The 41137-nt window shown below is 62.9% G+C and carries 55 protein-coding genes; 44 read left to right on the plus strand and 11 right to left on the minus strand.

The features are described 5' to 3' along the window. Positions 1-47: 47 nt before the first annotated feature. From AC1TPF_RS26750 to AC1TPF_RS26765, 4 genes are all read right to left on the minus strand, one after another. Positions 48-1190: a tyrosine-type recombinase/integrase gene (locus AC1TPF_RS26750; protein ID WP_482145829.1), complete on the minus strand. Its 1143-nt coding sequence runs from the start codon at positions 1188-1190 to the stop codon at positions 48-50. Positions 1191-1338: 148 nt separating this feature from the next. After that, positions 1339-1770, minus strand: a complete 432-nt coding sequence (locus tag AC1TPF_RS26755) for a hypothetical protein (RefSeq protein ID WP_482145830.1) — start codon at positions 1768-1770, stop codon at positions 1339-1341. Positions 1771-1833: 63 nt separating this feature from the next. Continuing rightward, a complete protein-coding gene (locus AC1TPF_RS26760) occupies positions 1834-2943 on the minus strand; it encodes a hypothetical protein (RefSeq protein ID WP_482145831.1) in 1110 nt (369 codons plus the stop codon). Beyond that, complete coding sequence (locus AC1TPF_RS26765) at positions 2936-3463, minus strand: hypothetical protein (RefSeq protein WP_482145832.1); 528 nt, start codon at positions 3461-3463, stop codon at positions 2936-2938. The genes AC1TPF_RS26760 and AC1TPF_RS26765 overlap by 8 nt, the downstream gene beginning before the upstream one ends. A 528-nt stretch (positions 3464-3991) precedes the next feature. Here AC1TPF_RS26765 and AC1TPF_RS26770 point away from each other — a divergent pair. The 13 genes from AC1TPF_RS26770 to AC1TPF_RS26830 all read left to right on the plus strand — a co-directional run bounded on the left by AC1TPF_RS26770 (position 3992) and on the right by AC1TPF_RS26830 (position 9265). Next, complete coding sequence (locus tag AC1TPF_RS26770) at positions 3992-4174, plus strand: helix-turn-helix domain-containing protein (RefSeq protein WP_482145881.1); 183 nt, start codon at positions 3992-3994, stop codon at positions 4172-4174. 100 nt (positions 4175-4274) lie between these two features. After that, complete coding sequence (locus tag AC1TPF_RS26775; RefSeq protein WP_482145833.1) at positions 4275-4493, plus strand: hypothetical protein; 219 nt, start codon at positions 4275-4277, stop codon at positions 4491-4493. Further along, positions 4490-4792: a hypothetical protein gene (locus AC1TPF_RS26780; protein WP_482145834.1), complete on the plus strand. Its 303-nt coding sequence runs from the start codon at positions 4490-4492 to the stop codon at positions 4790-4792. Before AC1TPF_RS26775 ends, AC1TPF_RS26780 begins: the two co-directional genes overlap by 4 nt. Then, positions 4785-5102: a hypothetical protein gene (locus AC1TPF_RS26785; protein WP_482145835.1), complete on the plus strand. Its 318-nt coding sequence runs from the start codon at positions 4785-4787 to the stop codon at positions 5100-5102. Before AC1TPF_RS26780 ends, AC1TPF_RS26785 begins: the two co-directional genes overlap by 8 nt. Beyond that, positions 5099-5425 carry a hypothetical protein gene (locus AC1TPF_RS26790; protein ID WP_482145836.1) on the plus strand — a complete coding sequence of 109 codons (327 nt, stop codon included), beginning with the start codon at positions 5099-5101 and terminating at the stop codon, positions 5423-5425. The genes AC1TPF_RS26785 and AC1TPF_RS26790 overlap by 4 nt, the downstream gene beginning before the upstream one ends. After that, positions 5422-5808 (plus strand): hypothetical protein, encoded by a 387-nt coding sequence (locus tag AC1TPF_RS26795; protein WP_482145837.1) that lies wholly within the window; start codon positions 5422-5424, stop codon positions 5806-5808. The genes AC1TPF_RS26790 and AC1TPF_RS26795 overlap by 4 nt, the downstream gene beginning before the upstream one ends. After that, a complete protein-coding gene (locus AC1TPF_RS26800) occupies positions 5805-5993 on the plus strand; it encodes a hypothetical protein (protein WP_482145838.1) in 189 nt (62 codons plus the stop codon). Before AC1TPF_RS26795 ends, AC1TPF_RS26800 begins: the two co-directional genes overlap by 4 nt. Continuing rightward, complete coding sequence (locus AC1TPF_RS26805; protein WP_482145839.1) at positions 5986-6888, plus strand: YqaJ viral recombinase family protein; 903 nt, start codon at positions 5986-5988, stop codon at positions 6886-6888. Before AC1TPF_RS26800 ends, AC1TPF_RS26805 begins: the two co-directional genes overlap by 8 nt. Further along, positions 6885-7964 carry a recombinase RecT gene (locus AC1TPF_RS26810; protein ID WP_482145840.1) on the plus strand — a complete coding sequence of 360 codons (1080 nt, stop codon included), beginning with the start codon at positions 6885-6887 and terminating at the stop codon, positions 7962-7964. Before AC1TPF_RS26805 ends, AC1TPF_RS26810 begins: the two co-directional genes overlap by 4 nt. Further along, positions 7961-8092: a hypothetical protein gene (locus AC1TPF_RS26815; RefSeq protein WP_482145841.1), complete on the plus strand. Its 132-nt coding sequence runs from the start codon at positions 7961-7963 to the stop codon at positions 8090-8092. The genes AC1TPF_RS26810 and AC1TPF_RS26815 overlap by 4 nt, the downstream gene beginning before the upstream one ends. 6 nt (positions 8093-8098) lie before the next feature. Then, positions 8099-8518 (plus strand): hypothetical protein, encoded by a 420-nt coding sequence (locus AC1TPF_RS26820; protein ID WP_482145842.1) that lies wholly within the window; start codon positions 8099-8101, stop codon positions 8516-8518. Continuing rightward, entirely contained in the window at positions 8515-8901 is a 387-nt protein-coding gene (locus AC1TPF_RS26825; protein ID WP_482145843.1) for a hypothetical protein, read from the plus strand. The genes AC1TPF_RS26820 and AC1TPF_RS26825 overlap by 4 nt, the downstream gene beginning before the upstream one ends. Before the next feature lie 55 nt (positions 8902-8956). Next, positions 8957-9265, plus strand: coding sequence for a hypothetical protein (locus AC1TPF_RS26830; RefSeq protein ID WP_482145844.1), 309 nt, complete (start codon positions 8957-8959; stop codon positions 9263-9265). A gap of 139 nt (positions 9266-9404) precedes the next feature. Here the strand turns inward: AC1TPF_RS26830 and AC1TPF_RS26835 are convergent, their stop codons facing one another. Next, the gene (locus AC1TPF_RS26835; protein ID WP_482145845.1) at positions 9405-10043 is read right to left on the minus strand and encodes a hypothetical protein; all 639 of its coding nucleotides are present in this window, start codon (positions 10041-10043) and stop codon (positions 9405-9407) included. A gap of 73 nt (positions 10044-10116) precedes the next feature. Here AC1TPF_RS26835 and AC1TPF_RS26840 point away from each other — a divergent pair, with 73 nt between their 5' ends. Genes AC1TPF_RS26840 through AC1TPF_RS26855 form a run of 4 tightly spaced genes read left to right on the plus strand, consistent with a single transcriptional unit; the run spans position 10117 to position 12846 of the window. Continuing rightward, complete coding sequence (locus tag AC1TPF_RS26840; protein ID WP_482145846.1) at positions 10117-11049, plus strand: hypothetical protein; 933 nt, start codon at positions 10117-10119, stop codon at positions 11047-11049. Next, entirely contained in the window at positions 11046-11351 is a 306-nt protein-coding gene (locus AC1TPF_RS26845) for a hypothetical protein (RefSeq protein WP_482145847.1), read from the plus strand. The genes AC1TPF_RS26840 and AC1TPF_RS26845 overlap by 4 nt, the downstream gene beginning before the upstream one ends. Then, positions 11348-11917 (plus strand): crossover junction endodeoxyribonuclease RuvC, encoded by a 570-nt coding sequence (locus AC1TPF_RS26850; RefSeq protein WP_482145848.1) that lies wholly within the window; start codon positions 11348-11350, stop codon positions 11915-11917. The genes AC1TPF_RS26845 and AC1TPF_RS26850 overlap by 4 nt, the downstream gene beginning before the upstream one ends. Beyond that, positions 11914-12846 (plus strand): hypothetical protein, encoded by a 933-nt coding sequence (locus AC1TPF_RS26855; RefSeq protein ID WP_482145849.1) that lies wholly within the window; start codon positions 11914-11916, stop codon positions 12844-12846. Before AC1TPF_RS26850 ends, AC1TPF_RS26855 begins: the two co-directional genes overlap by 4 nt. On the opposite strand, the gene AC1TPF_RS26860 is transcribed toward AC1TPF_RS26855, so the two are convergent. Continuing rightward, positions 12843-13586, minus strand: coding sequence for a hypothetical protein (locus AC1TPF_RS26860; RefSeq protein ID WP_482145850.1), 744 nt, complete (start codon positions 13584-13586; stop codon positions 12843-12845). The two genes, AC1TPF_RS26855 and AC1TPF_RS26860, sit on opposite strands and share 4 nt — an antisense overlap. A 302-nt stretch (positions 13587-13888) precedes the next feature. Here AC1TPF_RS26860 and AC1TPF_RS26865 point away from each other — a divergent pair, with 302 nt between their 5' ends. From AC1TPF_RS26865 to AC1TPF_RS26995, 27 genes are all read left to right on the plus strand, one after another. Continuing rightward, positions 13889-14143 (plus strand): hypothetical protein, encoded by a 255-nt coding sequence (locus AC1TPF_RS26865; RefSeq protein WP_482145851.1) that lies wholly within the window; start codon positions 13889-13891, stop codon positions 14141-14143. Further along, positions 14140-14457 (plus strand): hypothetical protein, encoded by a 318-nt coding sequence (locus AC1TPF_RS26870; RefSeq protein WP_482145852.1) that lies wholly within the window; start codon positions 14140-14142, stop codon positions 14455-14457. Before AC1TPF_RS26865 ends, AC1TPF_RS26870 begins: the two co-directional genes overlap by 4 nt. Positions 14458-14588: 131 nt before the next feature. Next, entirely contained in the window at positions 14589-14795 is a 207-nt protein-coding gene (locus AC1TPF_RS26875) for an HNH endonuclease signature motif containing protein (RefSeq protein ID WP_482145882.1), read from the plus strand. A 269-nt stretch (positions 14796-15064) separates the two neighbouring features. After that, positions 15065-15562 (plus strand): phage terminase small subunit P27 family, encoded by a 498-nt coding sequence (locus AC1TPF_RS26880; RefSeq protein WP_482145853.1) that lies wholly within the window; start codon positions 15065-15067, stop codon positions 15560-15562. Then, positions 15537-17270 (plus strand): terminase large subunit, encoded by a 1734-nt coding sequence (locus AC1TPF_RS26885; RefSeq protein WP_482145854.1) that lies wholly within the window; start codon positions 15537-15539, stop codon positions 17268-17270. The genes AC1TPF_RS26880 and AC1TPF_RS26885 overlap by 26 nt, the downstream gene beginning before the upstream one ends. An 11-nt stretch (positions 17271-17281) precedes the next feature. Beyond that, positions 17282-17578 carry a hypothetical protein gene (locus tag AC1TPF_RS26890; protein ID WP_482145855.1) on the plus strand — a complete coding sequence of 99 codons (297 nt, stop codon included), beginning with the start codon at positions 17282-17284 and terminating at the stop codon, positions 17576-17578. Then, positions 17578-18867: a phage portal protein gene (locus AC1TPF_RS26895; RefSeq protein WP_482145856.1), complete on the plus strand. Its 1290-nt coding sequence runs from the start codon at positions 17578-17580 to the stop codon at positions 18865-18867. The genes AC1TPF_RS26890 and AC1TPF_RS26895 overlap by 1 nt, the downstream gene beginning before the upstream one ends. Next, entirely contained in the window at positions 18864-19682 is an 819-nt protein-coding gene (locus AC1TPF_RS26900; RefSeq protein ID WP_482145857.1) for an HK97 family phage prohead protease, read from the plus strand. Before AC1TPF_RS26895 ends, AC1TPF_RS26900 begins: the two co-directional genes overlap by 4 nt. Positions 19683-19701: 19 nt before the next feature. Beyond that, positions 19702-21009, plus strand: a complete 1308-nt coding sequence (locus tag AC1TPF_RS26905) for a phage major capsid protein (RefSeq protein WP_482145858.1) — start codon at positions 19702-19704, stop codon at positions 21007-21009. Positions 21010-21086: 77 nt separating this feature from the next. Continuing rightward, positions 21087-21374 (plus strand): hypothetical protein, encoded by a 288-nt coding sequence (locus AC1TPF_RS26910; RefSeq protein ID WP_482145859.1) that lies wholly within the window; start codon positions 21087-21089, stop codon positions 21372-21374. Further along, a complete protein-coding gene (locus tag AC1TPF_RS26915) occupies positions 21371-21919 on the plus strand; it encodes a hypothetical protein (RefSeq protein ID WP_482145860.1) in 549 nt (182 codons plus the stop codon). The genes AC1TPF_RS26910 and AC1TPF_RS26915 overlap by 4 nt, the downstream gene beginning before the upstream one ends. After that, positions 21916-22272: a hypothetical protein gene (locus tag AC1TPF_RS26920; protein ID WP_482145861.1), complete on the plus strand. Its 357-nt coding sequence runs from the start codon at positions 21916-21918 to the stop codon at positions 22270-22272. The genes AC1TPF_RS26915 and AC1TPF_RS26920 overlap by 4 nt, the downstream gene beginning before the upstream one ends. Continuing rightward, positions 22272-22592: an HK97 gp10 family phage protein gene (locus tag AC1TPF_RS26925; RefSeq protein WP_482145862.1), complete on the plus strand. Its 321-nt coding sequence runs from the start codon at positions 22272-22274 to the stop codon at positions 22590-22592. The genes AC1TPF_RS26920 and AC1TPF_RS26925 overlap by 1 nt, the downstream gene beginning before the upstream one ends. Further along, the gene (locus tag AC1TPF_RS26930) at positions 22589-23032 is read left to right on the plus strand and encodes a hypothetical protein (RefSeq protein WP_482145863.1); all 444 of its coding nucleotides are present in this window, start codon (positions 22589-22591) and stop codon (positions 23030-23032) included. The genes AC1TPF_RS26925 and AC1TPF_RS26930 overlap by 4 nt, the downstream gene beginning before the upstream one ends. Positions 23033-23048: 16 nt before the next feature. Continuing rightward, on the plus strand, positions 23049-23849 hold the full coding sequence (locus AC1TPF_RS26935) for a phage tail tube protein (protein WP_482145864.1): 801 nt from the start codon (positions 23049-23051) through the stop codon (positions 23847-23849). A 3-nt stretch (positions 23850-23852) separates the two neighbouring features. Next, positions 23853-24590: a DUF7426 family protein gene (locus AC1TPF_RS26940; protein ID WP_482145865.1), complete on the plus strand. Its 738-nt coding sequence runs from the start codon at positions 23853-23855 to the stop codon at positions 24588-24590. After that, the gene (locus AC1TPF_RS26945; protein ID WP_482145866.1) at positions 24574-25014 is read left to right on the plus strand and encodes a DUF7426 family protein; all 441 of its coding nucleotides are present in this window, start codon (positions 24574-24576) and stop codon (positions 25012-25014) included. The genes AC1TPF_RS26940 and AC1TPF_RS26945 overlap by 17 nt, the downstream gene beginning before the upstream one ends. Then, positions 25007-29041, plus strand: a complete 4035-nt coding sequence (locus AC1TPF_RS26950) for a phage tail tape measure protein (RefSeq protein ID WP_482145867.1) — start codon at positions 25007-25009, stop codon at positions 29039-29041. The genes AC1TPF_RS26945 and AC1TPF_RS26950 overlap by 8 nt, the downstream gene beginning before the upstream one ends. After that, complete coding sequence (locus tag AC1TPF_RS26955) at positions 29041-29871, plus strand: hypothetical protein (protein WP_482145868.1); 831 nt, start codon at positions 29041-29043, stop codon at positions 29869-29871. Before AC1TPF_RS26950 ends, AC1TPF_RS26955 begins: the two co-directional genes overlap by 1 nt. After that, positions 29868-31427 carry a Gp37-like protein gene (locus AC1TPF_RS26960; RefSeq protein ID WP_482145869.1) on the plus strand — a complete coding sequence of 520 codons (1560 nt, stop codon included), beginning with the start codon at positions 29868-29870 and terminating at the stop codon, positions 31425-31427. The genes AC1TPF_RS26955 and AC1TPF_RS26960 overlap by 4 nt, the downstream gene beginning before the upstream one ends. A 60-nt stretch (positions 31428-31487) precedes the next feature. After that, positions 31488-32564, plus strand: a complete 1077-nt coding sequence (locus AC1TPF_RS26965; RefSeq protein ID WP_482145870.1) for an LGFP repeat-containing protein — start codon at positions 31488-31490, stop codon at positions 32562-32564. A 14-nt stretch (positions 32565-32578) separates the two neighbouring features. Beyond that, positions 32579-33016: a hypothetical protein gene (locus AC1TPF_RS26970; RefSeq protein WP_482145871.1), complete on the plus strand. Its 438-nt coding sequence runs from the start codon at positions 32579-32581 to the stop codon at positions 33014-33016. Positions 33017-33033: 17 nt separating this feature from the next. Next, the gene (locus AC1TPF_RS26975; RefSeq protein WP_482145872.1) at positions 33034-33405 is read left to right on the plus strand and encodes a hypothetical protein; all 372 of its coding nucleotides are present in this window, start codon (positions 33034-33036) and stop codon (positions 33403-33405) included. Continuing rightward, positions 33402-33800, plus strand: a complete 399-nt coding sequence (locus tag AC1TPF_RS26980) for a hypothetical protein (protein ID WP_482145873.1) — start codon at positions 33402-33404, stop codon at positions 33798-33800. Before AC1TPF_RS26975 ends, AC1TPF_RS26980 begins: the two co-directional genes overlap by 4 nt. Continuing rightward, positions 33800-34444 (plus strand): hypothetical protein, encoded by a 645-nt coding sequence (locus tag AC1TPF_RS26985; protein ID WP_482145874.1) that lies wholly within the window; start codon positions 33800-33802, stop codon positions 34442-34444. Before AC1TPF_RS26980 ends, AC1TPF_RS26985 begins: the two co-directional genes overlap by 1 nt. Positions 34445-34488: 44 nt before the next feature. After that, complete coding sequence (locus AC1TPF_RS26990) at positions 34489-35313, plus strand: hypothetical protein (RefSeq protein ID WP_482145875.1); 825 nt, start codon at positions 34489-34491, stop codon at positions 35311-35313. Positions 35314-35316: 3 nt separating this feature from the next. Further along, a complete protein-coding gene (locus tag AC1TPF_RS26995) occupies positions 35317-35607 on the plus strand; it encodes a hypothetical protein (RefSeq protein ID WP_482145876.1) in 291 nt (96 codons plus the stop codon). Positions 35608-35773: 166 nt separating this feature from the next. Here the strand turns inward: AC1TPF_RS26995 and AC1TPF_RS27000 are convergent, their stop codons facing one another. The 5 genes from AC1TPF_RS27000 to AC1TPF_RS27020 all read right to left on the minus strand — a co-directional run bounded on the left by AC1TPF_RS27000 (position 35774) and on the right by AC1TPF_RS27020 (position 40943). Beyond that, a complete protein-coding gene (locus AC1TPF_RS27000) occupies positions 35774-36082 on the minus strand; it encodes a hypothetical protein (RefSeq protein ID WP_482145877.1) in 309 nt (102 codons plus the stop codon). Continuing rightward, positions 36075-36404, minus strand: a complete 330-nt coding sequence (locus AC1TPF_RS27005; RefSeq protein WP_482145878.1) for a hypothetical protein — start codon at positions 36402-36404, stop codon at positions 36075-36077. Before AC1TPF_RS27005 ends, AC1TPF_RS27000 begins: the two co-directional genes overlap by 8 nt. A gap of 629 nt (positions 36405-37033) precedes the next feature. Continuing rightward, entirely contained in the window at positions 37034-38167 is a 1134-nt protein-coding gene (locus AC1TPF_RS27010) for a GmrSD restriction endonuclease domain-containing protein (protein ID WP_482145883.1), read from the minus strand. Between the two features lie 544 nt (positions 38168-38711). Continuing rightward, positions 38712-39761, minus strand: coding sequence for a DUF6414 family protein (locus tag AC1TPF_RS27015; protein WP_482145879.1), 1050 nt, complete (start codon positions 39759-39761; stop codon positions 38712-38714). A gap of 552 nt (positions 39762-40313) precedes the next feature. After that, positions 40314-40943: a hypothetical protein gene (locus AC1TPF_RS27020; protein ID WP_482145880.1), complete on the minus strand. Its 630-nt coding sequence runs from the start codon at positions 40941-40943 to the stop codon at positions 40314-40316. Positions 40944-41137 lie beyond the last annotated feature (194 nt).

Genomic DNA, 41137 nt, shown 5'->3' on the forward strand with positions numbered 1-41137 from the left:
GTGCGCGAGGGGGGACTTGAACCCCGGCTTCCATGCAGGTCAGAGCGTCACGTCGCTCGTTTTGCCCACATTTCACCCACGGCCCTATCCAGCCGGTTCGCCACATCATCCAAATCATCATCGAAAAGGTCGGCATAAACGTCGAGCGTCATCGCCGCCGACGAGTGCCCCAGCATCTTCTGAACGGCCTTCACATTCGCTCCCGACTGCACCGCCAGCGACGCCGCGGTGTGTCGCAAATCGTGCGGGGTGAACCGCGGCAAACCCGCACGAATAATCGACTGCTGCCACCAGCCGCGCGTGTACGGCGGCAACGGTAGGTACTCCCTATCCTTCGACCAGACGAGCTCGTCCGGTCCTTTGCCCGCGCACTGCGCCACAATCCGGCTCATCAGGAACGCCGGCACCGGCACCGTGCGCTCGCGATGACTCTTGGTGGTGCCCTCGATAATCTCGCCATCGACCTCCACCGCGTTGTCGCGGACCACGAGTCGCTTGCGCAGGGCATTGACGCCACGCACCCGTAGACCCGTCGCCTCACCCCACCGGACCCCGGTGTAGCCGAGCGTCAGCGCCAGCACCGCCCGGGCCTCTGCATCGATCGACGTTTGCTCGATCGCTTCAGCGAAGGCGTGGAGCTGCTCGTGCGTCAGGTACAGCTTCCGCTTCGATCCCTTGCGCGGCAGACTCATCCCGTCAGCGGCGTTCATGCCGATCAATCGGTCCCGCATCGCGTCGGCCAGGATGCCGTGCAGCACCTGGTGCGCGTAGATCACGCCGGTCGCCGCCAACGGTTCGAGGTCTTCAGCCGCGGTGTCTTTGCGCGGGATCTTCGTCAACGTCGAAAGCCAGTCCTGGACCTCGGTCGGCCGAATCTCGCCGATCGATACCTCACCCCACCGCGGCTCGACACGATGACGCCAGGCGATGGAGATCGGCTTGCGCGCTGATGGCTTCAGCTTCAGCTGCCGAGCCAACCAGCTCGGGCCAAGCTCCCCCACGGTCACCCTGCCGGCCATCGGGTCGATCCAGGTCCCGCTCATGACCTTCAGAAGGTTCTCGGCCTTCCACGCCTCGGCGGCGCGCTTGGTCTCGAACCCCCGCTTGTCGGTCTGGCCACCACCTGGTTTGCGGTAACGCACCATCCACCGCACGCCCTTCGCGGTCGAATACTTCTGCACGCTCGCCATAGCTCGTTAGACCTTTCACAGATCGCGAGCCGCAGCCCGCGTGGATCGCACTAGAGCAACCGATTCTCACCAGGACCCGATTGTGCGACAGTGCTTGGTTGTCGTCCAGCACAGCATTCAACTTCCGGGTAGCCCTGACAGCCGGAAATCAGTCGTGGCGCTTCCCTCGCTGACAGAGTTCGGTGTTGACGCGCCGGCGTTCTTCGTCGGTCAGCGACTGCACCAGCGCGACGAGCATAGGTACGTCCACCCAGAGTTCTTCGGCGACCTCGTCGGTGTGCCGCGTCCAGCACAGCACGTCGATCAGCTTTTCGAGCTGGATCAAACGGCGCGCGGCAATTCGCTCGACGGCGATCTCTTCGCGGGCACGAAGAACAGGGTCTTCGGGATAAATACGCCGCTCATCGTGAACCAGCTCGTGCGCAAGTGTTGAGCGGCGCTCGTCCTGATGTATGTGCCGCTGAATCTCAACTTGATCACCAATCAACCGGCCGCGAGTACCCGGGGGCAGATGATCAACGAACCGAATCTCGAGGTGCTTGCGCCCTCGGGCATCCCGCCACGGGTGGTAGGTGGTCATAGCGGGTGAGCGTAACGCTCAAGTCTGACAAATTCTTTTGCAGCGCAAGGAATTACACGGCAGTTATTCGTTCCCTGCCGCATCCATGGATGTACCGTCCTGCCGACGCGCGTCCATCTCCCGGAAGCGCCGCTGAGCTTCTTGATAGCTTCGCTCGTCTAACGGCGATAGCCTGGTCTCCCTTCGGCCGGTCTCGCGCTCCTTAACGCGGTTGACGTAGCCACGCATCGCCCACCAGACACGCGGTTCTTCATTGGGTCCGGGTGCGGAGATGGCGCCGTACACCGAGTAGCCAGCCAGTTGCCGCATGTTCCAAACCAACTCGACCTCGGCGGTAATTCCCTCCAAGATGTGCTTGTCTTCATCCGCTACATGGTTGTGGAACGGAATTTCCGTACGCCCCCAGACGTCACGAGCAACATCAACCTCATAGCCAATCTCACGCGCGAAACTTGGAGGCAGAGCCGCCACCAGCAGCTGGACCCGCAGCTTCTTTCCCGCGTCGTTCGGGTCACGTTTGTACTCGGAGTAAGCGTCTCCCAGTCTGAGAATCAGGTCCCGGTAAGCCTGCGAATCCGCATGCGCAAGCGCGGTCTCGTGTCGGGCATTTTCCGCTCGGTCCCGCTCGATCTTCTCCATGCCACTCGGCCGATGCGGAAGGAATTCCCGCCAACTACGCTGCCCGTCGAACCCCTCCGGAGTCCAACTAATGAAGATTTCGGCACCCACTCGGTCGAAACCAGGGATCGCGTAGAAGGCACGCGATTCACCAGGCGCGATCAGGACAGCGGCCTCACTGTCGTCATCGGAGACGAATCCGACCCTGACGAAGCTGCCGCTCAGCCGGACGTCTACTGCAGCGAGCGTGCCGTTGTTGCGCAACATGTATTGCTGACCAATGGGATGGAGCGACACCTCCCAACCGAACCGGCGACGAGCTTCTTGAAGTTCGTTGATCTTCGCTGTTTGTACGGCTGCCGCGGCAGACTTGGATGCGGCCTGTCTGGCAAGCAGAGCAATTCCGACACCAACGGCTGCGATCAGGGGCCCCACCCAATCCAGCAGGGAGACTCCACCAACGACGAACGCGGCAACGAGAAACGCTCCCGACGCCACCAAACAAACTGACGCCACAATCCACAGAGCGCGCGTAGAAGGCACGGTCTCAAGCATCGCCGTCAAGCTCAGCCTGCGACTCCTCGCCAAGCTGCTCGTCGCGCTCGCGCTGCAGCTGCCGCTTCGACACGCCTCTCACCTTGCGGTTGGCCAGGTCGTAGTCCCCTTGACGCTCGACCTCGAGGCCTGCACCGTCGTCCGGCGTTGGCTCTCCGGTGGCCGGCGGATCAGAATCAGGATTGCCGTCAATAGGTCCTCGCGACGCGACGATGCTGCGGATCAGCTCATCTATGGCGCGGCGCTGGCGTTGGTCGAGAAGGTTCGCTTCCACGGGCGGGCGGTACGGTTCCCGCTCCCCGACCGGCAGTCGAGCCGCTTCACGCAGCTCCTCGATCTTTATCTGCAGCACGGCCGCGAGCGCAGCTAGAACTTTCTCCGGGGGCCGTTCACCGTGCCGGCCGTTGAAATACGGGATGACAGTGCTTTCGCCGATCCCGAATTCGGTGGCAGCCCGGCCGACCTCCCGGACGCTACGGTCACCGCGGCGTTGGTTAAGTAGGTCAGACAATGCGCTCACGGTTACGGACGCTCCCTGATTTTTGGCGTGTTCGAATAATCGGAGAGTAACTGACTCGGTTACAAACTACGCACATGTAGTTCAAGGACCTGCACGTTAACCCATAGCGCCAACGATTGCGTGAGTAACCACTACCGGTTACATTGATTGACAGCTGGACAGTCAGCAATCACCCGGTTACCGTGAGGAAGTCAGCATGACAACGATCCAAAGGAGGCTCCTGGTGAGGCTCATCAGCCCTCAAGTCCTCGACCAGTACATGGTCTTTCGGGACGAATCGAATCGCACTCTCGCCGAGAAGGTTGGGTGCAGCACGTCCACCATCGCCCACCTGAGGCGCGGAGCTCGCTCATACTGCAACCCAAAGCACGGGCCCAAGATTGAGAAAATTCTGAACGCCCCGCCCGGCTCTCTTTTTTTGGCCGAAGTGATTGACGACTGCACAGCTGGCAATCGGAACGGCCCTCGTGTGGCGGCGGCATCATGACCGACTCCCCTTACCTCTCCATCGAGGGCGCGGCTCGGTACATGGGGTGGGAAGGCCCGGGAACCCATACGAGCCCCCACCCCAGAACCGTTAGTGATTGGTGCGCATCGCGCGTCCTACCAGCAAGTCAGCGCGTTCGCGGCGGCGTTTACAAGATCCACCGCGACGACATCGACCGGTTCATGCGTGCACAACGACAGACGTCCAGTCGGCGATCTGCATGACTTCCGCGCCGTCAGGGGAACGCGGCGCGGATCCAACCCACAAAAAAGAGCCCGCCGAGTGCCAGCTCGACGGGCCCGAGAAGGACTGATAGGAGTCCCAATGCCACAAGAATACGCAGAGATTATCTTCACCTGGCTGGTGATCGGCGGCATGCTCGCCGCCTGCCTCGGCCTACTGGCGATGGTCTGCCAAAAGAACGAGACCCCGGAGGCTGACGAGTTCGACCGCCAGCTCGACGAATTCGATCAGTTTGTCGACGAGATGGAGGACTTCGACAACGTCGCTGTGCTTGAGGTCGATCGGGGTGAGATCCGATGAGCAACCACATCGGTCGTCTCTATGGCGACCTGTCCGTCAGCGTGCAGAAGGCCGGCCAAGCCGAGATCGAGCGACAGCAGCGCAAGGTCTGGCAATTGACGCTCAACCTGCAGTCCCGCTGCGCCGAGCTGCTCGTCGACTCAACGATCACCTTCATCACCGGAAGCCGAGTGCGGGTCACACTCCACGGCGTCGACTGGGATTTCGACACCTACACGATGGGCGAGGACCTGGCGGAGGCACTCGACCTTGCACTGGACGCACTGAACCGGGCGGACGGGGCGGTGCGTCGTGGCTGACGGAATCACGTGCAGCGTCTGCCGTAGGCCAGTCCACAAGCGTCGCAAGGACACCTTGTGCTCGGCGCATTACGTGCAGTACTGGATCCGCAAGACCGCGGACCCTGATGAACTTGTCGACGAGATCGCGATCGAGCGGGCGATGCAGGGCGATTGGGTCGAGCTGACCACCACAGAGAAGACCGAGGCTGTCCGCCGACTGACTGCCCGCGGCCACTCTGCCTCGCTGATCGCTGAGCGACTTCGTATCTCGCAACGCCATGTCTCCCGATACCGCCAGCGGATCTCCCTCTTGGCGGTGGCTTCGTGAGTGCTCAGGATGCCTTCATTCCGAACCCTCGATCGATCACCCGCTGCCGCGGCTGCAAAGCCCGCATCTTCTTCGTCTCCACCGCGAAGTCGGAGCGGATGCCGGTCGACGTCACCCCAGTCCCGGACGGCAACCTCGCCATCACCGAGCCGCCGGTCACGCCTGGCCGTGACGGTCCGCTGCCCACTGCGGTCGTGGTCCGGAAGGGGCAAGCGATCGGCATGCGGTACGCGGGATTGCCGGTGTACCAAGCCCACTTTCGCAACTGCCCCCACGCGGACGACTTTCGCAACGCAGCTCGAGGAAGGAAATCCAAACGATGACTGACGCTGCTCCAACACAGACACACACCGTCGCCGACATCATTGCCAAGGTTCGCGAGGTCGCCACCCGCAATCCTGATCGCAAGTACCAGGTCCCTCTGAGCGGCGAACGCTACTACGTATACGACCAACAGCCCGCCAGCCTCGAAGGGGTTGCGCTGTGGGAGATGGGCCTAATCGACGTTGGCCTACAGGCCCGCTGGGTCAACGAGCTCGGTATCCGAGACCTCCTCCGGACTCTGAAAATCGAAGACACTGACGACGAAATCAACTGGCTCCGTTGGTCACAGCACTACGGCGACCATCTCGACCCCTGGGGCACCGCGGTTGAGAAGGCCGACGACTGCGCACGTCGCGGTCTCGTCTACCAGACCGCGTCATGAGAGCACAGGTGCACTACGAGAAAGGCACCGCCGGTCCGCAAGACGTCATCAACGGCGAGGTGCTGATCGAGGACCCGAAGGTCGTTCGCGTGGTCACCACCATCGCCGACCACTACATCCCCTGGGCTCGCGTAATTCGCATCGTCGAAGCCCATCCCACCAACGAAGAGGACCACAATGTCTGACTTCATCGCTCCTGGCTCCCCCGAATGGCTCAAGCTCATAACCCCGTCGAAAGTCCCTTCTATCCTTGGTGTTTCGCGATTCAAGTCGCAGTACACCCTGTGGCACGAGATGACCGGCCTTGTCGAACCGGCGCCAATCAGCGACGGGCAGCAGGACGACTTCGACTACGGGCACGCGGCCGAGATGGCAGCGGCTGAGTACTGGAAGTTCAAGAATCCGGGCTGGCTCGTCTCACGCGGCGAAGTCCAGTTGACCGACGAGACCCTGCCGTTCCCCAACCTCGTGACCGTCGACCGGCGTGCCGTTCGCGGTGCCCACCGTCGAGTGGTCGAGGTCAAGACTGCACGAGACCTCGAAGAGTGGGGCGACGACGGATCAGGCGACACCCCCTCCGATTACGCCGCCCAGGTACTCGCACAGATGGTGTTCACTGGCTGGACGAAGCACCCCGGCAACATCGTGCTCTGGCCCCAGTACGGCAAGCCGAAGATCTACACGGTCGAGTTCAAACCCGCTGTGGCTGAATGGATCGTCGCGCGGTGCATCGACTGGATGGAGTCCCTGCGCACGCTGACTCCCCCGCCGCTGGATGATTCCGTCACCTGCTACGAGACAGTCCGTGCGCTGCATCCCGACATCGACGGCACCAACGCTGAGGTCGACCCCGCCCTCGCACTCGATTACCTACAGGCCGATCGCGATGCGAAAGAGGCCGACAAGTACGCGCGCGGTCTCAAGACCAAACTCCTCGTCGCCATGGGCAGCGCCCGCTACGCCAAGGTCGGCGACGTCAAGATCGCTGACCGTCGCCCGAACTCGCATAAAGGCGTGTCCCTCTACGCCGCAGCCAAGACCGACCCCGCCACCCTCCGGAAAGGCAGCACAGCAGCATGACCAGCACCGAAATCGCCACTCAGAACACCACCGCCGTCGCATCGACCGCCTCGACCGACCTCGTCATCACCGCCGAGCAGACGGAGTTCACCTCCACGCAGGTCGCGGCGCTCAAGCAGCTCGGCGTCCAGGACGCCACCGAGGGCGACCTGCAGGTGTTCTTCCACCAGGCCAAGCGCACCGGGCTCGACCCGTTCGCCAGACAGATCTACATGATCGGCCGCAAGACGAAGACCGGCGGCTACCGCGGTGAGCCCGAGCGGTATGAAACAAAGTGGACCATTCAGACCGGCATCGATGGCTATCGCCTCAACGGCGCGCGGGCCGCGAAGCTTCAAGACGTCAAGGTCGGGCTCGAGGGTCCGTTCTTCCTTGGCGTCGACAGCGAATGGGACGACGTGTGGTTGGGCCAGGGCCCGCCGGCGGCCGCGAAGTACACGATCATCAAGAACGGCGAGCCAATCACCGGTGTCGCCATGTACACCGAGTTCGTTCAGACCAACCGCGACGGGTCTCCGAACTCGATGTGGAAGAAGATGCCGGCCAACCAGCTCGCCAAGTGCGCCGAGGCTCAGGCGTGGCGCAAGGCCTTCCCTGACGACTTCTCGGGTGTCGTCCTCGAGGATGCAGCCCAGGGCCAGATCATCGACGGCGCGGTCGAACAGCCGACCCGAACTAAGGCGCCCGCGGGCCGCGGAGTCGCAGCATTGGAGGCGCTGGCAGCCAAGTCGGAGGATCCGGCCGACGAGCCTACGGAGGAGCCCTCGGATCCGGAACCGAAACCGGAACCCGAGCAGGTCAAGGCTCCCCTCAAGCCGACCAAGAAGCAGGCAGACGACCTCGATCGCCTGTTCGCTGACGCTAACCTCGAGACCGACAACTGGGCCGCGAGGTACGTCGTGATCAACCGGACGATTAACCACGCTGAGCCCGTCACCGACATCCGGACACTCACCCGCGACGAGGTCGCGGACCTCATCACCACTCTCGGCAGCCTGCAGACCGAGGGCGTCCTGGTCGAGACCGTCGAGAACATGCTCATCGAGGACGCCCAGGCGAAGGAAGCGCAGCCGTGAGGCCCGTTGACCCGGCCCCGATGCAGCCGCCGGCGCTCATCCGGTGCGAGTACGTCGACGGCACGTGCACCACCTGGGCCCACAAGTTCCGCCCCGATCACCAACCCGCCACCACAGCGAAGGACTGACCCCCGATGGCTGAAATCACCGAAGCCCCAGCAGATCTCCCCAAGGCCGACCGCCCACTCATCGAGGCCCCACGGGCGGCCAAGGTAAAGATCGTCGGCGGCATGAGCGAGTACGCGCTCGATGATCCGCCCGAGTACGGCGAGGAGCGCACCTACATCGTCAAGGCATGGTGCAAGAAGGTCCACCTGGACGAGGTGGACGGCGAGCCGCGCATGGTCGTCGACATGCTACAGACCTCGATCTACGAGCGCGGCAAGGTGCCCATCGTCGACGAGCGTCAGCCGGGCCTGTTCGACGCTGACGACGAGGCAGAGGCCGAAACCCCCAACGAGGCAGATGATCCGGAGTTGCCGGGCGACGATGCGCAACCGAACGGCGAGGAGCGGAAGGCGTCGATGTTCTCCGATGGTGGTGATGCAGCATGAGCACACTCGCCCACACAACCTTGTTCGAGGTCGAAACATGCTGCAGCTGCGGGATTCTCTTCGCCATGCCGAAGGAGTTGAGCGACCGTCGGCTGAATGACCACCGCTGGTTCTACTGCCCGAACGGGCACAGTCAGCACTACACCGGAAAGTCGGATGCCGAAAAGCAACGTGAGCGCGCAGAGCGGCTCGAACGCCAGCTCGCCAACCGCGACGAGGACGTGCGATCAGCCCGCGCCTCGCTACGCGCTACCAAAGGTCAGCTGACCAAGGCGAAGAAACGTGCAGCCAACGGCGTATGCCCCTGTTGTAACCGGTCATTCGCGAACGTCCAGCGTCACGTGAAGGGCCAGCACCCCGAGTACGTGGAAGCGACCAAATGATCGTCAAGGAGCCGTGCTGGATCTGCGACCGCGAGAAGGACGACGAGGACGAGTCATGAGCGGCCGAATCAGTCGCGAGGAACTAGTGCAGCTGTGCAGCGACGGCGTCGTGCCGCAGGGGAAGTGGAGCAACCGGGACTCGTCCGCCGCGCAACGCCAGCTCGGCGAGGCCCGAGCACTTCTGGTCGCCGGGTGCGAGTTCTTTGTCGAACCGGACGTGAAGCACAGCGCCCATTGGGTCCACATCTCGTTCCGGGGTTTCGACTCCTTCGAGTATGGCGAAGAAGCCCCACTTGAGAATGAGCGCTACTACATCCCCACGCGGGCAAGCCTAGACGGTGCCGCCGGAGGTGACTGGTACTGATGATCGGCTACATCCAGATCCACTGGCACCGTTGGATTCTGCGCCACTGGCAGACCGACCGCATGAACGGCGCCACCGCACCCGCAGTCATTTGCGGGTGCGGAGTGGTGTGGGAGGACGAGTGATGAACCAGACACCCTCACGCTTCGCGCTTCAGGAACCAAATCGCGACCGCAACGAACGGAAGCGGATATCCAAGGGCTTCACTTTGCGCCTTCACGTCCTCCCAAATTTCGGGTTCGAACCACAGGAGGTACGTCGAAACGGTGGCGAGAAGCAGATACAGCGCGGCGGCAGCACCACGTTGCGCGACCGACAGCTCAACTCCACTTGCCAGCAACTCATCGATCAAACCGCCGACCGCGGCCTGCGCTTCCTCCGAGTTGGCAGTGATCTCAGCAGCCACTTCGGTGACTGTCTCGGCGCCGACTTCCTCGAGCACCTCATCGCTACCTTGCAGCCAGGTAGACAAGAGCGCCGTCGATCCCTGATCGGCTTGCGTCGCCCTCGCCAATTCGACTGTTTCGCGAATCCGACGCTGCGTTGCCTCATCAGGCAACGCCTGCGTCAATTGCCGAGCAGCGGCGAAGATGCCGCTGTCAGCAGCCCTGCCGACTGTGGCCCAGGCCTGAAGGAGCGAACTGCGAGCCGCCGAGAGTGCCTCGAAACTTCGCCGGAGCTTACGCAGTTGCTCATCATCGAGCTTGTCGAGCTCGCGGTAGGCAGCTGCGAGAGACGACTCGAGGTTGGGATCCTGCGCGAAGGGGTGATCAGTCATTCGCGGATTTTACGACCCTCGGCGCCTGTCGACCCGTTCTTCGCGGAACCGATAACGAACGGAGCGCCATAACATGGCCAACTCAGCTGGAATGCTCAAAGAATCTATATGGCGCGACAAGGACTTCCGCGCCGTCAGCCGCACCGCGCAGACGACCTATGGCCAGTTGCTCAGCCAGAAGGAACTCGACCGCGCAGGCATGCAGCCTCTCCAGGTCGCCAAGTGGGCGAAGGGGTGTGACTCGATCACCTCCGAGGACGTTTGGTCCGATCTGAAGGAACTGGAAGCCGCTCGGTTCGTCTTCGTCGACGAAGACACCGACGAGGTGTTCGTGCGCTCGTACATGCGCCAGAGCGACATCACCCGGTATCCGAACATCCTCAAGAACGCTCTGCGCTGCGCGACGATGGTCGCCTCGGAGAAGCTGCGTCACGAGCTGGCTGTCGAGCTGCGCCGGTTGCGTCGCGCAGAGGCCGCGAAGGTGGCTGACGAGATCGATCCGATCGAACCGTCAGAGAACCCTTCCGACAACGGTTCTGAAACCGTTCCAGAACCGTCTAACCCTTCCCGAACCGTTTCGAAACCCCTGGGAGTGGGAGAGGGAGAAGGAGAAGGAGAAAGTTCTCTAGGTGGTTACGTTGGGGGGTCGCGTACACGCGAGGCCGACACCAATGAGCCGCAAGAGCTGAGCAACGATCCCCCACCAGCCCGCTGTCCCAAGCACATCGACGAACCGACCGACGCCCCGTGCCGAGCATGCGGCGTCGCCCGGGAAGACCGCGAAGCCTGGGATCTCGCCCAGCGCAAGGCCGAGGCTCTGCGCCGATCGAACGAGGCTCACGCCGCAGCCGAGGCCCGGGCACTGGCCACCGCCAACTGCGACCTGTGCGACGAGGACGGCTACCGCGCCGGCCGATCGTGCACACACGACCCCGACGAGGACAACCGAGCTGCCCGTGGCATGGCCATGGTCCGAGCTGCTCTGGCGAAAGGCGACCAGTCATGACCGCGCACAACGAATCCCTCGCCGATCTCGACATGCCATCGCTCGACACCGCCCCGGCCTGCGAGGTGCCCAACTGCGATGACCCTGCCGAGTTCCGAGCGAAGTACTTCCACATCTTCGACCGACCCGAGTCATGCCAGACCGGAAGAATGTTCCTGCTGTGCCCGGAGCATCTCGGTCAGTCCGTGGAGAAGCACCGGAAGCTGTTCAGGATGGGCCCCGGATTCGCGTTCGAATGCGGGCGGTGCCGCGAGCGGCTGACATGCGTACACGACCTGATCCGGTCGGTGGTGTCGCTGTGAGCACCATCGTGGGCCTGGACCCGTCGCTCACAAGCTGCGGGATCGCGGTGCTCGGCGACGAGTCGCTCCACGCGCCCGTCGACATCCGGTCACTGCTCTCGGTTGGCCACCCCGGCAAGAACGGGACCGGCTATCTCGACCGGTCGAACCGCATCGTCTCCCAGGCCCGACTCGTGCTGCAGTACATCCCGACCGATGCCGATCTGGTCGTCATCGAGGACATGCCCGTCGGCATGAAGGCTCAGCCGAGCCTGGGTGATCGGTGGGGTCTTTGGTGGGGCCTGTACTCAGCGCTCGCTGCTCGAGGCGTCCCGATCGCGGTGTGCAACCCCGGGACTCGCGCGAAGTGGGCGACCGGCAACGGGCGAGCCGACAAGAAGCTCGTCCTGGCCTGCGTCCGCGAGCAGTGGCCCGATAGGCGCATCACCAACGATGACTGCGCCGATGCGCTGACAATGGCCGCCATGGGCGCCTTGAAGCTCGGCTGGACCCTGCCGTTCGAAATCAAACCCCGCCATCACGCAGGGCTCGACGTGGTGGCCTGGCCGAAGGAGATCAACGCGTGACCCAGAACCAGTGCACAAGGTGTCAGCGCACGACCGAACTATTCCTGTGCTGGGATTGTTGCACCCAACTGCGCAGCAAGCTCGAACAGACACCATGGCTAGCAAGGCAGCTCGCGATCACCGCAGACGGGCGAGATCGTATCGGCGTGCGTGGGCCGACGGGACCCACCAATCTCGATTCGCCAGTCTTGTTTGACCCCAAGGGACCACAAGAGTCTGCTGCACGGCGCTACGACGAACTGCGCACTACATTGGCTCGATGGGTCAAGGATCTGTGCGACACTCGCGGATTCGATTTCGTACCACTCGATTTCGAGCAAGTCTCGGTCGGCCCAGTCCGCAAAGGCCTGCACCGTCTGCCCGCCGGCTATGTCCCGTCCGCTGTCGACCTGGGTAAGTGGCTGACACACCACTTCGCTGCGATCGCACACAGCGAGGATGCAGCGCTCTGCTACGCAGAGATCGACCAAACCATCCGTCGCGCACTCGACGCCATCAACCCGCCTGCGCCACCCGTCTACTGCGGGCCCTGCCCCACACCTTCAGGGGCGGACACTAGCGGCATGTCCACCCAGTGTGGCTGTGCGCTTTATGCCGAGCGCGATCGGGAAACAGGCTATACAGCAGCGTATGTGACGTGCTGGTTATGCAAGGAGACGCACGATGTCGGCAAGATCAAACAGCAGATTTTCGCACGCACTGACAATTTCCTTCTTACCGCCGCCGAGATGTTCCGCGTACTCAATGAACTCAATGAGCACCTGCCGCGCAATCGGTTCTACGACTGGCGAAGAGATGGCCTCATCCAGCCGCGCGGCTGGAAGCACCAGGGCCGGATCACCGACCATTGGATCGCCCGCAATGACCCGCCCGTCTTCGCTCTCGCCGACGTGCGCCGGTTGATGACGGAGAGACTTGCGAAGGCTTAATTCGACGCCGTCGACTCGCCACCCTCGATTGGTTCCGAGTCGGTGGACCCCTTCTCGCTGTTGCGAAGTTCAGTCATCGCAGCGTGATTCTTTCGGGTGTCTTCCAGCAGTGAGTCCCACTTCTCAGCCCCCACCCTTTCTCGCGCTCCAGCTCTCTGCTCAGGTGACATCGCGTCAATTTCTGCAATCAATGCCCCGAACACTTCGTGCTGCTGTTCTGCAACCTTCATCAACTTGTCCTTCTTGCGCCTTAGTCGTCGCGCTTGTAAACGCACAACAAATAGACGGACGTACGACCACGCAACACTCGCCACAAGCGAAAGGGTTCGAGCGATAGACACGATCGCCACAATTGCGAATAGCGCAAAGCCTCCGAGTAGGAACCAAGAGAGCAGTTCGAGTGAATCCTCCAGGTCTTCGGGCGCCCCGATTTCTAACCACTTCTGGATCGCCACCAAAGCGAAGCTAAACCCGATCGCGGGGAGGAATGTCCAGATCGACTGACTAGCACTTTCGCGGGCCCTATCTCTATTCACCACGGACGCAATGCTCTGCGCGATGTGTGCGTTTAACACCTTGGCGGTCTCGGAGTTCGGGTCGAGTTGCTTGACCGTCTCGATGTCGCGTGCGATGTTGACCCGCCTATCATTCGCGCTCTGCCGAGCAATGACCCAGCCGAAGACGGGTCCAATTGTCGCAGACGCCAGAGCGATGACCGCCAGCGTGACTTCGCTACTCACGTACAAACCCCCATGGTGTTCTGACAGACACACGATCAGCGTTGTGCACGGAACGCTGCGATCAGGTTAAACTACGGACCAGCAGTACCAGAGGTGTGTCCGGACCGCCCCAGTCTGCTACTCCCATCGCAACGTCTGAACGCTTCCATCCGTATGTAGCGTGGCCAGGGCATTGCTACACACGGCAAGAGGTGGCCTACCCGAGGAGATCGCAGTGGCCGTGACCAACTGGAGTACTGACGGAGCAGTCGTCTGCTCCGAAACCCATGGCTGACCTGTGCTCCCGCCTCGCTGAGCCTGCCGTGCGCCAAGGTCCCGGCCGATGGGTCATCCTCAAAACGCTGTGCCACGGAATTCTGTGGACCAACGAGCGCACCATCGGCTTCCAGCCTGTACCCACGCCTAGCGCCGACCCGCTCCCGGTCCTCGAAGTGATCACCGCGACGCCAGGCACCGCCACCGAAGCATTCGACCACCTCGCCGACATGTACGGCGAGAGCCGCATTGTGGCCGGCGACCTCAACACCTGGCGACCAGACAAGGTCAGCAAACGATGACCTCGCAGTACCTACCACAGTCCGACGTCATGGCGGAGTTCCGCCTACTCATCGCCGGCATCGCGTGCGCTGTCGAAGAGCAAGGCGATAAGGCCAGACTCCAAGAGCTGCAACGCCTACTGCTCCCCCGCATCGAACACATCAAGCACCTCGGCGGTAAGAAGAGCAAGCGCGACCAACTGGTCCGCGCGATCGCCGAAGCACGCGAGCTATTCACCAAGATCATGGGCCCGGAGTGGACACCGAGGCTCGATACTCAGACAGCGCGCGCCATGCGTGAGCGCGGCGTCGACCCGCTCATCATCGTCGCCTGATGCCTAGCAGACCACCACGCGTGTGCAACCGGTGCCGCAAGCCTGCGCCGACCAACCGGCGCTGCCCATGCAAACCCGCATGGGAAGGATCGAGCTACGGCATCAGCGGCACCGACACCCGCCAACGCCGCATGCGAGCCGCACAGCTCGAGGACGAACCGATCTGCCGATGGCCAGGCTGCAAGGCCCTGGCGACCACCGCCGACCACATCGTCAACCTCGCCGCTGGCGGGGCCAGGTACGACCCGACCAACCTCCAGAGCCTCTGTGACCCCCACCACGCCCAAAAGACCAGGTCAGAGGCCCAAGCCGGACGGAACCCCAGGTCAGAGGCCTGAGGCCCTCAGACCCCTCCCTGCCGGCCGCCAGGAAAAGCCCAGGTCAGAGGCTTGGACTCGGCAAACGGCCAGGTCAGAGGGGTAGGGGGTCGGCATCTCTGGGGCCCTCCGAAGGGAACGCCCGACGGGTTGGGCTTAGTTTTGGCCGCTCAGGATGGCGCCCCTGGGGGGGGTCAGCGGGGGTCGCGCCAGATCCGCAGGGCCGCAACGGCTTTCGAGCATCGAATCGGCCTGCGCGACAACGACTTTCGAGCCCGAGGAGGTGCATAATGCCTGGTCCAGCACCTGCGCCGCCGAATCTGAGGCTCCTCGGTGGCCGGTCCGAGGGTCGCGACAGCGGTGGCCGGCCGGTCGCGCCGCCGCCGGACTTCCGTCGGATCCCGCCGAAGCCGCCGACCTGGCTCTCTCGTGAGGCGAAGGCCGAGTGGAAGCGAGTCGTGCCGGGCCTCTCTCGGCTGGATTTGACGAAGGAGGAGGACCGCGCGTCACTGACGGCCTACTGCGAGACCTGGGCGACGTACAAGGACGCGATTCAGCTGGTCCGCAAGAACGGGATCGTCGTCGAGAACAAATCGACTCGGAAGGACGGGACCGAGACGATATGGCAGACGAAGAATCCCGCGATGGCGGTCGCCGAGCGTGCGTCACAGCAGCTGCGCATGTGGGCTGGCGAGTTCGGGCTGACTCCTTCGGCCGAAGGGAAGCTGTCGACGGCGTTCGGTGCGGTCGAAGGCGCACCTGATGACGACGCAAACCCCTTCGCTTGAGCTTGATCAGGACGAACTCGACCGTCTGAAGCTCTCCCCCGAGGTCGCCTGGTACTTACAGAGCCGCGGGATCCCGTTTCCTGACTGTCCGCCGCTGATCAAGACCCCTGAACCGCGCGATGAGCCGGGTGCGCGCTTCGATCCGGCGCGTGTCGACAAAGTTCTGACCGCGTTTTCGATGTTGCGGCACACCAAGGGTCGGCTGGCGGGCAAGCCGCTGAAGCCGGACCCCTGGCAGGTGGCCTACATCTTGGCTCCGTGGGCCGGGTGGGTCCATTTCGATGAGGACGTGGGCGATTACGTCCGGATCATCCGCACGATGTACGTCGATCTGCCTCGCAAGAACGGCAAGTCGACGATCGCGGGCGGGATCGGGCTGTACCTGACGTGCGCTGACGGTGAGGCCGGCGCCCAGGTGATCGCGGCGGCGACGCGGAAAGAGCAGGCGGGGTTCGTTTTCGAGCCGATCAAGCAGATCTGTGAGAGATCGCCCGCGCTCCGGCCGCACACGAAAGCGTTGTCGTCGAAGATCACTCACCCGAAGAGCGGCAGCTACTTTCAGGCCGTCGCCTCGGCGGGCGACGCGCAGCACGGCGCGGACCTGCACGGCGGGATCGTCGACGAGCTGCACTTGCACAAGACCTACGAGCTGGTCGAAGCGATCGAGACGGGTACCGGCTCTCGCTCCCAGCCGTTGATTCTCTTCATCACGACCGCGGACTCGGGCAAGCGGCACACGCCGTACGACCGCAAGCGAACGATCATCGAGTCCCTTGCCCGCGGCGCACTGAAAGACCCGTCGACCTACGGCGTGGTGTTTGCGGCGCCGAAGGAGATGGATCCGCTGAGCGAGGAGGCTCAGCGCGCAGCCAATCCCGGTTACGGCATCTCGCCGACCAGGGCGTACTTGCGGGACGCTGCGACCAAGGCGCGGAACTCGCCGGCGGACCTGGCGAGCTACCTGCGACTGCACATCGGCCGGCGGACGAAGCAGGACACCAAGTACCTGAAGCTCGAGGCCTGGGACGGCAACGCGTCGATCGTCGATGAGTCCCGACTGAAGGGCCGCAAAGCGTTTGGCGGACTGGACCTCGCGTCGACGTCAGACCTCTCGGCGCTGTGCTGGGTGTTGCCTGACGACGAACGCGGTGGGTTCGACCTGGTGTGGCGGATCTGGACCCCGGAGGACAACCTCGAGGATCTCGACGCTAGAACGGCTGGCGAGGCCTCAGTGTGGGCCAAGAGCGGCATCCTGACCGTCACACCGGGCAACGTCGCGGACTACGACTTCATCCGAAGCTCGATCAAACGGGACTCAGAATTCTTTGATGTCCAAGAGATCGCCTACGACCGGTGGAACGCCACGCAGCTGGTCACCGAGTTGGTGACTGACGGCGCTCCGATGGTCGCGATGGGCCAGGGCTTCGCGTCGATGTCGGGCCCGACGAAGGAAACCCAGCGGCTGATACTGCAGGGCACGCCAGAGAAACCGATCATGCGGCACGGCGGTAACCCGTTGGTGCGCTGGACCGTCGACAACTTCGCGGTGGTCCTCGACGACGCCGGGAACGTGAAGCCCTCGAAGAAGGATGCGGCCGACAAAATCGACCCGGTCGTCTCGCTGATCATGGGCCTGGCCCGGGCGATCGAGGTCCAGGAGCCCGAGACCGAGAGTGCCTACGAAGACAACGACCTGATGATCGTGTGACGGGAGTCCAAGTGCTCGAAGCAATCCTGGTGGCGATTGGCGCGATTGGCGTGGTGATCGGCCTCGTTGGGGCCGTGAGAGAGCTGACTCGACGCCGCGGCTACTCGACTGAGCCACTGATCTCGCGCCGCGTGGTGATCAATCTCAAGTCCGGGACCGCGGTGGCTGGCGTGATCACACAGAACGACGGATGCCTGCTGACTGTGAAGGGCGCAGAGGTCATCGAATCAGGAGCGACCGCACCGACGCCGGCCGACGGCGAGATCCTCGTCGACCGAACGCACGTCGACTACATCCAGGCGCTCTGATGTCGTTCATCGTCTCCGACGGGGCGCTGCTGGGCTTGTCGAAGCCAGCGCAGGCACTTCCGACGACGCTCAACCTCGACACGCCTGTCACGTTCGCCAACGCCGCAGCGGTCGACTACTACGAGATGTTCCGCAAGCAGCGCGCGGTCCGCACAGTGGTGTCGTTCCTTGGCCGCAACATTGGTCAGCTGGGAATCCATGCCTACCGACGCAAGGGCGACACCGACCGCGAGCGCCTAGGCCTCGACCACCCACTCGCCAGGGTGATGGCACAGCCGAACGCGGTGACCACGAAGTACCGGTTTATGAATGCACTGGTTCACGATCTCGGGATCTATGACCGCGCGTACGCACTCAAGCTCGGCTCATCCGCGCAGCCGCAGTTGGTTCGGGTGCCGCCAGCGCTGGTCACACCGAAGGGTGAGAACTGGATGACGCCGGACTCGTTCGAGCTCAAGGGCAGCAAGGGCAAGCAGGTCGTCGGCCGCGAGGAGCTGATCTACTTCCGCGGCTATGGCGGATCGGCCGACTTCGGTGAGTCGCCGCTCGAATCGCTGCGCCAGATCCTCGCTGAAGAGCACCTGTCGTCGAAGGCGCGGTCGGAGATCCTGAGCAAGGGCGCGCGAGTGTCGGGCTACCTGGAGCGACCGGCGGATCCGTCGGGGAAGTCGTGGACCAAGGAGGCCCGCGAACGCTTCCGCAATGGATGGCAGGCGCAGTACATCAGTGGCGGCTCCGACGTGGGCGGTACGCCGATCCTCGAAGACGGCATGAAATTCCAAGAGGCCAACCAGACCTCGAAGGATCTGCAGTACATCGAGGGCCGCAAGCTCACCCGCGAAGAGGTGGCCGCGGCGTACTTCATCCCACCACCGATGGTCGGCATCCTCGACAAAGCGACATTCTCGAATATCACCGAGCAACACAAGATGCTGTACCAAGACACTCTCGGCCCGTGGCTGACGATGATCGTCGAAGAGATTGCGCTGCAGCTCATCCCCGACATCGCACCGACCGAGATGGACGAGCTGTATGTCGAGTTCAACCTCCGCGAGAAGCTCTCGGGCAACTTCGAGCAGCGCGCCGCGTCGGTGATGGCAGCCGTCGGCGGGCCGTACATGACCATCAACGAAGCTCGCGCGATGGACAACCGCCCGCCGATCGAAGGCGGCGACGAGTTGATCCGCCCGCTGAATGTCACCCAGAACGGAAGCCAGGAACCCATCCCTGCGGCCGAGGCGCCCACGCCTCCGGTGGAGGACGAAGACGACCAGGAGGACGTCGCATGAAAACACGAACTGCCGGCCCCGGTCAGCTCGACGCCAAGACCAAGTTCAAAGCTGGTGCTGATGCCGGCCTCGAGGAGGGCGAATTCATCGCCTACGCCTCGGTATTCGGCAACCGCGACAGCTACGGCGAGGTGGTCCAGAAGGGTGCGTTCGCTGAGTCACTGGGTGACTGGGCAAAGGGCGACAACCCAATTCCCCTGCTGTGGGGCCACAACTTCGCTGACCCGGACTACAACCTCGGATTCATCAAGGACCCCGAGGAGGACGACCGCGGCCTGAAGGTCCACGGCGTGCTCGATCTGCAGTCCCCCAAGTCCGCCCAGGTCTACCGGCTGCTGAAGTCCGGTCGCGTGGCGCAGATGTCGTTCGCGTTCGACATTGTCAAAGAGCGCTACGTCGAGGCTGAGTACGTCGACAACGGCGACGGCACCAAGACAGTCACTCCGGGCTACTGGCTGCTCGAAGAGCTGAAGCTGCACGAGGTGTCGGTCGTCCCACTGGGCGCAAACCAGGAAACCGAAGTCCTCGCGGTGAAGTCGGCAACCGACGCACTGCGCATGAAAGCGGGCAAGGCACTCTCGACCAAAAACGAGGCCGTCATCCGCGACTCCATCGAGCGACTCGAGGACAGCCTCGAAGCGCTCAAATCAATACTTCCGGCCGACGACGAGCCGTCGGACGAGAACGAAGACCAGGACCAGACCAGCGGCAAGGGAACCGTCCCCGGCGTCAAAGCCGATGTGACCACGCCCAATTCGTCCGTCTCCCTGGCGCAGTTGGACGCGCTCGAGCTAACTCTCGCGACGAGCGCATAACACCTCACCAAGGAGAAATATGAAGACACGACTGGTACAGCTCAAGGAAGCAGCCCAGGCCGCCGCGAAGTCGGCCCGCGAGATCGCGGAGAAGGCGGACGCCGAGAACCGCGACATGACCGAGGCCGAGCGCAAGGATTTCGATGAGGCACTCGCCAAGGGCAAGGATCTCGTCGAGAAGTTCAAAGTCGCGAAGTCCGATCAGGATGTGATCGACTCCGCGATGGCGCTGGCTGACGACATCGGCCCCGACGCCAAGGGCGATCTCGAAGCACAGAATGGCACCATTCCGGTTCGTGAGCGGGTAAAGTCGCTCGGTCTGCAGGTCGTGGAGTCCGAGCAGTTCAAGGCCGCGATGGCGCCGTACAAGGGTCGCCAGATCAACGAGAAGGCTCGGTTCCAGACCGACCCGATCGGGATCAAGGGCCTGTTCGTCGGCGGGACCGATACTAGTGCCGGCGCTTTCGTTGTCCCGGAGCAGACCGGCATCGTGGAGATGCTGGGCCGCAAGCCGCTGACCATCCGCGATCTCGTCTCGGTGCGCCGCACCGGGTCGGACGCCGTGGAGTACGTCGAGCAGGCGTCACACACCAACGCCGCCGCGGTGGTTGCGGAGGCGACGAGCTCGGCTGCACCGACCGCGCCCGGAAGTGCCGGCGCTCTGATCAACGCTGCCGGTGGTGGCTACAAGCCTGAAGGCGCTTGGGCTTTCCTCCGCCGCACAGCGCTGGTCAAGACCATCGCTGAGTGGGTGCCGGCGACCAAGCGGGCACTGTCGGATGTCGCGGCCCTCGAGGGCCTGATCAACGACGAGCTGCGCGCCGATATCGCCGAAGCAGAAGAGGCGCAGATCCTCAACGGCAACGGCACCGGTGAGAACTTCACCGGCATCAACGCCTGGTCGGGTGTGCAGACGCAGGCGTTCTCGACCGACATCTTCGAGTCGGTCCGCAAGGCCATCACCAAGGCCCGCACCATCGGCCGTTCGAACCCCACTGGTGTGGTGGTGAATCCGGTTGACGCCGAGGTGATCGACCTGGCGAAGGATCTCAACGGCCAGTACCGCTACGGCGGTCCGCAGGCCATCGGTCAGCGGACTCTCTGGGGTCTTCCGGTCGTCGAGTCCGAGACCCAGGCTGCCGGCGAGGCGTTGCTCGGCGACTTCTCCAAGGCGGTGCTGTGGGACCGCGAGGAGACCACGGTCACGATGACGGATTCCCACGCGGACTTCTTCATTCGGAACATGGTCGCGGTCCTGGCCGAGGAGCGGCTCGCATTCGCGGTCACCCGTCCGACCGCGTTCGTCAAGGTCGACATCGCTGCCTGATGGCATTGATCAGCTCCCGCTCGGCCGGTGGAGCATCACGCCGGCCGAGTGGGGCTCCACAGCCTGAGGAGGCTCACATGCTGGACATTTACGAAGTTGAGGTCAACGGCCATCTGGCCACGTTGCAGCTGACGGCGGAAGACGCCAAGGAGCGCGGCCTGCAGAAGTCGGACACTGTGGCGGCGAAGCGCGAGGCCGAAGCTGAGCGCCAGGCAGCCGCAGCGGCCGCCGAAGCTATTGCGGCAGAGGCCAAGGTGAAGGCGGAGGCCGAAGCCAAAGCGGAGGCTGAGCAGAAGGCAGCCGCCGCTCCCGCGAACAAGGGCCGCACCCCGGCCAACAAGGCCGCGGGCGCCGACGCGAAGTGATCGACTTCTCGAGCTATCCGCCGCTGGTCGCCCAGTCAGATCTACCCGACGGCTTCACGGTCGACGACAACGATCTGCGGGCGGCCGGCGACGACCTGCGCGGTGAATGTGGGTGGCACATCGCTCCTCGCGTGGACGACATCCTGTGGATCGACGGCGACGGCAGCAGCCTTTTGACACTGCCGTCGCTGCTGATCACCGAGCCGACGGAGATCACTGACGCGAACGGCCAGGCGATCTCCGGTTGGTCATGGACCGAGTTCGGCCAACTCACCGGCTCGTGGCCCGCCGGGTTCCGGTCGGTGAAAGTGTCTGTGTCCCACGGCCTTGCGGAGACGCCACCCAACCTCATTGCAGTCGTGGTCGACATGCTCCGCGACCGCGCGAACGCGGCCGCCGGCAACACCATCGGCGCGGTGGCTCACGATGGCGCAAGCATCACCTACATCAACCCGTATGCGCCTCGTGGCAGCAGCAGCGATGTCGGTGTGCGCCGAAGCCTCAGCGATGCGTACGGCCACATTCTGCGCAGGTACAGCCTGTGACCGCTCCCGATCCGTTGGCGATCTTCTACACCTGGCCAATCAAGGTGCGACGCAAGGCTGGGCAGACAGCGAGAGGCGCGACCTTCGACGACTGGGATAACTCGATCAAGGCGAAGGTCCGAATGGTCTCCCAGCTCGTGACTACTGCCGATGGGACTGAAGTCGTGTCGATCGCAACGGTATCGATGTCGCCGGATGAGCTTCTGATTCCCGTCGGCTCAGAGGTCATTCTGCCGGTCGAGCTGAACGCGACCTCGGACGGCCAGGAGATCGCTTGCACTGTCGAGGTTGAGGGTTTGCACGACACCAAAATTCCGGGTATGCCCAAGTTCTATCAGGTGGCACTGGCCTGATGCCCGTCAGTTTCTCGTTCCCATCCTTCGGCGGTGGGCCGCGTAAACGTGCTCTGACTCGGGCCGCGAAAGCGCTCAAAGATGACGCCCAGGCGCGAACACCCTCTGACAGTGGAGAACTCAGGAAGTCAGCCGAGGTCGAACACCTCGACGCTGACAGTGTCCGGGTGAAGTTCACCGCGCCTCACGCGGTGCGGCGGCACTACAGCAAGAAGTACGACGACGGCCGACTGTTTCTGCTCGACGCGACCGAGTCCTCAGGACCACGCATCGCGCAGATCCTCGCCGACGAAATACGAAGGGGTTTGCAGGGCCGATGAGCGAAGTCACCGAAGAAGAACTGCTCGACTCTCTCGGCCGTCGCCTCGAGGAACTCGGGCTGGTGCGCTACAGCCCCACCGAACCGTACGGCGCCGACGACCCCGATCTGCCGGCCTTCATCGACGGCAACCTTCCGCCCGATCCCGATACCGCTGTAGCGGCGAAGATCCTGGCAGACCGCCGCGACCGCGACGAGTTCAGTCCCGACATCGATATTCGTCTCCGCTTCCGCGCGGTCGGTGAGACCGGATCGTGCGTCAGCGGCAACGCCGATGCGGCGTACCTGCGGCTGCACGTCCCTGATTACGAGTACCAACCCCAAGTTTGGCCCGGAGGCATCCGGGTCATTGATGTCCGCCGCATTGTGCGGGCGCCGTCCACCCAGGACTCGAACGGGCGCTGGATGCGTCCGGACGACTACCGCATAACCCTCGCTTAACCAGAAGGAGAAGCACATGTCTGCACCCCTGCAGCCGACGGACACCTCAGACCTGAGGCCCACACTCGCACGCCACTGGGCGGCCCGAGTCCGCAAGAGCACGTCCGATCCGTGGACACCTATTCGCGGGATCCAGTCATTGGATCCGCAGTACAGCAAGTCCCGTCAGGACGCCGGTGATTACCACTCCGGCAACGCGACCGCCCAAATTGCGACAGAGGGTTCGTGGACTCTCGCGATCACCGTCGGCCGCAAGCTCGACGAGGCGGGCTCGCCGGACCCCGGCGTCGAGCTGCTCCGCTCACTCGACTCCGAACTGGGCTACGAGGAACTGGTTCACGTCCAGTGGTGGCGCACCGACGGCCTGCCGGACAGTTACGAGGGCCTCGCTGGTGTCGACTTCACCTCTGCTGGTGGCGAGAAGGCCTCCCTGCAGGGCGCAACCATCACCCTGACGGGTTTCGGATCTCGCACGAAGGTCACGAAGCCGACCGCGGTGGCGGTGAACGAGGTCCAGCGCATCGAGATCGAAGGCGCTCCGACCAGCTTCAAGCTGAAGGTGCTCGCTGCAGTGACCTCCGCGCTGACCTTCTCGTCGCTGACGGCGTCCGGACTGCAGACCGCTCTGCAGGGTCTGGCGCCGATCGGATCTGGCAACGTCACCGTGACCGGCGACAACGCCAGCGGCTACGTCGCAACGTTCGCCGGTGCGCTCGCCGGCATCGATGTGCCGGTTCTGGTTGCCCTCGACATCGTCGGCGGTACCGATCCCGAGGTCAACATCTCGATCGTCCAGCACGGTCAGTCCGCGGGCTGATAGTTGTTCGACCAGTTCGACGAGTGGCTCGACTCCGGACTCATCCTGCCCATTGGTCGGAATGAGTTTCGGGTCGAGCCACCGTCAGCTCTGACGATCCTGCGCCTGCACCGGTTGCTGGCGGACGGGGATCACCGGTGGACATCGACCACCGAACGTGTCGAGATTGAGCGCGTCCTGGGCGGCACATGGGATGAGATGGTCACTGCCGGCGTCCCGGAGCTCAAGGCCGTCCACGCTGGCCGGACTGCCATCACACACTTCACTGACAGCGCCGCGAATGCGTTGGCGACGTGGAAGTTTCAGAAGCTCGTCGACCGGGTGACACCGGCACCTACGCCGAAACGCAAGCCGACCATCTGGCTCGTCGACACCGACGATCCGATGGTCGAAGATCCTCCCGGCACGATCAACGAAATGGACCCCGGCGGCGGTCCGTACATCCCCGAGCAGGGTGACCGCCTTTGGTACAACCCGCCAGAGATGGCGCCCGCATACCAGCCGAAGTCCAAGGACGACGAGTTGGACATCCGGTGGTCCGACATCATCGCCGCCTGGGACGCCGTCTGCGTCGACTTCCAGATGCACCCCTGGGGCATTGACCTCTCATCCGGCGTGCTTGAGCAACGCTCGTGGCAGTGGCTCGCTGTCCGCCTGCAAGTAATTCTCGGCGACCCGAACTCTCGGGCCCGCCGCACCATCGAAGCGCGAAAGGCGGGCACCAGTGGCGACTCGGTATGACGACCTCGACCAGCACTTCGACCCGGACCTGTACCTGACGATCAACAAGGTCGTGTATCAGGTTCCGGCACCGTCGATTTCAGAAGCTGATCGGATCCGCCCGAAGCTCTGGGGTCCGGAAGCCGAGGACTTCACCCCCAAGCAGGAGCAGGCGGAGGCCGAGAAGATCCTCGGCCCGGCATACCTGGAGATGGCCAAGAATGAAGTGCCCGCGCCGTACGTCAATCACGCCGGCCGTACCGCGCTGATCCACTTCTGCACAGGACCACAAGGTCCCGAGCTGGGCCGTGGGCATTGGGCTTTCGCGCATCTGTCAGAGCGCATCGATGTCCAGAAGCTGATGAAGGTGATGGCCGCCGAACGCGAGAAAGCCAAGAATGCGGCCGCAGCTCGTGAAGCGATGAAGTCGAAGGCTGATGTCTGAGCGCGTAGCAGACCTCTACGCCGATATCTCCCTGCGCGGTGGCGACGACTTCGAGGAGCGCCTGCAGTCCGGTCGGGAGAACCTCGTCCAGATGGGCCGGGCGGCCGACTCGTCGAGCGAGCAGGTGCGCCGCGCTGCGTTGCGCACATCGACTGCCTACCAAGAAGTCCAGAAGGAACTTGAGAAGGCGCAACGTACGGCCCGCACACAAGCCCAGGCCGCCGTCGATGCCGCCGATCGAGAGCGCATCGCCGTCGACAGGCTCGCCGAGACTCGCCAGCGCTACGGCGCTGACTCGGCCCAGGCCGTCCGAGCCGCGGAGAATGTGGCGCGTGCCCATCGGGAAACCGACACCGCCGCGCGCCGGGCTGAACGCTCCCTCGACCAACTGACCGTCACCCAACGGCGGGCTGGCCAGGTGGCACAGCAGGCAGCCGACGACATGCGCGCGGCCGGCCAAGACATGGAGAGCGCTCTGCCGTCTGGCGAAGAGATGGGTGCTCAGGGCGAAGAGGGCGGCGACGGTTTCGGCGGCGGGTTCCTCGCTGGCGCAGCGGGAAAGCTCAAAGGGATGGCTGGCAAAGGTGGGCCGATAGCCGCTGCAGTCGTTGGTGTAGCGGCGATCGGGTTGACCGCCGGCCAACTGCTGGCGAGTGCCATTGCTGAAGGTATGCAGCGCGAGCTGGTTCAGGACACGATCCAGGCTCAGCTCGGTATTGATGCTGAGACCGCAGGTCGGATCGGCAAGGCCGCCAGCGAGGCCTACATGGATGTTTGGGGCGAGACGGCCGAGGCCAACATGGGTACGCTCCGCTCCGCGTTCGAGTTCAAGCTGATCGACACCTCTGCATCACAGGCCGACATGGAAGGTCTGATCGCGAAGATCGAGACGCTCAACGGTGTACTGGGCACGGAGACCACCGAGAGCTTGCGCGCCGTGAACGGTCTAGTGAAAACCGGGCTGGCCAAGGACATCGACGACGCCGCGAACATGATCATCCGGGCCAAGCAGCTCGGCATCGATGCACAGGGCGACTTGATCGACTCGATCTCGGAGTACTCCGCAGGATGGAAGCAGACCGGGTTCTCGGCAGAGTTCACCCTCGGTCTGATCTCGCAGTCGATGGACAACGGCGCTGACAACTCCGACCGGGCCGCGGACAGCATTCGCGAGTTCGGGCGCCGCGTTGTCGAAGAGGGCGAGACCCTCACCGAAACCTTCAACGATCTCGGGTTCAACGGCGAAGAAATGTACGCCAAGTTCGTGCAGGGCGGACCGGAGGCCGAGGCCGCGTTTGATCAGGTCTTCGACTCCATCCGCGCCATCGAGGACCCAGCGAAACGGGCCGCTGCCGCCCAGGCACTGCTTGGTGATACCTCGGGCGATTTCATCGACACCATGGCCCGCTGGGATCCGTCCGAGGCCACAAGGAAGTTCGAGGGGTCTGCTACCGCCCTGGAAGACGCCTCAAAGACCATGGGCGACAACGCCGCAACCACCTGGGAAGGGATGCAGCGCACCGTCGAAGAGGCGACGATGGGCATCAAGCAGTCAATGGCGGAGGCCTTCGGACCACACATCGGAGAGTGGTCGCAAGGCATTCTGGAAAACAAGGATCAACTGGTCGCCTTCTTTGCCGACGTCGTCTCTGCCGCACTGACTTTCGGTGAAGGAATCGCGCAGGTTGCGGTCGCGGGCCTGCACGCTTGGGGATTCTTCGCTACCGGTCTCGGTGAGATTCTGCGCGGGATGATGGACGCGGTCGCGATGGGCGCGGGTCTGCTGGGTGATCTTGTCGGGGCCATCCCAGGGATGGGTGATGTCGGCGACGCAATATCCGACGCGGGCGACGCCGCCGCGGGAATGGCGGACAAGATCGTCGGTCTCGGTGACTCAGCCCACGGAATGGCCAACACGATCGCCGACGACGTAATCCCTGGGATTGTCGACATGCGTGATGCGGTCGATCTAGCTGGCGATTCCGCTCGCCAATCTGCCTGGGCGATGGACACATTGACCGGCTCGGTGATCGGCATCCCGAACGAGAAGACCATCCTCATCAACGACAACAGCCAGCAGACGATCGATGGGCTCACCCAGCTCGGGCTCAAGGTTGAAACGCTGCCCAACGGCACTGTGCGGGTGACCGCCAACACCGACGAGGGCCAGCGCATCATCGACGAGTTTCTGGCTCGCCCCAAGACTACCTCGGTCACGGTCTATGCAGTCGACGAGAACGGCAACTCTGTCCTCAGCAACCCCATGTTCGGCAAAGGCCTCGGCGTCCTCAAACAGACGAACGCTGACGGATCGATACGCGAGTATGCCGACGGTGGCATCGATGGGAGACTCCCAGATCAGGCGATCATCCAGCCGGCCACTCGCGGCAAGCGAGGCCTGGTCCAATGGGCCGAGACTGACGCGGGACCGTGGGAGGCGTTCATCCCCGGCGCCGCATCTAAGCGCGGGCGTGCCACGAACATTCTGGCCGAGGTCGCAGATCGGTTCGGCTACAAGATTTTCAAGATGGCCGATGGCGGCGTGCTCGGAACCCTGCAGGCAATCCAGCAGGTGGCCGCACCCGGACTGACTATGACTTCTGGTCAGCGCGACGAGCCCGGCAGCTACCACGGCACCGGGCAGGCCGGCGACTTCGGTCCCCCCGGCGGCGGCCGCGACACCGACGAGATGTTGGCGTTCGCCAACTACATGGCCGACAACTACAAGTCCCAACTGGCCGAGCTGATCTACCACGATCCGCGGTTCTCGGGACGACAGATCGGCGACGGCGAGTTTGTCGACGACAGCTATTACGCCGACGCTGGTGATCACCACGACCATGTGCATGTTGCGGCCAAAGAGCCCCTGGTTGCCCCTTCCGGGCCCGCATCGGGCGTCGACAACCGCACTGACCGCGAGAAGAACATTGACACCGTCATCGCTGAAGGTAAGCGCCGCGGGAAGTCGGACAAAGAGATCAAGTCGGCGGTCATGGCCGTCCTCGCTGAGACCGATGGGGAGAACCTCGATCACGGCATGGACGGCGACAACGCCGGAATCCTGCAGCAACGAGACGGCTGGGGTACCCGTGAGCAGCGCATGGATCCGGTTTACGCCACGAACGCGTACTACGACGCCCTCGAGAAGGTCGGCAATACGGAAGGAATGACCGAAGCGCAGATGGCGCAAGCGGTCCAGAAGTCGGGCACCGCCGACGGATCGAACTACGCGGCCAAGGGGGCTGAGGCAGACGCCGAGATTGCGGCCAGCCTCGCTCGCGGATCTGCTGCCAGTGGAGACCTCACTGCGTCGGGTGCTCCTGCTGGTGTGCAGCAGGTGTACGTCGTCGGCGGCAAGCTCGACGGTGCCTCAGCGACCTCGACCGCCACCGCGGCGCCGAGTAATGCATCGGAATCTTCCGAGCCAGTGGACAGCGCCACCAACTTCAAGATCACTTCACCACTGATGCGTGGCCGCGCGCCGATCAAGCTGTACGCCCAGGGCGGGATCGAGGACCACCAGGCGCAGATCGCCCGCCCCGGTGACTACCGCGTGTGGGCCGAACCGGAGACCGGCGGCGAAGGGTATGTACCGCTCTCCCCGTCGAAGCGCCCTCGGTCCCTGCGGATCTGGGCTGAAATCGGTCGACGTCTGGGAGTGAAGGGCTTCGACAGCGGCGGGTTCGGTGGCTACACCGAGGACACTCGCGATGCTCTCAAGCCGCGGAACCTGCACGACGCGCTGTCCCTGGTCACCGGCATGGGCTTCATGGCCGCATCGGGCGTCGCTCCCCTGGTGTCGATGGGCGCGAGTGGCCAGTGGGATCTCGGCAATGTCGCACCAACTTTCGACTCGGGAGCGAACGACATTCCCGGCCTGTCCGGCGTGGTGAGTGATTACGCCAACCAGATCTCGCAGCAGCTCGAAGCGGTTGTCCAGGCGATACGGGAGGGCAAGAACATCACCGTCACAGTCGAATCCGATGAAGGCCCGGCCAGCATGATCATGCAGAAGAACGGCATGTGATGGCCGGCCCAACGATCATCCTCACCGGTGTCGACGGCGAGCGCTGGGAGTTCGGTGACCCGCAGTGTCCGGTGCGCCTGAAGTACGTGAAGGGCCTGGGCGGCGCTGACTTCACCACCGATGACACAGAGGGTGTCGGTCAGGCCGGCGTGACGTTTGTGGCGATCAACGACGATCCGAACGTCGTCACCCTGGGCGCGAACCTCGGCCCGGTCCCCAAGTCGCTGGGCATGGATCTGCTCTCGCGGTGGCGCCGGACCTTGGGCCGCGGCACCAGTCTGCAACCAGGCGGCTCACTGGCCAAGATCGACGTCGTCGAGACCGGGCGGTTCCAGATGGTCCGCCGAATCGGCAAGCTCCACAGTCCATTCGAGCAGATGGCGAACGTCGGCTGGATGTTCGAGGACGTGAACCTGCGTAGCGATGAAACGTGGTGGCGCGCAGAGCCGGTCATCAAGGAGTTCACAGCTGCCGAGTTCGCAACCGCGACGATCGACAGCTACAGCACTCAACCGGTGTGGCCGCACTACCGGCTGACCGGTCCGATCACCGGGCCAACGCTCTCGATGGCCGGCGAGGCCGCGCGGCCGCTCCCCTCTCTCGCTGCCGGTCAATGGCTCGACATCGAGACAGACCCCGACTGGTGGGACATCCGCGACCAGGCCGGTGCGGACCGGTCGTGGATCGGTGATCGCTGGTACGTGCAGGCACCGGCCACGATCTCACCGACCCTGCCTATCACCGTTCCGATCACCATCACCGGTATCGGGACAACCAGCGCCACGCGGCTGAAAGTCACCCTGCCCCAGCTCTTCGAGACGGCCCTGTGACGACCGTGCTCCCGGGGTACGCCCGGCCGAACACCACGCCGGTCACTGGATTCCCCATCCAGATCGGCCGGCGCAACAACCCGGTGATCGACTGGCGTCCCCTCGGTCGGTACCAAGAGGCCGCCTTCGACTGGACATTCGGAATCGAACCTGGCACCGGCGCTTTCACTCTCGCTCCGGATCACCCCATGGTGTCGCAGCTGGTGAACCTCAAGCACCGCTGCTTCCACATCCGGACCGAGTACAACGGCAAGCCCTGGGACGGCCGGATCATGCGCCGGCGGCTGAGCGGTGTCCCGGGTCGCGAGAAGATCCTCTACACCTGCGTCGACAACAAGTACCTAATGCAGCGCTGGCTCGCCTGGGTCAACGCGACGTTCCCGCCATGGATCCAGGTGGGACTCACCGGCAAGCAAGACGTGATGTTCGGGCCGCCGGATCCGGTGTTCAAATACTTCTTCGCCAAGAACATGATCCGCCTTCGCTTCCCGGCATTCTGCAAGCTCCCCCTGCAGTGGCCGTCCGAGTGGACTGCGCCCGACCTGAACGACATCGACAGCTTCGACGACCTGCTCGACCTGATCGCCGACATCACCGATCCGATCGTCGCGTTGCAGGCCCGGTTCCCTCGAGGTGCCGACCTGTTCCAGCCGTCGATGGATCGCCTTGAGATGGGCATGTCGATGAACTTCTGGGATGGTCGCGGACCGTCACCACAGGTCTTCAACACCACAACGCTGGGCAATCTGCAATCGATCATCGACGCATCATCGGACCACTTTTTGGATCTGTCACAGCTGATGAAGCCGATCAACGAGGGTTTGTGGTCGGACTCGATGGATCGCCCAGGCATGGTGTTCGACACCAAGCAGAAGCGGGACAACCGAAAGGTGCAGTTCCGCACCGATGCTCCGGGTCAGGTCGAGTCGTACGACTACGAAGAGTCGCACCCCGAATTCGGCAAGGTGATCGTCGGCGGCAAGTCACCGCAGATCCTGAACGATGTAATCGAGATCGGCGCGAACCTCGCGATCCAACTCCTGATCAATCTGGTGGCCCCGGGCTTGGGTCTCGGCGTCGTGGTGGGCGACTTTTTCGACGACATCTTCTTTGCGTACGAACAGTATTGGGACCAGAACCTGATCGACGAGGTCGGCGAGGATGACCTCTGGCCAGAGGACTTCGCGGACAACACCGCAGCACACTCCCTCGATTCGTACTCGGTGGCCATGAACGCACTGAAGGCCGGCGGCGGCGGCGAGTCCCTGCTGATCAATGCAACCTCCGGCGGTGCCGATGGTCGCGGCATGAGCTTCGGCGCAGACAACAACACCTCGAGGCGCTTCGACGTCGGCGACATCATCCAGTTCTGGACCCGCGGAAACACCGTCGAGCAGCACGTGTCGAAAGTCGCTGTGGCAGATCGCAATGACGGACGGATGCGGGAACAAACAACGCTCGGCCAGGCCCGCCAGCTCAGGGGTCCGTGGGATCGCGCGATCACCGGATTGATCGGCGCCGGCGCAACGTCGCGCGCGTGGGCCAACTCCGTATGAAAGGTGCCGGTCGGCACATCGAACCCAACAACACTCGCACCACCAGTAGGGAGTACATCCATGGGCGCACCAGCCTTCCGCGAGATCGACATGATGGGCAACAACCGAAGCAACCGTTTCGGCGCGGCCGTCGTCTTCTTCCTCGGCCACACCGAGGAAGGCAACGCGACCGCTCAGGGCCTGGCCGCGTCCGGCAATTCGTCGGGCAACTTCAGCTATCACTACACCTGCCGCGACGGAATCCTCGTCGACATGGTCGACACCGACTACGCATCGTGGTCGGTCCTGGACGCCAATCCCCGATCGATCAACTTCGTGTTCGCCGGATCCCGCGCCAGCTTCACCCGAGAGCAGTGGCTCGCCCGCCGCAATGACATTGCGATCTTCGCGTGGGTCGCGGTGCAGGACAGCAAAAAGTACCCGATTGGCAAGGTCGTCAACCGCGGCCGCAACTACCCGCTCGGCAACCGGCCGTGCATCGCCGACCACTACTTCGTCACCCGGGTTCTGGGTATCGGCGATCATTCCGACCTCGGCCCCAACTTCCCGTGGGACGTCGCTGAGGAATACGTACGCGATTACCTGACAGGAGTCCCCGCGGTGCCACCAGAGAACCTCATCAACAAGGAAGCCGCCAAGGCCAAGGCCTGGATCGGTAAACGTCTCGCCGCCGAAGGTGTTGCAGGCGAGACAATCACCCCCGACGGCCGCGGCAAGTGGGTGAAGTACGAAAACGGCTACGTGTACTTCACAGACACGACTGGCGCGCACGCCATCCCGAACTACATCTTCTCCACCTGGTACCAACTCGGCGCCGAAAAGGGTGTCGCCGGATACCCGACCGGCTCTCACTCCGTGCTCAAGGAGGGCGAGGTACAGGGCTTCGAGGGAGGCGCGATCTACCGCCGCGGGCATCCCGGGCAGAACGAACAGGTGGGTGTCCTGATCGGCGGGAAGATCCGCGAGAAGTGGAACAGGTCGGGCTTCGAGAACGGACCCTACGGCTACCCGATTTCGATGGAGACCAAGACGAAATCGGGTGCGATCTGGCAGCAGTTTGAGAAGGGCCGTATGGCCTTCTCCCCTGACAACGTCGTCGGACTGTTCACGCAAGACGGCCCCGACATCATCAACTGAAAGTGAGACAAGTCATGGCTATTCAAACCACTCCCTCAGCTCGCCTCGTTTTCGGCCGCGAGCCCGCGGCATGGGCTGGCGCGATCATGGCGGCCGTCGCGCTGCTCGTCGCGTTCGGTCTCAACATCAGCACCGAGACCCAAGGCTTGATCCAGGCCGCGGTCAACGCGGTGCTGTCGCTGATCGTGGTGATCAGCGTCCGTGAGACCGTTCTGCCAGCCATCCTCGGCGTCGTACAGACCGGCCTACCGCTCGTGGTCGCATTCGGCTTCGACGTCACTGAGGCCCAGCAGGGCGCCATCCTCGCAGCCGCGAGCCTGTTCCTGACGCTGATAGCCACTCGTCCACAGGTCACACCGAAGGTGCCCGCTACGGGCAGCCTCGTCGTGTGGACAGAGCGGGAGAGCAACGAGTCCTTCATTCCGTACAGCGGTGAGCACAGGGCCGACTAGTGCTTGGTGCGCGGCTGATGGCCGCGGTCACTGGCTGCATGAACGTCGCGGTTGGCGTGCTGTACATCTCCCCCGAGGAGCTGGTACGCCGGCCGCTGCAGCCAGGCCAAGTCTCCGCAGTGGTGTGGATCGAGAACGTCGGGCCGCTGTGGTTCTTCGGATTCGTGCTGACCGGACTCGCACTCCTGCTCGCTGCTGTTCGCAAGCAGGGCTTCATCTTTGCGCACGTCGCCGCGTCAACGTTCCTCGCACTGTACGCGGGATGCATCCTCTTCTCCGCAGTCCTCACCGAACCGCCGGCACCTGTTGTCCTCGGAACGTTCGCCGGGTTCATGGCGATCCTGCACATTGCGATCGCCCGCGGCGACGCGGAAAGGGGCTGTCGGTGAGCGCACTGAGCCCTGAACTCATCGCGTCGTTCGGCGGCCTGCTCGCCGCTCTTGGCGCTCTCACCACCGGCATTCTCGCGACCAGATCGAAGGTGAAGCTCGACGACATTGCCAAGCTGCACGCCAAGATCGACGAGCTCGAGGCTGACCTCGCCGAGGAGAAGACCAATCACGATCGTGACGCCGATCAGTACCGAGTGAAGCACTCGCAGACGATCGCCGACTACGAAGCAGAACTGGCCGAGCTGAAAGAGCGCCTGCGCCAGCGTGATCAGACGATCGGACACCTCGACCGGGTCGTGATGGCGCTGCGAACCTACGTTGCTCGAGCACGCCGCAAGCTGATCGACAACGAGATCGAGGTTCCTGCAGCTGTGGAAGGAATGGACGACTGATGACCAAGATCGTGTGTGTCCGCGGTGCGGGTGAGCCGATTGCCGACAACATGTGCGCGGGTGTGGTCCGCGGCTTCGACAATGTCGTCGAGCTGGTCTACCGGCCGGAGATCAGGCCGATTGGGATGCTCCGGTATCCCGAATCAGTGGCCGGCGGGCGTGCAGCTCTGCGCCGCATCGATGAGCAGGGTGAGGACTACATCATCGTGTGCTTCTCCCTCGGCGCCGCAGTGGCCGGCGACTTCGTCATGCTCGATCGGCCCCAGCACTGCAAGGGCATTGTGCTTCTCGCTGATCCGCTGCGCGATCGTCGGCAGTGCTCGAACTCCGGTGTGCCGGCCCATCACTTCGGTATCGCTGGTGAGCGTCTGATCACCGGACTCCCGGTGCACAGCTTCGCGATTCCTGACGATCCGATCACCGCGTGCCCGAACGACAACGGGATGCGAGCGATCGCTACCGCGGTCACCAGCCGCCACCAGTCGCTGCATCCCCGCTGGGCCTGGGACGCTGGGTACACGGTCAAGTGGGTGTGGAAGTACACATCAACCGGCCGGCATGTGGCATACGGCCACGAGAAGATGCCCGGCGATCGACGTACCTACGTCGAGGCGGCGCGCGATGCCCTGGTGGGGATGCTCTAATGCCACCGCGAATACCGCCTAAACGGCCTCGCGGGGACGCGGACTTGCTCGATCTGCTGATGCAGCATTTCATCAGTCAGATCCCCGTCCTCGGCGACATCATCACGATGATCGACAAGATATTGCGCGGCAACACAACCGGGCTCAGTGGAATTGCTGCCACCCTGGCGGGATGGGTGGGCGGCAAATGGACGAACCTCACCCAGATCAACGACGTCGAAGTCCCGCGTCTCGACAACCGCATCGACTCACTGGTCGGGATCGGCACCCGCTCAACGTTCTACAGCAACGGCACGTGGACTAACCCAGGCACAGGTTCGATCGCAGTGGTCGTCTTCAACGGTGGCCGCCGCACTGGCGAGGTTGCCAAAGGCGTATCGGGCGCGAAGTACGTCTTCCAAGAGTTCAACTGCGCGGACCTACCGTCAACTGTCGCTGTAACCGTGGGTGGACCCACCGCAGCGTCGAGCTTCGGAACCTCCGTCCTGGGGTCGTGGACTGAGGGCGTAATCATCACCGCGCAAGGGCTTTTCGATGGCAGTGCAGGCGATGCCGGCAATGGCGGTGAGGCGTCGAACGCATCAGGCGCGACCATTGAAAGTCGCACGGGCACCGGCAACTACTTCGCCGCGGGCGGCTTGTATGAGACCGGCAGCGTTCGTGCACAACCTGGGCAAAACGCCCCGATCGACAAGGTGGCACTCGCTGGCGGTGGCGGCGGTGGTGGCGGCGGCTTCACCGGCGGTGTCGTTCCACAAAAAGGTGGCAACGGGGGCTTCCCCGGAGGCGGTGCGGGCGCCCGCCCGAACACTGCTGTCGCACTCGCAGTCCCGGGCACAGGGGCTGTCTTCGTCACACACAAGGGGTAGAGCATGGACGCGTACGAGATCATTTCTACCGCGCCCGGGTGGCCGCCGTGTACCAACATCTACGCACTCAGCGAACCGCACGAGGGTCACACACATCTCGCCGTGACGGCGATGCCGGATACCACCACATACGGTCCCGGCCAAGCTCAAGCGGTCCCCTGCGACGAGTTTGGTGCGCTCGACGGTCATTCTGTTCAGGCGATATGGTGGGCCTCCGGTACATTCACGCACGCCGGAGTGCTCGACACCCTTGGCTACGCGGTCATGAGTCCACCAGCCCCAAGGGAACTCTGATACCGACATCGCCCGCGAGCATGGCACCAGACCCTTCCGGGCACCGTGTCGTTCACCACGGGCAAATCATCCTGCGGCCGGCAGCAGTAGCGTCCGACCTAACACTCTCTCCGGCGCTACAAAGTGCGAGGGCCCGGCAGGTTCTGCCGGGTCCTCGCACTCTCTACTACGCGCGCGTTCGACTCAGTGATCGGCGCCGTGGTCGCTTGACGAGCCCGCGAAGTAGGATATCTAAATCAATGTCGCGATAATAATTGGCGTCAATGTCGTCAACCACGAGTGCGTTGCCATCGTCGTATACGCGCTTGGTAAGAACCAAGAGCTCTGCTGCTATCGAAAGAACCTCAGACTTTGAGAGCTTCGATTGTTTGCAGAGATCGTCAATCAAACCATTTATATAGGCGGGCAGCGTCACCGAAAATCGCGCCGGTGACGCAACCGCATCTTCGCTGACTTGAGAGTTCTCGTCAGTCACATGCCTCGCCTTCTCTTCTTCTCCATGTATCGTCCCTGCGCCGCGACTCACAGAATCCCAACACCGACAGTAAGATGATTCCCACCGACATCGCCAATATTACGATCGTCAGTTGCACGGGGGATAAATACTCTCCCCCATACCGGCAAACCATCGTCGGCCCTGCAACCAAGCAGAATAGACCGACCATCAGAACGAAACTTGCAACGTAGCCTGCTGGAATCAGCAAACTCACACTACTTTTCTTGTGTTTAACGCCGGTGTACAGATCCCGGTAATCGGTCACTGGACGCACCGGTTTGCGGCGTTTGCTTTTGCTCACGCTGCCTGCTCCCTTTCATTTACCGGCTAGGCAAGTAAAAGATGAGCGCTGTCGAACGGGGTTGCCCTCCAATCACACACTAAGGCGTGTCATACCTGACACGCCTCTCGCCTAGCCGGGGAAGATTCGTCGCTCGCTAGGTGAAGGCCACCTCTGGCCGCGCGATCGCTGGTGATTTCCATCTCTTCTCCTTTGGTCGGGATAGCTATCGGTGGATGGTTCCGCCGATGCACCAACTGTACTACAGACTTGCGCTGAGTGCACCACATGTGGTTCATAACCGGTGCAGACATTGCAAGCTGCGAGCAACCATTGCCAACGCAGCCCGGGATAGAAGCACATGAGTTGGGACGAAGTCATCATCGTGAAGCGCTTCCCCACATCGGACCCGAAGCCGTCACACCGCGTCCGATCTGGTGCACCAAAGCGACTTGTGCGACGGTCCCAGCCCACGTGGCATCTAGCTCGGATCCAGCCAGCGACTATCAGCTAGTGGTGCGGAGGGCGTGATCGGCGGACCCAGAGATCACACTGAAACGAGCCCGCTATACGACAACACCCCTGGCCTATTTAAAGGTCCAGGGGTGTTGTTGCTGCCGACTATACGAACGGGCCGAACGCGAACGACGTCATTCGCATCCAACCCCGTCGCCATCGCGGTCGAGGTGACTGCCATAACCCGGATCGCCTCGATATACAGGAGCAGCACCGGCAGCACGGGCGGCCGCGCAGTTTGCGTACGCACCTCCGGACGGCGCGTCCACGACCGGCGGTGGGGTGTACTCGGGCTCAGGCGGAGGCGTGTAGATCGGCGCCGGAGGCACGTACGGAGTTGTTGTCGTTGGTGACGGCGCGGGAACCGGTGTCTGCGTGCGAGTCTCAGTGGGCGCAGCCGGAGTGCTCACCGGTGCAATCGTGGCGCCACACTCCCCCAGGACCCGAGTGATCGCGTCCTTCTCAGGCTGGGTCACCCACAAGCCGTAGAGTGCTTTCACATCCACCTGACGTGAGACGTACGTGCAGCGGTAAGACTTGTTGGGCGGCAGCCAAGTTGCTGCGTCACCGTCTCCTTTTTGCTGATTTGTCGGACCATCGGTCGCTTGCAGATTGCGCGGGTCGTTTGCAAAGTCCGCACGCTTCTCCGGCGTCAATTGCTGGGCGCCGGTCTGCCACGCGTTCGACAACGCGACAACATGATCGATCTGAACCGCGGTCGAAGTGTCCTCACCGCGGACGAACGCGATTGTCTTGCCGGTGTACGGATCGTTCAACGTGCCCGATTCAACCCGACAGCCGTTCGATCCCGGTTTCACGACGATGCTCACCAGATCCCGCCGGAGAATGTCGTTGCGGGTGTCACAGCCATTGCGGCCATTCTCAACAGTGACGTCGTCCGTCCACGCTGAACCAAACATCGCGCGGTCGTAACCGGTCTTTGGCGCCCGACCCTTCACCGAGAGGGTGTTGAGCTTCGCAAGTGCAGCGTTCGCAGCGGGTGCAGTCGAGACCTGGACGACGGGCTTCGCCGCCGGCGCAGGAGCCTCCGACGTCGGCGTCTGTGTCGTGCTAGTCGTGGGCGCGACGGATGACGTCGACGTCACCGCTGCGGTCTTCGAGTCGTCGTCCTCGGTCGAGCCCGCGACAGCGAACAGTCCGATCAAGGCTACGACCGAGACCGCACTCACCGCGATCCACGGCCACCGCTTCGCTCGCGGCGGCTGCGGGTACGGAGACGATCCTGGCCGATTCCAGTCGGTGGGCATATTGGGTTGGTCAGACACGAGAAACCTTTCGAGTGCTAACGAGTTTGGGTCAGGCGCAAGTGGATTCACCCGGACTGCCAGCAGCGTTACTCAGATATAGCGACGCGAGTGCTACGTGTTACACAGATTGCCGAGCCGACCCTGCGTTTACACCGCACATAGGGCCGATCGTCGGGGCAAAGTGACTTGCCCGCACTGCCATAGTTGAAGTCGTGAATACAGGTGATGCATGGGGACGGTCGACCATCAAGTTGGTCGTCGACGGCGCAACCTTCGTAGTCAGACCAAGGTCGGACGGCGGATTTTCCTATGACTGGACGACAGGACCGAACAAGGACTACGGGTTCAGCGTGAGCCGCAGATTCGCCGCCGGCGACGACCCGGAGGCGATAGCCGCCACGAACGCCAAAGAGGTCGCCTCACTAGGGGACGTTCGGGTAGGCACCTCACGCAAGACCAAAAAACGCCCCTGCCAGCACTGGGCTGATTCGGGGCGTTTTTTGCGGCCTGCTCCAGGAGCATTACCATAGAGATCCGGCAAAGGTCATACGTAAATCGCAATCGGCATGACCGTAATCGATTTGCCTTCCACAACGGCGGAGAACTTGGCGTTGAAATAGTCACCTTGGTAATCGTCTTCGTTTTCGGATGTTGCGGGCTTATTATCCGCAATGAAGCTTTGGAATGTGTGGTCAAGGAAGCCCACATCTAACCGGTTGAGCAGTTTGTTCTTCGCTAAGACAGGTACGTCATCTTGGACGCTGGAAATGACCTTCGCCAGGACGACAAAGCGACCGTCAAGCAGGCGATCTGAATCCTTTGTCACGAAGTGTTCCGCCTCGCACACGGTCACAGCGGTGAACTCATTACCCGCATTGCCGACAGCGGCATAGAATTCCTTCGTTCGATCACCTCGAAAATCAGCGCGGACCGCGCCAGTGACGGCAGCGGCGAGCTGCGATTCGTTCTCGGCACGTGCTGCGTACGCAGCCTTGATCCCGGCAACCTTGTCGGCATCAATCGATTCGCCGGTCGCAACGAGATCGTTCATCACTTCCATCACCTTGTCGGTACCTTCTTTTTGACGGAGAAACTGGGTGACGGCGGCGATTAACTCAGGCGTCGCTATGTCAAGAATCGCGTTAACCTCGTTCGCGCGAAACGACGCTGTGAACTCTACGACGTCCCCAACTCGCGCGGAGGCGGCATGGTCGGCGCCGTCGAGACTTCGAATCAAATCTTTTCTCCGCAGTTCGGCGCGAACCCTATCAAGATAGAAGGCCTGCGAGTAGACAAACTTCTTTCGGTCCGCGCTCACATGCTCGTCGGTTAAAGCGTGCTCGCCAATGAACTCGGCCGATCCACCTGCCTCGACAGCCCCCAGGAACGGCACGTTCGCAGACACCCCGGCATTCCCACCGCCAGTCTTCGACTTGTTGCTGCCCTCGGTTCTGGTCTGTCCTCGATCGAGCTCCGAACTCTCGAGGATTCCCACACCGAAGATCTCCTGCAGCATCCCGGACACGAAATCGGAATTTTGATAGACAACAACCGTCGGCATTTGGTCAGGCTGGGGATCATTTTGCTTGTTCACCTGTCAGGGGTATCACGGTCTATTGCAGGTCCGTTGTCATCCACCTGGACTACCCCCTGACGGAACCACCGCGACGAACTATGCGTCTAAGTCTCGTGAAGGACATGCCGGACATCGCGCTCGGGGCGATTGCCGCCGCACTCGATCTGGTGCGCTGGGACCAGGAAATGTCTAGTCCGGCCGCGCCACATGATCGAAGCCCTTCGGATGTATCACCGGGAACCAGCGAGCCGCGTGCGTGTAGACGACAGCATCACATTTGACGCACGTCCACGTCCGGCACGGTGGCTCGTGGAGGTTATCCCAGCCGACGAGCACGCGGCGGGGCCCAAACCGATGGCCGTTCGGGCATCGCGTTGGTGGGTTGCGATCGGTATACACAGAGACCTCTCCTGAGGCCCAACCTCCGCACCACTCAGTCTAGTCCGAACACAAGAACGCCCCGAGCCAGGAGTTAGCTGGTTCGGGGCATTCTTTGTCGTTGAGCCGAACCCCTTCCCAGAAGCGGACTCAACGCACGAGCCACCGTAGACGACGGGCCCGACGGGTTTCTCAGCCTCCCTGGCGCAACCTCGCTACACAGTTCTGCAGTGCTGAGCCGTACTCATCCCCCGCGCTGATGTTCACGTCGAGCATGTCGCGGCCGTCCGGCAAGACCGTGAACTCGTTGGCCGAGCTGGACAACGCGAACACCACGTCGTCCTCAACTACCCAGGTGTCCTGACTTGATTCGCGTTCCTCACCCCGCATGATGTCGGCCCCGATGTAAACCAGGCCGCCCGGCGCGGAAAGAGCTTGTAGATTCGCCAGGCTGAGTGACGAGTCGATCAGGCTCATCTCGATCATGCTGACGTACAGATCTGGTGCTTCATCACACGCGACCGGAGGAGTTGTCGTCCGCGGTGTCGTTGTCGCGGCCGGCGGAGGTGTGTACGTCGCCGCCGGCGAAGACGGGTAGGACGTGAAGTCGGTGACGGTCACATCGACGCGAGCCTCCGGATCCGAACTCTCATCGTCACCGATCAGCGCTCCCGCGATGCCGATCACGAGGATCACAGCCAACACGCCGGCGATCACCCACAGGATGATCTTGTTGTTGCGCTTTCTCTGCTCGGGCGAAGCTGGCTCTCGCGCCCAGCTCGGTGGTTTCGGGTCCTGCCCATTAGGCGGTGGTTGCGTCACCGTCTGATTCAAGCATCGAATGGGCTGATCGGTTGAGCATGAGGCTTGCCCACATTTCACCCACACTTGGCGCTGAAAGCGGCTCGAACACACTCACAGCCACTCCCACCGAGGATCGAGCAACCCACAGTTCAGGAGCAGATAGGCTGTGGAGCTGGATGTTCGAATAGTGCGCGAGGGGGGACTTGAACCCC

It is taken from the genome of Williamsia sp. Y853 (assembly GCF_056786495.1).

What these genes read in the sequence shown, in the direction of transcription:
- AC1TPF_RS26750 (WP_482145829.1), bottom strand. Translation starts at nt 1,190, where the DNA reads ATGGCGAGCGTGCAGAAGTATTCGACCGCGAAGGGCGTGCGGTGGATG.
- AC1TPF_RS26755 (WP_482145830.1), bottom strand. Translation starts at nt 1,770, where the DNA reads ATGACCACCTACCACCCGTGGCGGGATGCCCGAGGGCGCAAGCACCTC.
- AC1TPF_RS26760 (WP_482145831.1), bottom strand. Translation starts at nt 2,943, where the DNA reads ATGCTTGAGACCGTGCCTTCTACGCGCGCTCTGTGGATTGTGGCGTCA.
- AC1TPF_RS26770 (WP_482145881.1), top strand. Translation starts at nt 3,992, where the DNA reads ATGGGGTGGGAAGGCCCGGGAACCCATACGAGCCCCCACCCCAGAACC.
- AC1TPF_RS26775 (WP_482145833.1), top strand. Translation starts at nt 4,275, where the DNA reads ATGCCACAAGAATACGCAGAGATTATCTTCACCTGGCTGGTGATCGGC.
- AC1TPF_RS26780 (WP_482145834.1), top strand. Translation starts at nt 4,490, where the DNA reads ATGAGCAACCACATCGGTCGTCTCTATGGCGACCTGTCCGTCAGCGTG.
- AC1TPF_RS26795 (WP_482145837.1), top strand. Translation starts at nt 5,422, where the DNA reads ATGACTGACGCTGCTCCAACACAGACACACACCGTCGCCGACATCATT.
- AC1TPF_RS26800 (WP_482145838.1), top strand. Translation starts at nt 5,805, where the DNA reads ATGAGAGCACAGGTGCACTACGAGAAAGGCACCGCCGGTCCGCAAGAC.
- AC1TPF_RS26805 (WP_482145839.1), top strand. Translation starts at nt 5,986, where the DNA reads ATGTCTGACTTCATCGCTCCTGGCTCCCCCGAATGGCTCAAGCTCATA.
- AC1TPF_RS26810 (WP_482145840.1), top strand. Translation starts at nt 6,885, where the DNA reads ATGACCAGCACCGAAATCGCCACTCAGAACACCACCGCCGTCGCATCG.
- AC1TPF_RS26820 (WP_482145842.1), top strand. Translation starts at nt 8,099, where the DNA reads ATGGCTGAAATCACCGAAGCCCCAGCAGATCTCCCCAAGGCCGACCGC.
- AC1TPF_RS26825 (WP_482145843.1), top strand. Translation starts at nt 8,515, where the DNA reads ATGAGCACACTCGCCCACACAACCTTGTTCGAGGTCGAAACATGCTGC.
- AC1TPF_RS26830 (WP_482145844.1), top strand. Translation starts at nt 8,957, where the DNA reads ATGAGCGGCCGAATCAGTCGCGAGGAACTAGTGCAGCTGTGCAGCGAC.
- AC1TPF_RS26835 (WP_482145845.1), bottom strand. Translation starts at nt 10,043, where the DNA reads ATGACTGATCACCCCTTCGCGCAGGATCCCAACCTCGAGTCGTCTCTC.
- AC1TPF_RS26840 (WP_482145846.1), top strand. Translation starts at nt 10,117, where the DNA reads ATGGCCAACTCAGCTGGAATGCTCAAAGAATCTATATGGCGCGACAAG.
- AC1TPF_RS26845 (WP_482145847.1), top strand. Translation starts at nt 11,046, where the DNA reads ATGACCGCGCACAACGAATCCCTCGCCGATCTCGACATGCCATCGCTC.
- AC1TPF_RS26870 (WP_482145852.1), top strand. Translation starts at nt 14,140, where the DNA reads ATGACCTCGCAGTACCTACCACAGTCCGACGTCATGGCGGAGTTCCGC.
- AC1TPF_RS26875 (WP_482145882.1), top strand. Translation starts at nt 14,589, where the DNA reads ATGCGAGCCGCACAGCTCGAGGACGAACCGATCTGCCGATGGCCAGGC.
- AC1TPF_RS26880 (WP_482145853.1), top strand. Translation starts at nt 15,065, where the DNA reads ATGCCTGGTCCAGCACCTGCGCCGCCGAATCTGAGGCTCCTCGGTGGC.
- AC1TPF_RS26885 (WP_482145854.1), top strand. Translation starts at nt 15,537, where the DNA reads ATGACGACGCAAACCCCTTCGCTTGAGCTTGATCAGGACGAACTCGAC.
- AC1TPF_RS26895 (WP_482145856.1), top strand. Translation starts at nt 17,578, where the DNA reads ATGTCGTTCATCGTCTCCGACGGGGCGCTGCTGGGCTTGTCGAAGCCA.
- AC1TPF_RS26900 (WP_482145857.1), top strand. Translation starts at nt 18,864, where the DNA reads ATGAAAACACGAACTGCCGGCCCCGGTCAGCTCGACGCCAAGACCAAG.
- AC1TPF_RS26905 (WP_482145858.1), top strand. Translation starts at nt 19,702, where the DNA reads ATGAAGACACGACTGGTACAGCTCAAGGAAGCAGCCCAGGCCGCCGCG.
- AC1TPF_RS26910 (WP_482145859.1), top strand. Translation starts at nt 21,087, where the DNA reads ATGCTGGACATTTACGAAGTTGAGGTCAACGGCCATCTGGCCACGTTG.
- AC1TPF_RS26925 (WP_482145862.1), top strand. Translation starts at nt 22,272, where the DNA reads ATGCCCGTCAGTTTCTCGTTCCCATCCTTCGGCGGTGGGCCGCGTAAA.
- AC1TPF_RS26930 (WP_482145863.1), top strand. Translation starts at nt 22,589, where the DNA reads ATGAGCGAAGTCACCGAAGAAGAACTGCTCGACTCTCTCGGCCGTCGC.
- AC1TPF_RS26935 (WP_482145864.1), top strand. Translation starts at nt 23,049, where the DNA reads ATGTCTGCACCCCTGCAGCCGACGGACACCTCAGACCTGAGGCCCACA.
- AC1TPF_RS26950 (WP_482145867.1), top strand. Translation starts at nt 25,007, where the DNA reads ATGTCTGAGCGCGTAGCAGACCTCTACGCCGATATCTCCCTGCGCGGT.
- AC1TPF_RS26955 (WP_482145868.1), top strand. Translation starts at nt 29,041, where the DNA reads ATGGCCGGCCCAACGATCATCCTCACCGGTGTCGACGGCGAGCGCTGG.
- AC1TPF_RS26965 (WP_482145870.1), top strand. Translation starts at nt 31,488, where the DNA reads ATGGGCGCACCAGCCTTCCGCGAGATCGACATGATGGGCAACAACCGA.
- AC1TPF_RS26970 (WP_482145871.1), top strand. Translation starts at nt 32,579, where the DNA reads ATGGCTATTCAAACCACTCCCTCAGCTCGCCTCGTTTTCGGCCGCGAG.
- AC1TPF_RS26975 (WP_482145872.1), top strand. Translation starts at nt 33,034, where the DNA reads ATGGCCGCGGTCACTGGCTGCATGAACGTCGCGGTTGGCGTGCTGTAC.
- AC1TPF_RS26985 (WP_482145874.1), top strand. Translation starts at nt 33,800, where the DNA reads ATGACCAAGATCGTGTGTGTCCGCGGTGCGGGTGAGCCGATTGCCGAC.
- AC1TPF_RS26995 (WP_482145876.1), top strand. Translation starts at nt 35,317, where the DNA reads ATGGACGCGTACGAGATCATTTCTACCGCGCCCGGGTGGCCGCCGTGT.
- AC1TPF_RS27010 (WP_482145883.1), bottom strand. Translation starts at nt 38,167, where the DNA reads ATGCCCACCGACTGGAATCGGCCAGGATCGTCTCCGTACCCGCAGCCG.